Source organism: Bacillus sp. FSL W8-0645, from assembly GCF_038007905.1.
In the GTDB taxonomy this organism is placed as follows: Bacteria; Bacillota; Bacilli; order Bacillales; family Bacillaceae; genus Bacillus; species Bacillus pumilus.
In genome coordinates this window covers 980,229-1,037,899 of sequence record NZ_JBBOYC010000001.1, presented here as the reverse complement: position 1 = coordinate 1,037,899, position 57,671 = coordinate 980,229, and the positions used below count along the sequence as shown (strand labels likewise).

At 41.9% G+C, this 57,671-nt stretch carries 49 protein-coding genes, 17 tRNA genes and 3 rRNA genes (1 of these 69 only partly in view); 12 read left to right on the top strand and 57 right to left on the bottom strand.

The features are described 5' to 3' along the window. The 10 genes from glpK to NST39_RS05110 all read right to left on the bottom strand — a co-directional run. Positions 1–1,428, bottom strand: the 5' portion of a protein-coding gene (gene glpK, locus NST39_RS05155) for a glycerol kinase GlpK (protein ID WP_217012958.1). The gene continues 69 nt to the left of window position 1, outside the view; the window shows 1,428 of its 1,497 coding nt (coding positions 1–1,428); its start codon is at positions 1,426–1,428; its stop codon lies beyond the left edge, outside the window. A gap of 15 nt (positions 1,429–1,443) precedes the next feature. After that, positions 1,444–2,259, bottom strand: a complete 816-nt coding sequence (locus NST39_RS05150) for an MIP/aquaporin family protein (RefSeq protein ID WP_003211784.1) — start codon at positions 2,257–2,259, stop codon at positions 1,444–1,446. Between the two features lie 213 nt (positions 2,260–2,472). Continuing rightward, positions 2,473–3,030 (bottom strand): glycerol-3-phosphate responsive antiterminator, encoded by a 558-nt coding sequence (locus tag NST39_RS05145; RefSeq protein WP_003212480.1) that lies wholly within the window; start codon positions 3,028–3,030, stop codon positions 2,473–2,475. Between the two features lie 181 nt (positions 3,031–3,211). Next, complete coding sequence (locus NST39_RS05140; RefSeq protein WP_126741914.1) at positions 3,212–4,552, bottom strand: aspartate aminotransferase family protein; 1,341 nt, start codon at positions 4,550–4,552, stop codon at positions 3,212–3,214. A 255-nt stretch (positions 4,553–4,807) separates the two neighbouring features. After that, entirely contained in the window at positions 4,808–6,400 is a 1,593-nt protein-coding gene (locus tag NST39_RS05135; protein WP_217012957.1) for a PucR family transcriptional regulator, read from the bottom strand. 32 nt (positions 6,401–6,432) lie between these two features. Beyond that, the gene (locus tag NST39_RS05130) at positions 6,433–7,350 is read right to left on the bottom strand and encodes an AEC family transporter (protein WP_341027383.1); all 918 of its coding nucleotides are present in this window, start codon (positions 7,348–7,350) and stop codon (positions 6,433–6,435) included. Between the two features lie 87 nt (positions 7,351–7,437). Further along, positions 7,438–7,854, bottom strand: coding sequence for a VOC family protein (locus NST39_RS05125; RefSeq protein WP_113768345.1), 417 nt, complete (start codon positions 7,852–7,854; stop codon positions 7,438–7,440). Between the two features lie 128 nt (positions 7,855–7,982). Further along, the gene (locus tag NST39_RS05120) at positions 7,983–9,521 is read right to left on the bottom strand and encodes a bifunctional GNAT family N-acetyltransferase/carbon-nitrogen hydrolase family protein (protein WP_044140640.1); all 1,539 of its coding nucleotides are present in this window, start codon (positions 9,519–9,521) and stop codon (positions 7,983–7,985) included. A 15-nt stretch (positions 9,522–9,536) separates the two neighbouring features. Further along, complete coding sequence (locus NST39_RS05115) at positions 9,537–10,202, bottom strand: HAD family hydrolase (RefSeq protein ID WP_003211898.1); 666 nt, start codon at positions 10,200–10,202, stop codon at positions 9,537–9,539. A gap of 309 nt (positions 10,203–10,511) precedes the next feature. After that, a complete protein-coding gene (locus tag NST39_RS05110; RefSeq protein ID WP_106067158.1) occupies positions 10,512–10,862 on the bottom strand; it encodes a DUF5365 family protein in 351 nt (116 codons plus the stop codon). Between the two features lie 108 nt (positions 10,863–10,970). On the opposite strand from NST39_RS05110, the gene NST39_RS05105 reads away from it, so the two are divergent. Next, entirely contained in the window at positions 10,971–11,879 is a 909-nt protein-coding gene (locus NST39_RS05105; RefSeq protein WP_268485413.1) for an RluA family pseudouridine synthase, read from the top strand. A gap of 36 nt (positions 11,880–11,915) precedes the next feature. On the opposite strand, the gene NST39_RS05100 is transcribed toward NST39_RS05105, so the two are convergent. The 3 genes from NST39_RS05100 to NST39_RS05090 all read right to left on the bottom strand — a co-directional run bounded on the left by NST39_RS05100 (position 11,916) and on the right by NST39_RS05090 (position 18,898). Continuing rightward, positions 11,916–12,482: a class D sortase gene (locus NST39_RS05100; protein ID WP_341027380.1), complete on the bottom strand. Its 567-nt coding sequence runs from the start codon at positions 12,480–12,482 to the stop codon at positions 11,916–11,918. Between the two features lie 46 nt (positions 12,483–12,528). Beyond that, positions 12,529–15,432 (bottom strand): 5'-nucleotidase C-terminal domain-containing protein, encoded by a 2,904-nt coding sequence (locus NST39_RS05095; protein WP_341027378.1) that lies wholly within the window; start codon positions 15,430–15,432, stop codon positions 12,529–12,531. Between the two features lie 85 nt (positions 15,433–15,517). Next, positions 15,518–18,898: a CheR family methyltransferase gene (locus NST39_RS05090; protein ID WP_341027377.1), complete on the bottom strand. Its 3,381-nt coding sequence runs from the start codon at positions 18,896–18,898 to the stop codon at positions 15,518–15,520. Positions 18,899–19,042: 144 nt separating this feature from the next. Here NST39_RS05090 and NST39_RS05085 point away from each other — a divergent pair, with 144 nt between their 5' ends. After that, the gene (locus tag NST39_RS05085; RefSeq protein WP_106067153.1) at positions 19,043–19,687 is read left to right on the top strand and encodes a spore coat protein; all 645 of its coding nucleotides are present in this window, start codon (positions 19,043–19,045) and stop codon (positions 19,685–19,687) included. A 29-nt stretch (positions 19,688–19,716) separates the two neighbouring features. Here the strand turns inward: NST39_RS05085 and NST39_RS05080 are convergent, their stop codons facing one another. Both NST39_RS05080 and NST39_RS05075 read right to left on the bottom strand, forming a co-directional pair. Beyond that, positions 19,717–20,592 carry a hypothetical protein gene (locus NST39_RS05080; RefSeq protein ID WP_341029941.1) on the bottom strand — a complete coding sequence of 292 codons (876 nt, stop codon included), beginning with the start codon at positions 20,590–20,592 and terminating at the stop codon, positions 19,717–19,719. A 156-nt stretch (positions 20,593–20,748) separates the two neighbouring features. Next, entirely contained in the window at positions 20,749–21,258 is a 510-nt protein-coding gene (locus NST39_RS05075) for a YhcN/YlaJ family sporulation lipoprotein (RefSeq protein ID WP_003211812.1), read from the bottom strand. Between the two features lie 151 nt (positions 21,259–21,409). On the opposite strand from NST39_RS05075, the gene NST39_RS05070 reads away from it, so the two are divergent. Further along, positions 21,410–21,808 (top strand): spore coat protein, encoded by a 399-nt coding sequence (locus NST39_RS05070; protein WP_065098962.1) that lies wholly within the window; start codon positions 21,410–21,412, stop codon positions 21,806–21,808. Positions 21,809–21,842: 34 nt separating this feature from the next. Here the strand turns inward: NST39_RS05070 and NST39_RS05065 are convergent, their stop codons facing one another. Then, a complete protein-coding gene (locus NST39_RS05065; protein WP_341027374.1) occupies positions 21,843–22,142 on the bottom strand; it encodes a hypothetical protein in 300 nt (99 codons plus the stop codon). A gap of 178 nt (positions 22,143–22,320) precedes the next feature. Between NST39_RS05065 and NST39_RS05060 the strand changes: the two genes are divergently transcribed. Further along, complete coding sequence (locus NST39_RS05060; RefSeq protein WP_341027373.1) at positions 22,321–23,406, top strand: GGDEF domain-containing protein; 1,086 nt, start codon at positions 22,321–22,323, stop codon at positions 23,404–23,406. 217 nt (positions 23,407–23,623) lie between these two features. Further along, entirely contained in the window at positions 23,624–23,824 is a 201-nt protein-coding gene (gene cspB / locus NST39_RS05055) for a cold shock-like protein CspB (protein ID WP_003212277.1), read from the top strand. 111 nt (positions 23,825–23,935) lie between these two features. On the opposite strand, the gene NST39_RS05050 is transcribed toward cspB, so the two are convergent. The 9 genes from NST39_RS05050 to queG form a co-directional block, all read right to left on the bottom strand. Then, on the bottom strand, positions 23,936–24,295 hold the full coding sequence (locus NST39_RS05050; RefSeq protein ID WP_044141621.1) for a hypothetical protein: 360 nt from the start codon (positions 24,293–24,295) through the stop codon (positions 23,936–23,938). A gap of 13 nt (positions 24,296–24,308) precedes the next feature. Next, positions 24,309–24,833 carry a flavodoxin family protein gene (locus NST39_RS05045; protein WP_044141622.1) on the bottom strand — a complete coding sequence of 175 codons (525 nt, stop codon included), beginning with the start codon at positions 24,831–24,833 and terminating at the stop codon, positions 24,309–24,311. Positions 24,834–24,850: 17 nt separating this feature from the next. Next, positions 24,851–26,470, bottom strand: a complete 1,620-nt coding sequence (locus NST39_RS05040) for a DHA2 family efflux MFS transporter permease subunit (protein ID WP_065098964.1) — start codon at positions 26,468–26,470, stop codon at positions 24,851–24,853. A 39-nt stretch (positions 26,471–26,509) separates the two neighbouring features. Continuing rightward, the gene (locus NST39_RS05035) at positions 26,510–27,142 is read right to left on the bottom strand and encodes an HlyD family efflux transporter periplasmic adaptor subunit (RefSeq protein ID WP_341027371.1); all 633 of its coding nucleotides are present in this window, start codon (positions 27,140–27,142) and stop codon (positions 26,510–26,512) included. 363 nt (positions 27,143–27,505) lie between these two features. Then, positions 27,506–28,669, bottom strand: a complete 1,164-nt coding sequence (gene yhbH, locus NST39_RS05030; protein WP_044141624.1) for a sporulation protein YhbH — start codon at positions 28,667–28,669, stop codon at positions 27,506–27,508. Between the two features lie 139 nt (positions 28,670–28,808). After that, entirely contained in the window at positions 28,809–30,704 is a 1,896-nt protein-coding gene (locus tag NST39_RS05025; RefSeq protein ID WP_044141625.1) for a PrkA family serine protein kinase, read from the bottom strand. Between the two features lie 515 nt (positions 30,705–31,219). Further along, positions 31,220–31,693, bottom strand: coding sequence for a tRNA (uridine(34)/cytosine(34)/5-carboxymethylaminomethyluridine(34)-2'-O)-methyltransferase TrmL (trmL, locus tag NST39_RS05020; protein WP_003211950.1), 474 nt, complete (start codon positions 31,691–31,693; stop codon positions 31,220–31,222). A 43-nt stretch (positions 31,694–31,736) separates the two neighbouring features. Next, the gene (locus tag NST39_RS05015) at positions 31,737–32,636 is read right to left on the bottom strand and encodes an amidase domain-containing protein (RefSeq protein WP_044141626.1); all 900 of its coding nucleotides are present in this window, start codon (positions 32,634–32,636) and stop codon (positions 31,737–31,739) included. Between the two features lie 60 nt (positions 32,637–32,696). Further along, positions 32,697–33,845, bottom strand: a complete 1,149-nt coding sequence (queG, locus tag NST39_RS05010; protein WP_341029940.1) for a tRNA epoxyqueuosine(34) reductase QueG — start codon at positions 33,843–33,845, stop codon at positions 32,697–32,699. An 83-nt stretch (positions 33,846–33,928) separates the two neighbouring features. On the opposite strand from queG, the gene NST39_RS05005 reads away from it, so the two are divergent. After that, the gene (locus tag NST39_RS05005) at positions 33,929–34,525 is read left to right on the top strand and encodes a hypothetical protein (RefSeq protein WP_445662380.1); all 597 of its coding nucleotides are present in this window, start codon (positions 33,929–33,931) and stop codon (positions 34,523–34,525) included. Positions 34,526–34,624: 99 nt separating this feature from the next. Here the strand turns inward: NST39_RS05005 and NST39_RS05000 are convergent. The 7 genes from NST39_RS05000 to NST39_RS04970 form a co-directional block, all read right to left on the bottom strand. Continuing rightward, positions 34,625–34,698: transfer RNA gene (locus NST39_RS05000), tRNA-Gly, on the bottom strand. A 120-nt stretch (positions 34,699–34,818) separates the two neighbouring features. Further along, positions 34,819–35,499, bottom strand: a complete 681-nt coding sequence (locus NST39_RS04995; RefSeq protein ID WP_341027368.1) for a hypothetical protein — start codon at positions 35,497–35,499, stop codon at positions 34,819–34,821. Positions 35,500–35,578: 79 nt separating this feature from the next. After that, positions 35,579–35,860, bottom strand: a complete 282-nt coding sequence (locus tag NST39_RS04990; protein ID WP_060595836.1) for a hypothetical protein — start codon at positions 35,858–35,860, stop codon at positions 35,579–35,581. After that, a complete protein-coding gene (locus tag NST39_RS04985) occupies positions 35,857–36,762 on the bottom strand; it encodes a PqqD family protein (protein WP_044141629.1) in 906 nt (301 codons plus the stop codon). The genes NST39_RS04990 and NST39_RS04985 overlap by 4 nt, the downstream gene beginning before the upstream one ends. Further along, positions 36,746–38,212 carry a hypothetical protein gene (locus NST39_RS04980; protein ID WP_044141630.1) on the bottom strand — a complete coding sequence of 489 codons (1,467 nt, stop codon included), beginning with the start codon at positions 38,210–38,212 and terminating at the stop codon, positions 36,746–36,748. Before NST39_RS04980 ends, NST39_RS04985 begins: the two co-directional genes overlap by 17 nt. After that, positions 38,190–38,936 carry an ABC transporter ATP-binding protein gene (locus NST39_RS04975; protein WP_044141631.1) on the bottom strand — a complete coding sequence of 249 codons (747 nt, stop codon included), beginning with the start codon at positions 38,934–38,936 and terminating at the stop codon, positions 38,190–38,192. Before NST39_RS04975 ends, NST39_RS04980 begins: the two co-directional genes overlap by 23 nt. Before the next feature lie 115 nt (positions 38,937–39,051). Beyond that, positions 39,052–39,264: a hypothetical protein gene (locus tag NST39_RS04970; RefSeq protein WP_003211695.1), complete on the bottom strand. Its 213-nt coding sequence runs from the start codon at positions 39,262–39,264 to the stop codon at positions 39,052–39,054. 779 nt (positions 39,265–40,043) lie between these two features. On the opposite strand from NST39_RS04970, the gene NST39_RS04965 reads away from it, so the two are divergent. Beyond that, complete coding sequence (locus NST39_RS04965) at positions 40,044–41,339, top strand: homocysteine synthase (protein ID WP_341027365.1); 1,296 nt, start codon at positions 40,044–40,046, stop codon at positions 41,337–41,339. Positions 41,340–41,462: 123 nt separating this feature from the next. On the opposite strand, the gene NST39_RS04960 is transcribed toward NST39_RS04965, so the two are convergent. The 3 genes from NST39_RS04960 to NST39_RS04950 form a co-directional block, all read right to left on the bottom strand. Further along, entirely contained in the window at positions 41,463–42,815 is a 1,353-nt protein-coding gene (locus NST39_RS04960) for an IS1182 family transposase (RefSeq protein ID WP_341027364.1), read from the bottom strand. 129 nt (positions 42,816–42,944) lie between these two features. Beyond that, positions 42,945–43,514, bottom strand: a complete 570-nt coding sequence (lepB, locus tag NST39_RS04955; protein WP_341027362.1) for a signal peptidase I — start codon at positions 43,512–43,514, stop codon at positions 42,945–42,947. Positions 43,515–43,669: 155 nt separating this feature from the next. Next, positions 43,670–45,610 (bottom strand): LTA synthase family protein, encoded by a 1,941-nt coding sequence (locus tag NST39_RS04950; RefSeq protein WP_341027360.1) that lies wholly within the window; start codon positions 45,608–45,610, stop codon positions 43,670–43,672. Positions 45,611–45,864: 254 nt separating this feature from the next. Here NST39_RS04950 and NST39_RS04945 point away from each other — a divergent pair, with 254 nt between their 5' ends. The 5 genes from NST39_RS04945 to NST39_RS04925 all read left to right on the top strand — a co-directional run bounded on the left by NST39_RS04945 (position 45,865) and on the right by NST39_RS04925 (position 48,152). Beyond that, positions 45,865–46,188: a DUF2262 domain-containing protein gene (locus tag NST39_RS04945; RefSeq protein WP_341029936.1), complete on the top strand. Its 324-nt coding sequence runs from the start codon at positions 45,865–45,867 to the stop codon at positions 46,186–46,188. Between the two features lie 18 nt (positions 46,189–46,206). Beyond that, positions 46,207–46,884, top strand: coding sequence for a DUF1963 domain-containing protein (locus tag NST39_RS04940; RefSeq protein ID WP_341027359.1), 678 nt, complete (start codon positions 46,207–46,209; stop codon positions 46,882–46,884). Positions 46,885–46,961: 77 nt separating this feature from the next. Then, positions 46,962–47,231 (top strand): hypothetical protein, encoded by a 270-nt coding sequence (locus tag NST39_RS04935; protein WP_341027358.1) that lies wholly within the window; start codon positions 46,962–46,964, stop codon positions 47,229–47,231. 127 nt (positions 47,232–47,358) lie between these two features. Next, positions 47,359–47,550, top strand: a complete 192-nt coding sequence (locus NST39_RS04930) for a hypothetical protein (RefSeq protein WP_341027356.1) — start codon at positions 47,359–47,361, stop codon at positions 47,548–47,550. Positions 47,551–47,606: 56 nt separating this feature from the next. Beyond that, complete coding sequence (locus NST39_RS04925; RefSeq protein WP_341027354.1) at positions 47,607–48,152, top strand: histidine phosphatase family protein; 546 nt, start codon at positions 47,607–47,609, stop codon at positions 48,150–48,152. A 30-nt stretch (positions 48,153–48,182) separates the two neighbouring features. Here the strand turns inward: NST39_RS04925 and NST39_RS04920 are convergent, their stop codons facing one another. From NST39_RS04920 to NST39_RS04815, 22 genes are all read right to left on the bottom strand, one after another. Continuing rightward, complete coding sequence (locus NST39_RS04920) at positions 48,183–48,887, bottom strand: hypothetical protein (RefSeq protein WP_341027353.1); 705 nt, start codon at positions 48,885–48,887, stop codon at positions 48,183–48,185. Between the two features lie 45 nt (positions 48,888–48,932). Next, on the bottom strand, positions 48,933–49,727 hold the full coding sequence (locus NST39_RS04915) for a phosphotransferase (protein ID WP_341027352.1): 795 nt from the start codon (positions 49,725–49,727) through the stop codon (positions 48,933–48,935). Between the two features lie 332 nt (positions 49,728–50,059). Continuing rightward, positions 50,060–50,141: transfer RNA gene (locus tag NST39_RS04910), tRNA-Leu, on the bottom strand. Positions 50,142–50,177: 36 nt separating this feature from the next. Continuing rightward, positions 50,178–50,266, bottom strand: a tRNA-Leu gene (locus NST39_RS04905). Positions 50,267–50,280: 14 nt separating this feature from the next. Next, positions 50,281–50,351: transfer RNA gene (locus tag NST39_RS04900), tRNA-Cys, on the bottom strand. A 5-nt stretch (positions 50,352–50,356) separates the two neighbouring features. Then, positions 50,357–50,431: transfer RNA gene (locus tag NST39_RS04895), tRNA-Gly, on the bottom strand. Positions 50,432–50,438: 7 nt separating this feature from the next. Further along, positions 50,439–50,510: transfer RNA gene (locus tag NST39_RS04890), tRNA-Gln, on the bottom strand. 9 nt (positions 50,511–50,519) lie between these two features. After that, positions 50,520–50,595, bottom strand: a tRNA-His gene (locus NST39_RS04885). A 30-nt stretch (positions 50,596–50,625) separates the two neighbouring features. Then, positions 50,626–50,699, bottom strand: a tRNA-Trp gene (locus NST39_RS04880). 13 nt (positions 50,700–50,712) lie between these two features. Beyond that, a tRNA-Tyr gene (locus tag NST39_RS04875) sits at positions 50,713–50,797 on the bottom strand. A 15-nt stretch (positions 50,798–50,812) separates the two neighbouring features. After that, positions 50,813–50,885 (bottom strand) — tRNA-Thr (locus NST39_RS04870). 6 nt (positions 50,886–50,891) lie between these two features. Beyond that, positions 50,892–50,967, bottom strand: a tRNA-Phe gene (locus tag NST39_RS04865). Positions 50,968–50,985: 18 nt separating this feature from the next. Beyond that, a tRNA-Asp gene (locus NST39_RS04860) sits at positions 50,986–51,062 on the bottom strand. Between the two features lie 48 nt (positions 51,063–51,110). Further along, positions 51,111–51,187: transfer RNA gene (locus NST39_RS04855), tRNA-Met, on the bottom strand. Positions 51,188–51,202: 15 nt separating this feature from the next. Beyond that, a tRNA-Val gene (locus tag NST39_RS04850) sits at positions 51,203–51,278 on the bottom strand. 32 nt (positions 51,279–51,310) lie between these two features. After that, positions 51,311–51,385, bottom strand: a tRNA-Glu gene (locus NST39_RS04845). A 17-nt stretch (positions 51,386–51,402) separates the two neighbouring features. Continuing rightward, a tRNA-Ser gene (locus tag NST39_RS04840) sits at positions 51,403–51,493 on the bottom strand. Positions 51,494–51,497: 4 nt separating this feature from the next. Then, a tRNA-Asn gene (locus tag NST39_RS04835) sits at positions 51,498–51,572 on the bottom strand. 9 nt (positions 51,573–51,581) lie between these two features. Continuing rightward, positions 51,582–51,697, bottom strand: a 5S ribosomal RNA gene (gene rrf / locus NST39_RS04830). Positions 51,698–51,806: 109 nt separating this feature from the next. After that, positions 51,807–54,737, bottom strand: a 23S ribosomal RNA gene (locus NST39_RS04825). Between the two features lie 182 nt (positions 54,738–54,919). Beyond that, positions 54,920–56,468 (bottom strand): 16S ribosomal RNA (locus tag NST39_RS04820). Together the 16S, 23S and 5S rRNA genes with 16 tRNA genes alongside form the textbook arrangement of a ribosomal RNA operon. Positions 56,469–56,786: 318 nt before the next feature. Further along, complete coding sequence (locus NST39_RS04815; RefSeq protein WP_065097424.1) at positions 56,787–57,665, bottom strand: nucleotidyltransferase-like protein; 879 nt, start codon at positions 57,663–57,665, stop codon at positions 56,787–56,789. Positions 57,666–57,671 lie beyond the last annotated feature (6 nt).

The window sequence follows — 57,671 nt, the reverse complement described above, 5'->3', positions numbered from 1 at the left end:
TTCCATCTTAGGATCAAAGCGCTTGTCAAGGTTCCATTGTTTTGCAATGTCTGAACGGTCGTTCCAGAAGCCAACTGCTATTCCCGCAAGATAGGCCGCACCGAGTGCCGTCGTTTCATTAATTTCTGGACGCTCTACAGGCACATCCAGTAAATCACTTTGGAAGCCCATTAAGAAATCATTTTTTACAGCTCCGCCATCCACACGCAATGTTTTTAATGAAATGTTTGAATCCTTTTCCATCGCATCTAACACATCTTTCGTTTGATAAGCAAGTGATTCTAACGTTGCACGGACAAAGTGCTCTTTAGAAGTACCGCGTGTTAATCCGAATACAGCGCCTCTGACATCACTATCCCAGTATGGTGTGCCTAGACCAACGAATGCCGGAACGACGTATACGCCATCCGTTGACTCAACGCGCTCTGCATAAGCTTCGCTGTCTTTCGAGTCTTTAAACATTCTGAGTCCATCACGCAGCCATTGAACCGCTGAGCCAGCAACGAAAATACTTCCTTCTAAAGCATATTCAACTTTGCCGTCAATGCCCCATGCAATCGTCGTTAATAAACCATGATCCGACTTAATGGCTTTTTCCCCTGTATTCATCAACATGAAACATCCTGTACCATATGTGTTCTTCGCCATTCCTTCTTCAAAGCAAGCCTGACCGAATAAAGCAGCCTGCTGATCTCCCGCCGCTCCTGCAATCGGAATATTTCTGCCAAAGAAGTGATAGTCTGTTGTTTCACCATAAATGTGTGAAGATGGTTTCACCTCAGGAAGCATAGAAGCAGGTACGCCAAGGATATCAAGTAATTCTTCATCCCATTTCAGATCGTAAATATTGAACATTAATGTTCTTGATGCATTGGAGTAATCTGTGACGTGTGATTTACCGCCTGTCATCTTCCAAATAAGCCAAGTATCGATTGTGCCAAACAGTAAGTCGCCATTTTCTGCTTTCTCACGGGCACCTTCTACATTGTCTAATATCCATTTTACTTTTGTACCTGAGAAATAAGCATCGATGAGAAGACCTGTTTTATTTCTAAACGTTTCACTGTGTCCTTGCGCTTTTAACTCTTCACAAATGCCAGATGTTTGTCTTGACTGCCAAACAATTGCATTGTAAATAGGTGCGCCTGTATGTTTATCCCAAACAACCGCTGTCTCACGTTGGTTCGTAATTCCGATACCAGCGATTTGGTCTGCTTCAATTCCTGATTCAATTAAAGCAGTTGAAATGACCGATAGAACAGAGCTCCAAATTTCATTTGCATTGTGTTCTACCCAGCCTGGGTTCGGAAAATATTGATTAAATTCCTTCTGAGTTGTATGTGCAATTTTGCCTTCTTGATCAAATAAGATCGCTCTTGTGCTTGTTGTCCCTTGATCTAATGCAAGAATATATTTTTCTTTTGTCATGATGTTTTCCTCCCCTTACATACTTTCATTTACAGCATTTGTTTGGTTTTTCGTAGTGATATAGAGTCCTAACAATACCACAACTAAAATAACGCTTACAATCCAAAAGGCTGGTGTGACGTTCGCTTTAAAGGCTGCATTGTAGAAAACACCGCCAAATGCGCCGCCTAAAATTGGACCAACGACTGGCACCCAAGCATACTTCCAGTTCGATGGGCCTTTCCCTGGAATCGGCAAGATCGCATGTGCGATTCTCGGACCTAAATCACGTGCAGGGTTAATTGCATAACCAGTTGTTCCACCTAAAGAAAGACCAATTGCAACAATTAAGAAACCAACAATCAGCGGATTGACTCCGTCTGCAAATTTATTTGCACCAATCGCTAAGATTCCTAGAACCAATACAAATGTACCGATGACTTCACTAAGTACGTTTGCAAAAGTATGCGGAATCGCAGGACCAGTTGAGAATACGCCTAGCTTTGCACCTGGATCATCTGTTGCTTTCCAGTGCGGTAAGTAATGTAAAAAGACAATAGTAGCCCCTATTAGTGCACCAAGCATTTGACCAACAATATACATTGGAACATCAGCCCAAGGAAAACTTCCTTCTAGCGCAAGCCCAATTGTGAGTGCAGGGTTTAAATGCGCTCCGCTAATTCCACCAGTTGCATATGCTGCAATGGCTACTGCAAATCCCCATCCGAAAGCGATTACAATCCAGCCGGATTGATATGCGAGTGATTTCTTTAAATTAACTGCCGCACACACACCGCCCCCAAAAATAATGAGCAGCATTGTACCTACGACTTCTCCCCAAAATGGTGTCATGAAAAATTCCTCCTCTGGTTCAGTTGCCATCCCCTATGAATGTGTAGAAAAGATAAAGAAAAAGATCCACAACAAACATACTTTACATCAGGGTCATTTGTCACCTAGTAAAGCGTTGTTGTGGATCTCCGTTTCTCCATCACATGATATTAACTTAGTGCAATAGTATCAGAGGATGAAAACGTTGTCAATAAATATTCACATTTTATCTTTTCACTTTTGGAACGCTTTCCAAAGGGTGGTATTTGAGGTCGTCACAGCTGTAGCCCCTGCTTCAAGCGCTCTTTCTACATCTTCTTTTGTACGGATAAATCCGCCTGCAAAAATCGGGATCCCAGTTCGCTCGCGCACTTCTGTAATTAAATCTGGCACGACGCCCGGCAATACTTCAATAAAATCTGGACGATGTTTCCCAACGAACTCCATGCTTTTTTCCATGGCACTCGTATCAAGTAAAAACATTCGCTGAATGGCATATACCTTTTTTTGCTTGGCTTTTACTATGACAGAAGACCTAGTAGAAATTATTCCTGCTGGCTTCATTTCCTGACAAATAAATTCCGTTCCATACTCATCATGTTTAATCCCGTGAATGAGATCGACATGGACAAACATTTTTTTGTGATGAGCATTTGCCTCATTCATGATGCCCTTAAGCCGGCCTAAGTGAACATCAAGTAAAACACCATATGTAAATGGACTTTTTAAAAATTCCTCAAATTGCTTCATATTGCGTACAGCAGGTAAAATGGGTTGATCATGAAAACTCATAAGCCGTCTCCTTCAAAAGTGTATTGGATCAGTCTTCTCCTAACAGTAATTGAAACTCTTCTATTTTTCAATACACCTAGTGTGCCCAATACCGATTTCATCTCACATCATCTTCATAGAACTAGCTCAAAATGATGGAAAGCAAACTTTTATTCCATAAAAAAAGCAGAGAAGTTCTCTGCTATAGCTGTGCCATGCTTTCTTTTAAGGTATTGATGATAAATGAGGCGTCATCATCTGTTATATTAAGCGGCGGTGCAAGCTGGGCAACGTTATTATAGCCCGCCACTGTATCCCCATTTTTCCCGATGATCAGTCCGCGTTTTTTACATTCAGCAATCAATTGACCGACGACATGTGGCTCAGCTGGCTTTTTGGATTGTTGATCCTGAACAAGCTCTATGCCAAACAGCAAGCCTTTTCCTCTGACATCTCCGACAAATGGGTGTTCTTTTAACTCTTGCAAACGTTCAAGCATATCCCGGCCGAGCGCATCGGACCGTTCAACTAATTGCTCGTTTTCCATAATCTCTAGGTTGGCAAGTGCCACCGCACAGGAAGCAGGGTGCCCGCCAAATGTATTCACATGACGCAGCCTGTCATACGTATCTTCTCCTGCATAGGCTTCATAGATTTCTCGTTTCACGCACGTTGCAGAAAGCGGTAAATAGCCGCTTGTGATCCCTTTTGCCATGGTGATAATATCCGGCTTTACTTCCTCATGCATAAAACCAAACCGCTTCCCTGTCCGGCCAAATCCGCAGATGACTTCATCTACAATGAGGAGCGCTCCATGAGCTTCACAGATGTCTTTGACCTTCTTCAAATACCCTTTTGGCGGCATTAGGATACCTCCGCCCGTAATGATCGGCTCCATAATGACCCCTGCTATCGTCTCACTTAGTTCCCACGTCATGGCCTGATCAATGGCCGCAGCACTTGCCAAATTCTCTTGATCCTCAGGATGACGATACACATCAGGCGGTGCGACATGAATAAAGCCCTGACCTAATGGTTCATATTTATATTTACGCTGCGCTTGACCGGTTGCAGCAAGAGCAGCTGCTGTATTGCCGTGATACGACCGGTACCGGGAGATGAACTTTGTCCTAGCACTCTCTCCTTTTTGCGCATGATATTGTTTGGCCATTTTAAATGCAGCTTCATTGGCTTCAGAACCGCTGTTAGAAAAGAAGATGACATAGTCCCCGCCAAGCCACTCATTTAGCTTTTCAGCCAGCTGAATCGCCGGCACGTGGCTTTGTGTAAGCGGATAGTAAGGCATTGTCTTTAATTGCTTATACGCCGCTTCTGCAAGCTCTTTCCGGCCATATCCGGCATTTACGCACCAAAGGCCTGACATCCCGTCTAAATAGCGATTTCCATGAATATCTGTCACCCATGCGCCTTCTGCCTCGTGAATGACCATACTTTCATTTTCCTTGTTTGTTCCTTTCATTTGATGCCAGATCAACTGATCATCTTTTGCCTGAAGATTTTGAGCCTGCTCATGTATTTTCATCTTCCCGCCCCCATGTATCCGTTTTCATCATTAAAGAAGCTTAGACCAATTCAGCAGCACATTGCCTCTCCATTCATTATATGGATGAAACGTGAGGCATATGAAACTGGAACCAGGCCGCCCGTAAGAGAGAACCAATCGTTACTTTCATTATAAAAAAGGGGTCAGGCCGATTACATTAGACAGATCGTCAACTGATTGAACACCAGCATAAGACACTTTTCTTGATGCCTTGGCAAAATGGAGCACACTCTGCTAACGTCGATTTCCTTGCAGGAATTCATAAGCAAGAATCGCAAATTCAAGCGCCTGTCGTTTCGGCGCCTGCATCATATCCTCACCGAGCAAGGCATGCAGTTTATCCAGTCTATGATAGAGGGTTTGCCTAACAATATAAAGCTGGCTTGCGGTTTCTTTTTTAGAACCGTTTGTCTGTAAAAAGATATTCAGCGTTTGATAGAGTCTCCCGTTATTTTGATTATCGTATAAAATCACGGGCTCTAAATACTCTTTCACCATACATTCAAGCAGACCGCTTTCCTTCATCATAGGCATGAGACGGAGCATATGTAGATCTTGGTAAAATGGACTTTCCACCCGCTGAGGCATCACTTTTTTTAAATGTAGCACTTCTTTGGCTGCTTGAAAGCTTTTTCTCATGTGCTGAAACTTTTCACAATATTGCCCGATACCAAAATTGATCTCGGCCCCTCGGGGCTGCTCTCGGTCATACAATTGTTTGATGTCGTTTGCAGCCTTTTCTGCACGCTCTTTCCAGTCCTCTTTCTTTCTCGTGTTTAATAAAATAAACAAGGTTTGTTCTTGATGCTCATATGCAATCAGATGGAAACCCGCACGCTGAAAAATGGAGCGGCAAGAGACAAGAAAGTAAAGGTTCCCTGCGATTTCTTCAATTTGATGATGCTTTTGAAAGAGCAAGACTACGCAGCCAGTTGGCTTTTTCACCCCTTCTGTTTCTTCAAGGTGCTCTATGATCTCTTGTTCTGTATGCTCTTCTTGAAACCATTTTTGCAGCCATTCAATTTCTTTTGTCTTCTTCAGCTCTTCTGTATAAAGCTCTCTTAATGTTTGCTGGGCTAGAGCATTCGCTCCTTTATCCATCACAAGCAGTTCGAATTCAGAGAGCATGTCCGCTTGATGAATGAGCACAAGATCTGCAAATGTTTGTTTGAGCGCAAGCACTTGTTTTTGTGTCACTTCGTATCCTTTTGGCACGGAAGCAAACTGCAAATAATTCATGACCAGTTCTTCCGTTTGTTTGGAAGAATCACATATAATAATCGGCTCGCCCTGAACAGGGAGGAGTAAAAGAATCCCCCTTACGTGCTGATACACTTGATCCAAAATATCCATCTGCGGATGCGGGGTCAGTAAAAGCTCATTTAGCTTTGATGATAGTGCTTCTAAATCAGCCATCATTTGATACTGACGCTCGATCATCATCGTATGAAGATGCTGCGTGATGTTGACGAACTTCACTTCTTTTGTAAACAGAATAAGCGGAAAATCTCTCTCTTCTGCATAGGTCAGTAATTCTTCCGGCACTTCGAATCTTAGCGGAACAAATTCAATACACAAGCCGGCCGCCCCTGAATCAATCAGCTGTCGTAAAAACGCTTGAAACACATCCAGTTGATCATGGAAGCCTGCGGCTGTCGTTAATATCAGCTCGCCTCCATTTAATAAATCTTCTACATCAGGCACTTCTAACACATGTATCCATTTGACCTGCCGAAACAATCCTTTTTCCCCTGCTAACACTTTTGCATGCGCAAAATGCTTCGTTTTCAACACGTCACTCACTTGGAAATGAACATCTACATTCATTCATATGTCCCCCTTTGTTTGCCGCCTATCCCCTATCCCAGAGAGTGCATGGATAAAATCCATAATAAAACTGGTAATGTCACGATACTTAAGATTGTACTGAGAAATGTCGTGCTTGAAACAAACTCAGGCTTCGTTCGAAATTGTACAGCCATCAGCGTGGTATTTGCTGCTGTCGGCATGGCTGCCACTAAGATCATAATTTGTTTCACCATATCATCTACCGGTAAAATAAGCGTAAAGCCAAATGCAATAAGTGGGGAGATAAACAGCTTCAGCAATACAGCATAAGAAATATTGCGATAATCCACTTGCTTAAAAGAGATCACAGCAAGCTGCATACCTAAAATAAGCATAATCGTCGGTATGGCAGCATTCCCTACAAGCTGAATACCCGTCATCAGCTCTTTAGGTAATGAAAGATCAATCAGCTGAAATAATAGACCGATGAGTGCCCCGTAAGCAACCGGCATACGCAGCACTTTTTTCAAGACGACCTTTCCATCTCCCGCATCCTCTCCGCCCTTTGCTGCATAATACATGCCGATTGTACTCATGACAAGCTGCTGCAGCACCATCAACACAATCGCAATATCCAAACCTGCGGCTCCGAAGACAAGCAGCACAACAGGCGTGCCATAGTTTCCATTGTTCATAAAAGCTGACGACAGAATCATGGCGCAATACGTTTCATTCGAATACCCATAAATACGAGATAAAATAAAAACACATAAAATAAGTGCAAGACAAAGCCCGACAACAAAAATGGATAAATACACATAGTCCATCGACACTTTGTTTTGATAAAAGGTTTCAAACGCAAGAAATGGTGACATTAAATATAAAGACATTGATGAGAGCGTATGTATGTCAAAACCAATCGCCTTCTGCCCGATATACCCGATCAGGAATATGCCGAACACTGGCAGTAAGACAAGTAAAAACTCCATGCTGCACCTACTTTTCTCTAGTTGAATTCCAGATTCCTTCTGCTCCTCATTATCATACCACTGATAAACAATAAAAAAGAAGCACCCTTATGAAAGGCCGCTTCTTTCCTCATCCATATAAAACACTTCCCACAAATGACCATCAAGATCCTGAAAGCTCCATCCATACATGAACTCATGATCCTGCTTCTCCTTAAACGGTGAACCACCTGCCGCCATTGCCTTCTCGACAAGCTCATCGACCTCTTCTCGTGAATGAACACGCATAGAGATAATCACCTCTGATGCCTTTTTTGCTTCCACTAATTGTTTCTCTGAGATGGATTGAAAATGCCTAAGAGATAACAGCATAACGGTGATCGTGTCATCAATGACCAAACAGGCCGCCTGATCATTCGTGAACTGCTGCTCAAAGTCAAAGCCCAGCTGCTCAAAAAAAGCGATAGATTCCTTCACATGATTTACCGGCAAATTGATATACAGATGTTTAGATTGTCGCCCCATGTTCCTCTCCTTTTTGAACACATAATCTCCTTTCAGTATATTCAGCTTTTTCTCCAGCATCCCTTTGTCAATTGAAAAAATCTGATGTCATCAAAAAGTAGCGCCTCAACAATAGGCGCTTCTTTTCATTATTTCTTATATTCAATATGGTACACGTCTCTTCTTCGGTCTTTCAGCTGACGTACGGTTCCATCTTGTCTTTGTCTTCTTAAAATTTCTAAATCGACATCACCTACGACGACCATCTCAATGTTTGGATTACACTCTCCTACAATCCCATCTCTTGCAAATTCAAAGTCTGATGGGGCAAATATAGCCGATTGCGCATATTGAACATCCATATTTTCGGTTTGCGGAAGGTTGCCAACTGTTCCCGAGATAACGGTATAAATCTGGTTTTCAACCGCTCTCGCCTGTGCACAGTAACGTACTCTTAAATAGCCTTGGCGGTCTTCTGTACAAAACGGAGTGAAAATAATTTTCGCTCCTTTGTCAGCTGCGATCCGTGCAAGCTCAGGAAATTCAATATCATAGCAAATTTGGATCGCAATTTTGCCGCAGTCCGTATCAAATACCCGGACCTGGTCACCAGCTGAAATCCCCCACCATTTTCTTTCATTCGGCGTGATATGAAGCTTATATTGCTTTTCAATCGTTCCATCACGTCTAAATAAATAGGCAATATTGTAGATTTTCCCTTCCTCCTCTACAAAGTGGGACCCGCCGATGATATTAATGTTATATTTCACAGAAAGGTCTGTGAACAAATTAATGTAGTCCTCGGTATATTCCGTGATTCGCTGCACAGCAAGACTTGGTGACCGCTCTTCTAAATAAGACATGAGCTGCGTCGTGAAAATTTCTGGGAATACCGCAAAGTCAGCTGATGCATCTGATGCGACATCCACATAATACTCCACCTGATTCATAAATTCTTCAAAGGAGTGAATTTGTTTCATTGCATATTGAATCACACAAATTCGAACAGGGAATGCCGATTTAAAATATCTTTTCGATTGCGGGCGATAATCGACATTGTTCCATTCCATTAACGTCGCATACGTGCTGGATGCTTTATCATCAGGCAAGTAATTCGGATTGATCCGCATGAGACTAAATTCATTTAACAGCTGAAAAGATAAAACGGGATCATAGATTTGGTGAATCGTGACCTGCTCTACATACTGGCGAGGCGTCATTTCCTCTTGGTATTTATGATAATTCGGAATGCGTCCGCCAATGATGATGCTTTTTAAATTTAATCTTCTTGCTAAGTCTTTTCTTGCTTCATACAAACGATGTCCAATTTTCATGCGGCGGTACTCAGGACTCACCATGACTTCGATTCCGTACATATTCATCCCATCAGGATTATGGTTTGTGATGTACCCATCATCTGTAATGTCCTGCCACGTGTGGCGATCATCGTATTCATCAAAGTTAATTAATAAACTTGAACAAGAGCCAATGATTTCCCCCTCGAATTCAGCACAAAACTGTCCTTCTGGGAAATGCTCAAGGTGGCTTTCAAGATGCTCCCGTTTCCAAGGATCCATGCCCGGAAAACATACCTCTTGTAAGGAAATGATTCGATCAATATCCTCTTCATGGATATTACGGATCACTATTCTTTTTTCAAACCGCGTTAAGTCTAGTTTTTCTGCCATGATGTATTTGCCCCCTTACTGATCCTCTTTTTCAAGCTGATGGAATAGCTGGAGCAATTCGATTTCAGCCATGGATTCTAATCTGACATCATATTCTTCAAATTGCAGCGTGCTCGTCACTTTGTTTGGGACGATGACACATTTCATACCTGCCCGTTTGGCAGCTACTGATCCATTTACAGAATCCTCAAATGCCACACAATCTTTTGGCTCTACCCCTAAGCAGCGTGCGGTTTGCAAATAGAGCTCTGGATTTGGTTTCACTTCTTCCACATCATCTGACGTGCGGATACATTCAAAATAGTCGAAAAGACCAATCTGCTTCAGGTGATCAGACACCCATTTATAGTCTGAGCTGGAAGCAAGTCCAATCTTGATCCCAAGCTCCTTTGCTGCTTCTAAATAAGCTTCTACACCAGGTCTTGCTGATTCGTCTTTCATTCTTTTTTGAAAACGAGAACGCCGATCTGCTGTGAGTGTCTCATGATCCAGCGTCTTCCCTAGCTGCTTTTCCAAATATTCAAATGGCTTAAAGCCTGCCTGCGTACCAATGACCTTGCCCCATACGGAAAGAGGCAGATCTGACTCATGCTCCGCAAACATTTCTTGTAAAACCTCATATTCATGTGTTTCTGTATCTAAAATTAATCCGTCAAAATCAAATATAATCGCCTTTACCAACGAGGCCACTCCTTTTTTTACAAAAGTCTTAAAGATATACTCAATGCTATCATATCGTGAATAAAATTGACTTTCAAAGATGAATGTCTGCTAAAATGATTATGTATAAAAGGAGCCTGCACCGTTTTGTCAGGCTCCTACTCGTGTTCGGTTCATTCTGCAAGAGATCCAAGCGCTCCGATTCGTGGAGAAATAGGCGATGTTGAAAAAGAGCGGGTTTGGTATTACAGATCTTAAAGGTTTCTCCGTTCCCTTAAAAATAGTATGTGCGAGGTCCTTGTAAGTTAACAAGGAAGTTCACACCATCTTTTACGCATTTTGAAGGTGACGGCTGGCAAAATCGTCTAGATCAAACGGAAAAGAAAAGCCGCAGGCATTGACCTGCTCACGGTTTCGTTCGAATAGTTCACGATCTCGTTTGGTGAGATGACGTTTCGGTTTTACAATGATGGTATGTAATAGCTGAAGTCCCGATAAAATACGAAAAGCATCGTCCATCGTCCCGTTATATATGCCATCAATAAAGGTAAGGGAGCGATCTTTTTGACGCATATCCCGTTGCTGTCCATTGACAGCATGAGAAAGAAGATCTTCAACATCCTTTGATATTTCTTCAATTGCCTGCTCTTGCAGGTCTGTAGCAGCTTTCATTAATCTCACGTGACATCTACCTCTCTGTCGTTATTCTCCATTCAGAATAGCACAGAAAAAAAGGCGTTCGCCAAGGTAAGTGTTTCCTATATATACCCATAGAGAGGAAAGGATATCATGATCATAAAAGGACACACGCTCTCACTCAAAGTAGACGAGCAGTATCATCACACTTCACTCAGTCATTTTTTAAAGACAGCCGTCTCTGCATCAAAACCGATTATTCATTTTTGGATGGAGCATCAAAAAGTTCGTTTAAATCAAAAGCCTGCCCATCACGCGGCTAAAGTCAGTCAAGGCGATCAGATCATCATTGATTTATTTGAAACAGAAGAAAGTGATGTAACACCAGAATACGGTGAATTAGAGGTACTCTTTGAGGACGAGCATTTATTAATTGTGCAAAAACCGGCCGGCCGGCCAACTCATCCGAATGAACAAGGACAAACAGGCACACTGGCAAATCTTGTGGCATTCCATTTTCAAGCAAATGGAGAAGAAAAGCGGGTAAGACATATCCACAGGCTAGATCAAGACACGAGCGGTACCGTCATTTTTGCAAAGCATAGGTTAGCCCATGCGGCTCTTGATCAAATGCTTTCTAAAAAAACAATCAAACGCACATACATCGCCATCGCAGAGGGACTTTTCAAAAAAAAGAAAGGCACCATCGAGGCAGCGATCGGCCGTGACAAACACCATGCAGTCAGACGAAGAATCTCCCCTAATGGGCAAAAAGCTGTGACTCATTTTCAGGTCATGGATATGAATAAACGTCTGCAACTGACAGCCGTTAAACTTCAATTAGAAACGGGTAGAACGCATCAAATTCGTGTCCACCTGAGCAGTCTCGGGCATCCACTAGCTGGGGATACATTATATGACGGAGTTCGTGATTACATCAACAGGTGTGCTCTTCACGCCAAGCAAGTAGACATGAAACATCCTTTTACAGGTGAGCATCTGATCATCGAAGCACCTCTACCACCTGATATGGACCAGCTCATGAGTCAAATCATCCATTAACAAAAGAGCCTGCGTATGAAAGCAGGCTCTTTTTCTTTATTCAGACACTCTTTTTGCATAAATAATATACCGCTCTGGCGCATTGCCGACGAAATGAAAAGGATAGCATGTGGTTAATATCAGCTCTTCCTTTTCATTCTGCAACGTAATGATGGATGTATCATGCTGATCAACAATTTTCGTATGTGTGATTTCATATATAAATTCACCATACGGCACAGTGATTTTCAGCTGATCTCCAATATCCAGTTCGCCTGTCCTGCGAAACACCGTGTCACGATGGCCAGAAAGGACGATTTGTCCATTTTGATCAGGATAATAACTGCCTTTGTAGTGTCCTACTCCCTTTGCTAGGTCATCCGCATCCGTCCCTTCGACAATGGGAAGGTCTGCTTTTAATTTTGGAATCGTCAGGATGCCAGAAGCTTTCCCCACTTCTGGAGCAAACTGCTTCTTGGACATCCCTTGATCGTCCGCCACGACCTTCTTCGCTTCGTCTAATGATTGGGCGGTTTGAAGATGAGTAGAGGCGATTTGCCAAATTCCCCAGCCGAGCAGCACAATCCCGGCTGTCACCACAGTCAGTGCAAGCCACTTTTTCATGCTTAAACTCCTTTGCCTGTTACGTTTCTCTTAGATGATACGCTTTTTAGCTTGCTGCTTTTTCTTCTTGTTTTGCTTTTTGAATTCGTCCTTCTTTTTGATACACAATGGAAGCTCCCTCAAAGCTTTTCACAAAATCGACAGTGGCTTCTAAGTCTTCTGGGCCTGTTTCAGGGTTTTGCCCAAGCCTGCCTATTGGTGCATATTTACTGCCAGTTGCAGTTGCCATGAAGTTATTCACAGTGAGTGTATACGTTTGATCGAGAGCTACGGCTGAACCATCTGGCAGCTTCAAGTCGACTACTTTATATGTTACAGGATCATAGGAATATGAAAAGCCTGAAATGCTATAATCTGGTCCAAATTGCGGAGAAATTTGTGCTTCTATGATCTCTACTAAGTCTTTTCCCTTGATCTCTAGTTTGACTAAAACGTTGCCAAATGGCTGAATATTAAAGAGATCTCCCCATGTTATCGGCCCTTTTTCAAGGTTTTGCCTAATGCCGCCTCCATTCATCATGGCAAAGTCACTTTTCATTGAATATCTCATACCATCCGCAATCAAATTACCAAGCGGCGTGTCTCCATCATTTGAATAGCCGCCTTCCATTTTGACCCCGGCTTCTCCAACAACCTCACTAATAATCGGCTCCACTTCTTTCCCGTAATGAGCCAAGATGTCTGCTGCTTCCTTGTCCTTTTCTATATCAGATTGATCTACATACTGGATATTCGCACTTTTTTTGACGATATCCTTCGTTTTACGGTCAAGTGTCACATTGACTTCGCCAATCGCCTTCCCGTATTCAAAGGCTTGCACAATTAATTTTCCATTGACCTCTCCATTGACCACTTCGTGATTATGCCCTGCAAAGATGACGTCAATTTCATCATCACCTTCTTTGGCAAGCTTTGCACTCTCCCCAGTGATCGTATCGCCATTTTGAGAGGCTGTCATATGAGCTAAAACCGCTATAGCTTTAACTCCTTTTTGTTTTAATTCCTTCGTGGCTTCATTCACAGCTTTGACTTCATCTGTAAACTGAATGTCTTTAATCCCTTCTGGCATGACCATTCCTGCGGCTGACTTGGTCACAACGCCGATAAATGCGACTGGGATTCCTTCGACATCGATGATTTCATAAGCCGGTAAAAGTGGTTTGCCAGTATCCTTGTATTCACAGTTCGCACAAACGAGCGGAAAGTTCTGTCCATCATATCCCTTTGTGCCTTTAGGATGATCTCCGCCATTTAAGATACGCAATAGCTCGTCTACCCCTTCATCGAATTCATGGTTGCCGACCGTGCCGACATCAAAGCCAATGTTCTCCATGAGTTCAACGGTTGGTTCATCTTGCAGAAGAGAAGATATTGGAGAGCTCCCGCCAATCATATCTCCAGCATGGACCGTGATCGAATTTTTGTGCGCTGCTTGTTTTTGCTTCATATAGGCCGCGACATAATCCATCCGCCCATACATGCCTTTATTGCCATCATCTTTTAGATCCAACTCGTATTCTTGATCAATTTTACCGTGTAAATCATTCATACTTAAAATCGTTAATGGTACTTCGCCCGATTTCTTTGCCGGCTGATAACCAGCCTGCTCTGCTTCTTCTTTGGAAGCAAAAAAGATCCGTTTATCCACATCGGTTTCTTTCCATTTATCAGGGGACACGTAGGTTTTGACAGATGAATCACCAACATAGCGTGTCAGTCCTTTTTTCTGTTCACGTGCTCTAAATTCAAATGGCTGTTCCAGCAGAGGGTCCGCTTCGTTCCATATGCCCAGTCCTTTTTCCTTTGCTTCTTTTACTGCTTTTTGAAACGTATGATAGTCCTTTTCATCTCCAACTGGCCAGATGAAATAAGTAGGGGCATATCCTTTTTTCACAAGCTCTAGATTTGTATTTAACCCTTTTTTGGTTTTCACTTGAGCTAAAAGACGTCCATAGTTATCTTTCGCTTCAGGACCAATCTTTAATGTGACTTGGTCACCGCTTGAAAGTAGTGTTTTTAAATAGTCAGTCGCTTGCTGTCCAAAACGCAATTGGTTTTTGTCTAATTCGCTTTTTGGCTGATGATACGTTTCCGGCGTGTCCATATTCACAAAACGCACCTTTGTTGTACCTAGAACGGGCTTCTTTAGATGAATCGTATCTCCATCCACCACACGGTCAACCGTTGCTTTGTATACTTTCTTCATCTTTGGCGGCTTTGGCTGACGTTTCAGCAGGTTGATATCATCCTTATGTCTTGGAAGCAACTGCAACGTATCATACCTGCTTAACATCCCTGTAAACTCGTACCATTTTCCTGTCTTTACTTTATCAATCGCATTCGTATCGACCATCACTCTCAAAGTGGTGCTGTGATATTTTTTATCAATGATCACTACATTGTATCCACCGCCAGCCGGCTGCGCTGGTTTTGTTTCTACATAACCTTTGACCTTCACTAATCTTCCTTCATGCTTACCTGCTTGTTCCGTTTCTAGCTGCTTCACAGACACTCGTTTCGCCTTTGGCAAGGTTTGGTTCACAGCATCTACCTTCAGACTGCCTTGATCTGGCACAATTTCAATCAGTCCTTTATAAGACGTGATTTTACCAGTCACTGTCACCGTCATCCCTGCTTTTAGTTCCGGGAAGTGATTGGGCTGCGCTGAATAAACATTGATTCCAGCTGATTTGTCTTGAATGTATGTGGACAGTTTCCCATTGCCTACAGCTGATTGATCTGCTGTCACAATTCCGCTCACTGTCACGGTCTCTCCTATGAGCTGACGGGCTTTTTTGATGTGCACAATCTTTTTTTGTTTCCACACCATTTCTTTCTTTTCAGATGCATTGACCTCGCTCCCTGCGGACATACCAGGCAATAAGGATTGCAAACTAAAGATCACCAAAACCAAACAACAAATCATTCGAATAGATAGCATTCGTTTCATTAGACCTCTCCCCTTTGCGCTTCATCTCTCATAGTGTACAAAGTAAATATTGATGTTGAATGGATTTCATGTAAAACTTGTCTTTTTAACTCATTGGAAAGGTAATAATCACTCGTGTCCCCTCAAAGTTTTTGCTTTCAAAACGAATGGTGCCGCCATGGCTTTCAATGATTTTAATGGTCATCATTAAACCAAGCCCTGTCCCCTTTTCTTTTGTTGTATAAAATGGTTCACCGAGTTTCCCTATTTCGTCCTCTGGTATTCCCTTTCCTTGGTCTTCAAATATCAACATCATTTGATGATCTTTCATGAGAGAGGTCACCTTGATGACGCCTGTCACACCATCCATCGCTTCTATTCCGTTTTTAAGGATGTTTAGGAAGACTTGTTTCAGTTCATTCGGAATGCCTTGAATGTTAGGGAGCGACGGAGACAGCTTTTTCTGAATGGAAACACCTTTTAAGACCGCCTGGGATTCAACGACCATGATCACTTCTTCTAGCAGAAGATTGACATGTACCGGTTCAAATTTCACCGATTTGCTTCTAGAAAGAACGAGGAATTCATTAATAATCGACTCGAGCCGATTAAACTCTGACATCATCACATCTGCATAATCTTTCTGATACTTTTTACTTTGAATCATCAGCTGTAAAAATCCTTTTAATGAGGTCAGCGGGTTCCGTATCTCATGAGCGATGCCTGCTGCAAGCTGCCCTACTGCTGACAGCATCTCTGATTTCATCAGCATCTTCTCTGACTGCTTTTGATTGGTGATATCCTCTGAAATCCGCATGACGGTTGACTGCATTTTGTCAGGGTCATCGATTCGATGTAAAGAGACTCTCTCCCATCGTTCGCGTCCAGATAAATCTTGAAAGTACAGCTCACCTGTCCAGCTGCCCTCTCTTAAACAAACCTTCCATTGCTTCTCTAAATCATCACATTGACATAGCGAATGGTAGACAGAAAAAATATCTTTGCCGATCAGGTCAAATTCATGCTGCTGGACAAACTGACAGAAACGCTGATTCACGCATTGGATGACCCCTTCCTCAGTTGCCACAACAATATGAATATGGCTGTTATCAAGCGCCGTCACCGCTAGATGAAGCGACTGCTTGATTTTCGTTACTTCAGTCATTTTAATCCAAGTCATCACCGCTCCTTCATGCTCTTGATCGAAGATAGGTGTGATGTGAACGGTGAATTGCTCGCCTTCGTTCGTTTCAATTTCACGTTCGATCGCGCGCCTATCCGAGATGACGGATTGGATATCATGATAGAGCGTTTCCTGCGTAAGCTTTTTAGCCATCGACCGAAAGGATTGCTGATGTCTGATTTTCGCAGAAGTAAATAAAGAGGCAGCTGTAGGAGTGTAATAGCGAATATTCATGTCCCTGTCCACAAACAGCGTTGCAAGCTCCGGCTTGACAGAGGGTCTGTACAGTTCTTCTCTTGTCACCCTCAAGTTGTTTATGATATTTATATAATGCTCGTGTTTTTTCTCAAAATCCTCTAATTGCGTGTGTTTTGCTTTTAATTGAGCCCTTGCCTCCTGCTCCTTTTGTTTGACTTCATTGAGTTCATTTTCTAAATCGACAATACGCTGTTGATAGACTGAATTCTGATCTGACATCCCTATGTCCCTGCCGTTCTTTTGATTTTTTCCTCTCTCATTCATTCGAATGAGAATGACGTAAACTCCCTTAAAACGGCGGTCAAAACTTTTCACGGTAAAATCTGCATACTGCTTGCTGCCTTTTCCCGAAATGAGAACATGTTGAAACACAACCTCTGTCTCGTCTGTCCACACCTTTTGAAAGGTTTGACTGAGCATCTCTTTCATATAATCAGGTGTCACATATTCACATGATTGATCTGACACTTCTGTATGGTCTAAAAAAGAATACGCACCCTTTGATACTGCCAGAATTTTGTCACTATCATTGATGATCATACATGCATCATAATCCTTGCTTACTTCTTGCATATATTGTTCGGCTCGCGCTTTCAACTCGATATCACGAGCGTCTGGTGTCAAAGGAACATGTGGTTTTGAAACGTTTGAATGGGTGTAAATGTTCCATTTTTCATTGAACAAATGAAACAAACGAGGGATATTGGGTACAGTTTCATTTGGCCCTAATATCAACATCCCTTGATCTTTTAATGCATATTGGAATCGGGACAATACTCGTTTTTGCACTTCAGGCTGGAAGTACATCAGAACATTTCGGCAACTGATAAAATCGAGGTGGATAAAAGGTGAATCGATCAATAAATTGTGAGGTGCAAAAACAATATGTTTTCTAAGCGACTGCTTCACAATAAAAGCGTCACCTTTCCTTTCGAAATATCGCGCCCGCCATTTTTCCGGCATCCTTGCCATAGACTCAACTGAGTAAAGACCTTTACTAGCTGTTTGAATGGCTTTTCGGTTGATATCTGTTGCAAATACTTGAAGTTCAATGGTTGCTTGTCTTCGCTTCATTTCCTCTAAAAATAAGATCGTAAAAGAATAGGCTTCCTCTCCTGTCGAACATCCCGCAATCCAAATACGGCATCGAGATTTCCCGTTTTTCACCGCATTTTCAATGATCGACGGAATGATCTGATGTTCACATACATGAAAAGCCTCCATATCTCTAAAAAAAGATGTCATGCCGCTTAGAAGCTGTACGTGCAGAAGGTCAAGCTCATCTGGTTCTCTTTCTAATAAGCAGTCGTACTCTGCTAATAATGAAATCCGTTTTTTTGCAATCCTCATTCGTTTTTGAATGACAGATAGCAGCCTTTTCTTTTGATACGTTGAAAAGGCAATGCCTTTATACATTTCAAGACGTTCAATAATTCTCAGTAATACAGGATCTGCCTCATCGATGTGCGGAACGTTAATGATATTGGCGATATATGCCGCAAGGGTGGAAGGGTCTTTGAATGTTTGTTGATACAAGGTGTCAAAACCACTTTCTACCTCGCTGCACGATAAAGCTGTACCGCCCTTTTCAACCAACTGAAGCAAGCCACTTCCCACACAATGACCTTTTTGAAAGAAAATCGCAAAAGCCTCCTCCTTTTGAACGCTGGCGAGAGACTGAAAAAGCAAATCCACAGAGCAAGCCATGCACGGAGGCAGCTGCTCTGATAGGTGCAGCCGCTGATCTTCTGTTAACGTCACAACCGCATGCTGTGGACAAAAATAAATCGTCTTCTTCATGACTTTCTCACCATGTTTAATCGTTTTTGCCCGGTAGCCAATCGGTAAAACAAGTGCTTCCAAATCAGTTATACAATCGCCCGTCACATGATTTTGCACAACAATAAAAGAGGCATTTAATTCATGAGGAAATGATTGAAAAAAAGCCTCAAGATGATGCTGTTCAAACGGCGAAACACCGATGCCAATCACTGGTGCCTGCACATGTTCGTCTTCTATCAAACGATTAATGATTTTGTCCTGCATCTGGTACCCCCATGTTCATTCGTCTGATACTTTTTTTCGACAAAAAGGAAGAAAACCCTCTAATTGTAAATAATGTTTTTTGCATGAAAGAAGGAAAACATCCTCACATTAAAACTGATTGTATAAACAGAAGGAGGAATCTCAATGCAAAACGATCAGCAGACAAACGTTCAAGGAAATGTCCAGCAGCCTCAATTCAATCATGGCGGGCATGAGTTATTTGATTTACATGAAGTATTAGCAGGGACCATTAATATTTTGGATCAATACATGATCTTTCGCCAATTCATCCAGGATCCCGCATTATCCGACATTTTAGATCGACAATATCAATTTGTATTGTCACAGTATAATGTCACGGTAGATTGTTTTTCTACTGGTCAAAAGCCTAGTGAAGAAACATCTACGTATATGATGAAAGAACAAACACAGGTGACATACGGAATAAAACCATCTCAGCCTAAGAAGCCAAATCAATCGTTGCAGGATGTAAAAGACACGGGAATTACAGGGCATATGCTAGGTCTCGTGAAATCACATGCTGGATTACTTTCAATGACTGCACTAGAGGTAACAAACCCTGTGGTGCGACGTGTGCTTGCAGCGCAAATTCCGAACTTTATTGAAATGGCGTATGAAATTTTCTTATATCAAAATAAACATAGCTATTATCAAGTTCCGCAGCTTACAGCTCAAGATATGCAGGCGATGACGTCTACATTTGCCCCAATGAAGGGCCAAGTTCAAATGCCGCCAAGCAAAGCCAATCAGCAAAAACCGCTTCATTAAACAAAAAACGGCCGACCTATATCCTCAGGTCAGCCGTTTTTTGTTTGATAACTCAGTTTAAATTGCTCTTCAAAATCTGCCAGACGTTGTCCTGTCGCTTGTTCAAAACCTCTATCAAAACGGCCAGTCTTCGCCGTTTCCTCCATAATCTCATGTATGACGTCTCGTCCATAAAGCTGCACGAGCTCATAAATCATATAGTAGCTTTGCACATAAACATCTGTCTCATACGTCGTGCGAGAATCTTGCCAGTCTTGATCAGAATAAAGAGATTCAAAAGGAATGACATCGAACCGTTCAGACGTGGCATTCAGCACATCATAGGCCGTCCATTCTGCTGTTCCCTCATGGAACCAAAGGGGAAAGATCACCGGAGACACTTCGTAAGAATGAACTTTTTCATAGAAAACAAAGTGAGCATATTCATGAATCAATAACGTGTTGAAAAAGTATAAAGGGAGTGTCTCTTTCTTCAATAATGCTTCCCTCTTATCTGGATATAACCCTATCATTTGATCATGATCGGAGTAAAAACCCGTAATATGCTTGATTCCTGCAAATTGTTCGATTGTCTCTTTATCATCAAAATAAATAATGTCTAAAGGTTTGTCAGTTTCAAATTGAAATACTGACGCTGTCCTCTTCTTTGCCTGATCCATAGCCTCAATTGTCAAATCAACAAAAGCGTCCTCTTCCTCTGCATAGTATATTCTAATATGTTCATAGACTTGCTTATTGAGTCCCTCCGTTAAAATCGTTTTAGGAGAAGACTGCTGCTCTAAATATTGTCCTGTCAGCTGAAACGCAACATAAATCAAGTACGCGGTGAAAGCATAAAAAATGAGACCTGCTGCTATCATTCCGCCTACAAGCTTTTTATGAATCAATGACGGCTTGGCTTTCATTTGCTCCCCACCTGAATTCATCCTGCAGCCTCTTTCTCTTTCTATGAAGAAACAAAGATCAACAAGAGGTGATATATTTTTTACTTTATGCAGTCAGGTGCGCAAGGTGCGGTTCCAAACAAAAAAGCCGCATATGACATACGGCTTTTGTCGTAGCTATTTTGATTCAGGGAAGACACGTCTGACCGTTTCAGTAAATTCATCGAAAAATCCTGAGATGGGCTCTCCGCTTCTAATACGTTTTCCGTACCCTTCCATACGATCGACAAAGTCTGGATTCGCAGATACATACACATTATCGATTTGTTGATCCGTTGATTTGACTTTATCAGAAATTTTCTTTTTCAAATCTTCTGTCACATTACCGCTTTTATCGCCTTCAAGCATAACAGCAACAAATGCATTCTTTCCTGTAACAAGTACGTTCGCTGTTTTTACTTCAGACATGTTGGCTACTAGCTCTGACGCTTTATCTGCCACTTTGACCTTCTGAGGTGTTTGAACATCTGGCTGATCCTGCCGCATGTTGTCATTCTTATATGTGACATTTTCATACTGTCGTTTCATTGTTCCTCTTCGCTCATCGCCCTGGTTGTTCATACCACATCCAGTGGTGATCAATGCTGGAACGAGTAGTAAAGATAGCATCCATTTCTTATTCATCATTTATTCCCTCCTTTTGCTTTTAGGTTTTTCATCCAGCCGGCTTTTTATGCATACATCCTCTCTTTCAGCGAAATGAATTCATAATTCAGCTTTGTTTGGTCATCCTAAACATGATGAAGAAGAATCATCACGATCAAATGGAGGGATTCGTTTGTTTAAAAAAAGAAAAGGCATGAGCACTGGCGCAATGATCGCAGCATCAACAGCCATCATTGCATTATTTTCCCCGGTTTTACGAAGAAGACTGAAAAGCATGACGCAAATGAATATGTCTTCAATGATGAAGGGAAAAGATCAACAGCACCATGAATCGTCTCGAAACGAGTCACACGCACAGAAAGAAGCAAAGGGAACCGCGGAAATCGGACAAATGATGAAGCAAGCATTTACTGCTGTACAGCCAAATCATACGAATCAGCACCAATCGACATCAAGAAACCATCAGCCAAGAGAGTCTTATGCACAGTCTCTCCATATTGATGAAAGTGTCATGAATGTGATGGATGATGAATCAATCCAGCAAGTGATCAATGACATCGAGCACAAATAAGAAAACAGGAGCCTTTATGAATAGAGGCTCCTGTTTATTCTCCTGAAAAATGTTCTTTCACCATTACAGAGAAGAAAGGTAAAAAGGTAATTTCAACTGTTGTGATAAAATCGCCATAAGCTTCTACTATGAGTAAGAGCTCTTTTTCGTTTGGCCGGTCCTTTTTTATCTCTACATGCTGCACGGTTTTAAAATCATAGATACCTAAAAACGATCCATCTTTTTTTCGAACAGCTTTTAACGTAAATTCTTGACTTCCAAGGTACATCTTGACAACGAAACGCTCGTCTTGATTCTCAAATCGAAATGTCAGGCTTTGATATTCAATAAGCATCCCTTTCTCGAACCTTTCATCAGGCTCCGTTTCAAAAAAGAGAGCCAGTCCGTTTCATCTGGGAAGCGTTTTCCTCGCATGTTTTTCGATCCCTTCATAAGTGAAATTTTTATTAATTATCCTTTTTCCCCTTTTCTTTTGCAACAAATTTTAGTAATTTTAAAAAGGTGATTTAATTTTGCTAAGAGACCTCTTTATTAATTTAACAATTCTTGTCACTTTTCATTATTTATTTCTGCTTGTGTTTAAAGAGAATTTTCTTAAGAAAGAAGATACCCTGCTCAGACAACTATGCAAAGGCATTCTTTCTGGGTTACTCGGTGTCCTCTTAATGTTCTTCTCTATCAAAGCAGGACCAGCCATCGTCGATTTAAGACATATCCCCCTTATTTTAACGGCCTTTTATGGAGGCATCGCCCAAACCATCATTGCAGCCTGTGTTGTAATTATTGGTCGATTATTAATCGAAGCCAACGTCACTTCTTTCATCAACATTTTTTCCATGATGATCATCGCAACAGCTTCTTTTTTAATTGCTGAGCGCCATATGAATCAAGTTATGAAAATGCTTTTGTCCATTACGTTAGGTAATGTGATTGCCACAAGCCTGTTTATCATGATCGTGCATGAGACATCATTTGAACTACATTTTGCTTATTGGATGTTCTCATATATTGCTGGTTTGTTTAACTTTTACGTCATTGAGCATCAAACAAAAGCATATCAGCTATTGAATTTGTATAAATTCCAAGCTCATTATGACTTTTTAACAGGTGTTTTAAATAAACGGAAGTTCGATGAGGTCTTAAATGATGCTTTTTCGATGAAATTTAAGCAGCCTATCCATCAAATGTCCCTTATTTACTTAGACATCGATTACTTCAAATCCATCAATGACCAATATGGACATCATGAGGGAGATTTGGTTTTAAAAGAAATCGGAAAAAGGCTGATCAAAAACACAAGAAGCTCAGATTATATTGGGAGGATCGGCGGTGAGGAATTTGCCGTCCTTCTACCCAATTGTACAGTTGAAAAAACATGGCAGATTGCAGAACGCTTACGGAGAAAACTAGCAGATCAGCCGATTTATTTACAAAATGGCATGTCCATTCATATTACAGTATCACTTGGTTGTGCGTATTCCCCCGGGGCAAGTCCAAATATCAAACAATTACCGATTATAGCTGACCAAGAGCTCTATAAAGCGAAGCAGTCTGGCCGAAATCAAGTGAGCTTCTCAGGGAGAAAAAGAGGCCAATGAACATAGGCTTTTTCCTCAATTTGTTAGCACTAATTATTTTTAAAAAAGTTTTTGGATAACAGTTGTTTTTTCCCGCAAACACTGGTAAAGTAAAGGTAATTATTTTTGTTCGTATCATCTTTAAGAAGAAAGTTTTGAAAGAGTTTTCGTCTTTGAAGTTTGTGTAAGAGCAAGAATAGTGAATTTAAGCGTTAAGATCGCTTTAGGAGGAAATTTCATGTTAGAAGGTAAAGTAAAATGGTTCAACTCTGAAAAAGGTTTCGGATTCATCGAAGTAGAAGGTCAAGACGATGTATTCGTTCACTTCTCTGCTATCCAAGGCGAAGGCTTCAAAACTTTAGAAGAAGGTCAAGCAGTTTCTTTCGAAATCGTTGAAGGTAACCGTGGACCACAAGCTGCTAACGTTAACAAAGCGTAATTTAAGAGCATCTGCTCTTTAGCACTTTATAGAGTGAAGGAAAACCGCTCGGCTTCTGCCGGCGGTTTTTTTGTGCTATAAAAAAAGAGAACCTGACAAGAGGTTCTCTTTTTATTTGTCCTTCTGCTTTAGCTTCTGCAAAGCAGAACGATACATATCATCATTCATTTTAGTTTCTGGCTCTTCTTCTTTGACAGGTGGTTCTGGCTGCTTAAACTTTTGAAGCGCCTGTCTATAGAAATCATCACCAGACACTCGTTCATCCGTTTGAGAAGGCGTTGACGCTTCTTCTTCTACTTCAGGCTCTACAGGTCTCGCCGCAACTTCTGACTCGCTGCGGGGCTCGTCAGGCTGATTGGGCACATCTTCATTGATCTCTTTCTTCTCGATCGAAGCGTGTCTGACATTGAATGCTACTAATCCGATAATGACTAGAACAGCAGCTACTAACGCTACAATAATCGTCGCCAAAAGAACCCTCTCCTTATCGCTTAAATGACGCAGTGACTGATGCTACACGTCTTCCTAATGCTTTCCCAAGTTCAATGCCTTCTGTCGAAATCACTTCATCAGAATCAATCGGACATGTCACACCTGCTCCATAGTAAGAGCCGTATAAAGCATTTTCTGGCACATTTCCAGGAAGGCCAACGACAAGCATCCCTTGGTGGAACATTGGTGTAATTAAATTATGCATTGTCATTTCTAAACCGCCGTGCGTTGTAGCAGTTGTACAGAAAACGGCACCGACTTTATCGATCAGTTTTCCTTCTGCCCATAAGTAGCCAAGACGGTCAATCCATGTCTTTAACCCAGAACTAATGGTCCCAAAGTGACCAGGGCAGCCCCAAATGATCGCATCCATTTGATCCAGCTTGCGAATATCCGCATCTTTCACGTGATCAACGAATACTTCAGCGTGCTCTGTTTCACCTGCACCCGCTGCAATTGCTTCTGCCAGTGCTTTTGTATGGTCACCTTCACTATCGTATACGACATAAATTTTCATGTACGGTCCCTCCACACTTATCTTGCATCTTGGTTTGCTTCCTTAGGTGCTGGAAGCAGTGTCATTTCTTGTTTTTTATGCTGCTGGTCTTTTCGCTTTTTATCCTTACGTACATCACGCAGGAACAAGCTGAGAATGACACCAGCGGCACAGAATAACGTTACCCACATGTAAGCATCATTGATACCCATTACGTTTGAATCAACCTGTGCTTTCGTAAAGAGCTGGGTGGATACATATTTTTGAGCAGCTTCAGCTGTCATGCCCATATGGTGCATCACATTCGACACAGCCGCCTGGAATGAATTCATAAAGAACGGGTCCGCTGTATTTGTTTGATCCGCCATATTGGAATAATGGAATGTTGTCCGATTCGTATAAATCGTTGTGATCAAACTCGTACCGATCGAACCGCTTATTTGTCTTAATGTATTAGACATCGCTGTACCATGGCTGTTTAAGTGCTGTGGTAATTGGTTCATCCCAGCTGTCATCACAGGCATCATAAGGAGTGACATACCGAATGCACGAACTGCATACATGAGCACAATGTGACTATATGATGTATCAATCGTCAGCCTTGTAAACTCGAATGTGGTGACAACGGTAATGAGCATCCCCACAATCGCTAGCGGACGAGGTCCAAATTTATCAAACAAAATCCCTGAAATCGGGGACATAATCAGCATCGCAAGTGCCCCTGGAAGCATTAATAGCCCGGATTGCAATGCCGTAAACCCAACGAGGTTTTGCAGATAAATCGGAAGTAAGAACATCCCAGTGTATAAGGCAACTGTAATAATAATATTAATGACACTTGATAATGAGAAAATGCTGTATTTAAACACTCGGAAATCAAGCATCGGATTATCAGCTTTCAGCTGTTGGAAAATAAAGAGAATGATCGCAATCGCACCAACAATAATCGTCGATAAGACGATCGGATCTGTCCAGCCATCACTTCCAGCTTCACTCACTCCGTATAGGAGCGAAGCAAAACCAACGATGGAAAGAACCGCACCAAGGCTGTCCAGCTTGATCTTTTTAGGCTCTACAATATTTCTAAACATAAAGAAAGCCGCGATAATGACAATTGCTCCGATTGGAACAAGTCCATAAAACATAATACGCCAAGAATAATGTTCAATAATGTAACCAGATAATGTTGGTCCTACCGCTGGAGCAAACATCATCGCAAGACCGAAAATCCCCATTCCTTTCCCTCTGTTTTCAGGAGGGAAAATAAAAAGGATTGTTGTCATCACGAGCGGCTGCAGGATACCGCCGCCGATTGCCTGAATCAAACGACCAATGAGCATGGTCGAAAAGTTCGGCGCAATCCCGCAAATAAAGGTCCCTAGTGTAAACGAGATCATGGCAACTAGGAATAAGCTGCGCTGTCCAAAGCGTGTGATTAAAAACGCAGATAACGGAATCAGCACACCGTTGACAAGCATATAACCTGTTGTAAGCCACTGAATCGTCGTTGCACTCACATTAAATTCAGTCATTAAATGGGGCATGGCTACGTTCAGAAGTGTTTGGTTCAAAATCGCAACGAACAAGCCGGCCATTAAAATGATCAGTAAAGACAAGGAGCCTGCTCCCTGTTTTGTTGCTGCAGGTTGATTTGCCATCTCAGACAACCTCCTTTCATTTTTTGATATCAATCATCATTAAGATGAAATTTTGACAGAAGCATTCATACCAGGAAGTACTTTGTCTGATGGATTTTTAATTGAAATTTTCACTGCTATTTTTTGTGTCACTTTTGTATAGTTACCACTTGAGTTTGTTGCTGGCAGCATGTTGAATGTTGAGTTTGTCGCATAACCAATTTGTTCAACTGTTCCTTCAAATGTTGTATCAGGATCACCATCTACCACGATGTCGACTTTGTCGCCTTTTTCAATGCTTTTAATATCTGTTTCTTTGATATTTGCTGTGATGTAAAGCTTGCTTAAATCAATCGTTTCACCAAGAACTGTACCAGGCTGCACTTGTTGATTGTTTTGTACTTCTTTTTTGACTAATGTGCCATCAGCCACTGATTTAATGTTTGTTTTTGTTTCTCCTTCAACTTTTGCGACTGTGCTGTCTTTTTGCACTTCGTCACCTTCATTGATATCCCAGCCTTTGATTTGTCCAGCTGCTGGTGCTGTGATTTGATACATGTCACCTGTCACTTTCGCCTCGTCAGTTTTGACAAAATTTGTGCTTTCGTAGTAGTAATAAGCACCTCCGGCAATAATGGCAAGAATTACAATAAGGCCAATAATATTCGTTAGCAATAAACGCCCTCTGTTCATGTTTTGTTTCTCCTTTCATGTATAAAAATATAGTGTCATCTGCTTTAGCAAACTTAGAATGCCCATCATCTGACAGAATATGAAGCAAGCTCATAAAACCGTTATATCTCCTTCATCTTCCCCGCATGAATAATGGTGTGCAGCCCATTTATACTTATTGTTCACTCATGAGCAAAGAGAAGAAAAAGAAGAAAAGACGATCGGCATCTTTTTTGAAAAACTTATATTTAACAAGATTAAATATTAATAAATGAAAATTGAAATGTCAAAGAGAAAGTTTTACTTTTTTTCTGGTGATCCCTTCCTTCTCCATACAAAAAACCCTTCAGCCCTTATGCTGAAAGGTTTTTTCAAATGTGCTATTTACGAAAGAACTTCTTCCTGCTGAAAAAATTTTTTTAGGGCAAGAAAAACGTCTGATTTTTGCTTCAAAATATAATGCTTAAATTTCTCATCCTGTATATGCTTATATGCTGACATTAATGTAGAATGCCGGTTGTATTGATTCACTTCACCATAGCAGAATAAGTTGGCTTTTTTCATAATTTCAGAAACAAGCTTCACGCATCTTGCATTGTCTGAGGTCAAATTGTCTCCATCAGAAAAATGAAAAGGATAAATATTATATCGCGACGGTGGATAACGTTCGTCTATGAGCTCTAGCGCTTTTCGATAGACAGAGGAGCAAATGGTTCCTCCGCTCTCCCCCCGCGAAAAGAAATGCTCTTCATCGACAACCTTCGCCTCCGTATGATGAGCAATAAATTCAATTTCAACCGTTTCATACTTTGTCCGTAAGAAACGTGTCATCCAAAAGAAAAAACTTCTCGCCATATATTTTTCCCAAAGTCCCATACTTCCGCTCGTATCCATCATCGCCAAAACGACGGCTTTCGACTCTGGTTTGGTCACTTCATTCCACGTCTTATATTTGATATCCTCTGGGTAGATTGGATAAAAGGAAGGACTGCCTGTCATTGCATTTCGTTTAAATGCTGAGAGCATCGTTCGTTTTTTATGAATATTCCCTGTTAACCCGGTTTTGCGAATATCGTTAAACTCAATTTGCTCGACAATGATGTCGTCAAGCTCCTTTTGTTTAAGGTTTGGCAGCTCTAATTCCCGAAACAGCGCTTCCTCAAGATCCATTAATGAGACCTCTGCTTCGTAATAATCCTCTCCAGCCTGATCTCCTGCGCTCTGCCCCTTTCCTTGCCCTTGCTTACTGTCTGATCCATCACGTGCGACAATATCGCCTACCTCGCTGTCTCCATCGCCTTGACCCACATGCTTATTTTTATCGTAGTTGTACCGAATTTTATATTCATCTAACGAACGAATCGGAATTTTGACAACATCTTTTCCGTTAGACATGATAATGCTTTCTTCTGTGACAAGATCCGGCAAATTGTTTTTAATCGCTTCTTTGACCTTTTTCTGATGACGCTGCTGGTCGTCATAGCCTTTTCGATGGAGGGACCAGTCTTCCTGAGATACAATAAACTGACTTTTTTCTTGCCGGGACATCCATCCCCCTCCTCACCTGTTTGCACAATTCTTCTAACCACCGATTCCTTTATCTTATGCTGCTCGTCACCCAAGTTGACGATCATTTCTAAAAAAGACATTACCGGTGCAGGTGCGCCAATAATGCCTCCTTCATTTATTAACGATTGAGAAGACTGCCTACATATTTTAAAAGTTCATTTGCACTTGTTGAATTATAGCCATGTTCATCAATTAATCTAGCCACTACTTCATTCACTTTCTTCAGCTGCTGTTCATCCGGTGTCTTCGTTGACGTCGTGATTTTCACCACATCTTTTAAATCAGCAAACAGCTTCTTCTGAATTGCCTCACGCAATCTCTCATGAGAATTATAATCAAAGCGTTTGCCCTTTCTCGCATAAGCCGAAATACGAATCAGAATTTCTTCTCTAAATGCCTTTTTCGCATTTTCAGAAATTCCGATCTGCTCTTCAATTGAACGCATAAGCTTTTCATCAGGATTCATTTCTTCACCGGTTAACGGATCACGCAGCTTGTTTTTGTTGCAATATGCCTCGACATTATCTAAGTAATTATCCATGAGCGTTTTCGCAGACTCCTCATAGGAATACACAAATGCCTTTTGTACTTCCTTCTTCGCAATATCGTCGTACTCTTTTCGCGCAACAGAAATAAAATTCAAATAGCGCTCCCGGTCCTCGCTTGAGATAGACGGATGCTGATCGAGTCCTTCTTTTAACGAACGAAGGACATCCAGCGCATTGATCGACTCCATATTCTTCCGAATAATAGTGGAGGAAATGCGGTTAATCACATATCGCGGATCAATTCCGCTCATCCCTTCATCATGAAATTCCTTTTTCATCTCATCAATATCAGCAGATTGGAATCCCTCGACACTTTCTCCGTCATAAAGGCGCATTTTTTTCACCAAATCAATATCAGAACGCTTCGGCTCTTTGAGTCTTGTCAAAATGGAGAACATCGCTGCCACCTTCAGCGTATGCGGGGCAATATGCACATCAGAGACATCACTTTCTGAAATCATTTTATGATAAATGCGTTCCTCCTCTGTCGCCTTCAAGTTATAAGGAATCGGCATCACAATAATTCTTGAATGCAAGGCCTCGTTCTTTTTATTTGAAATAAACGACCGGTACTCGGTTTCATTCGTATGAGCGACGATCAATTCATCTGCACTAATCAAGGCAAAACGGCCTGCTTTAAAATTTCCTTCCTGCGTTAATGACAGAAGATGCCATAGAAATTTCTCATCACACTTTAACATCTCCTGAAACTCCATCATCCCTCGGTTTGCTTTATTGAGTTCTCCATCAAAGCGGTAGGCCCTTGGATCTGACTCTGATCCAAATTCAGCAATAGTGGAAAAATCGATGCTTCCTGTTAAATCAGCAATGTCCTGAGATTTCGGATCAGACGGACTAAAGGTACCAATACCGGTCCGTTTATCCTCTGAGAAAAAGATCCGTTCAACCCTTACATCCTCAATTCGTCCACCATATTCCTCTTCCAACCTCATCATATTCAGAGGGGACAAATTCCCCTGCACACGAATGCCATACTCTCTATAGAAATCCTCACGTAGATTTTGCGGAATAAGATGAAGCGGATCTTCATGCATCGGGCAGCCTTTGATCGCATAGACCGCGCCATGATCTGTCAGTGAATATTCTTCTAGTCCTCTTTTCAGCGTAGTAACAAGCGTAGATTTCCCCCCGCTCACTGGTCCCATCAATAACAAAATACGCTTCCTCACATCGAGCCGCTTGGCAGCAGGGTGAAAATATTCCTCCACTAATCTTTCCAATGATTCCTCTAATCCAAAAAGCTCCTGATCAAAAAATTTGTACGTTCTGACCCCATTCTCCTCTTCAATCCCGCTGTCTTTAATCATATGATAAACGCGAGAATGAGCAGATTGAGCGACAAGTGGATTTTCCTTTATAATGTCTAAATATTCGCCGAATGTGCCTTCCCATTTGAGACGCTGCTCTTCTTCTCTGTGCTGTTCGATTTTCTTTAAAATATCCATATGAACCTCCTCTTTCAAGATTGAAGCAAGTAATCAGATACTGTTTTACAATCTATGCGGAGGCGTCCTATTACATGCTTTCGTTCTTCAAAATGACGAATTGGCAAACTGAATTGACAACCATCCGCAAGACCCTTCATAATAAAGGAAAAACAGGAGAAAATGATCTTCTTCTCCTGCTTTTCAAGGCGAACTTCACATCATATGAAATAGGCAGCGATAGAAACAAAGGGATAAGGGGGAGCTTATATGAGAACGGTCATTATGATGGGCGTCATCATTACGTTTTTAGTATCCATTTTCACAGCTGGCTACGAAGGCAAGCCTGGTAAATGAAGAAAAGGATGTTCCATAAGCGGAACATCCTTTTTCATTTAATTCGTTGTTTTTAGCACCTACATATTTACTGTCCTTTGATTTTTTCAATATGTCAAAAAATAGACTAAACAAGTCATATTTTGTTCCTTATCTCATATAAAAAAGCCGAGATAGGCATCCCGGCCTTCATCATGACCTTATATCAGATCTCGATATTGCTGCTGGCGAAGTGCCTCATACACAAGAATTGCTGCCGTATTCGATAGATTCAGAGAACGAACATGTTCTGTCATCGGTAAACGAAGGCAGCGGTCCATATTCCGCTCGATCAAATCTTTCGGCAATCCACTTGTCTCTCTGCCAAAAACGAAGAAGTAATCTTCATCTAACTGAGAGTAATCAAATGTCGTATGCGGCTTTTGACCAAATTTTGTGATATAGAAGAATTGTCCCTTCGGATGTGCCTCAAACAATTCATCAAGTGAATCATGATAGACGACATTGGCATATTTCCAATAATCGAGTCCTGCACGCTTCAGCATTTTATCATCTGTCGAAAAACCAAGCGGACGAATCAGATGAAGGGTTGTATTTGTTGCTGCACATGTACGCGCAATATTTCCAGTATTAGCTGGAATCTCTGGTTGATATAAAACGACATGAAGTCCCAAAAAAGTTCACCTCTAATTTTCTTTTCCGCTCAACATTATACCATTAACTATCCTTCGCGGCATCGTCCAAAATGTGAAAAAACGTATAACGAATAGCAGGAGTATAGGCAGTCGAATCCTCATACGACCAATAACGCATACGGCTGTCATATGTCTGAGCATTCACAAGAGGCATTCCGCCTTTATCGTGATCGACGACAATGGTTGTATGATTATACCTGCCATCTCCCTCAAAATCGTAGCAAATGACATCACCAATTTGAAGCTCCTGTGCTTCTGTGAGTTTCTTTGCTCTTAAACCCGCTTTCGAATTCGCTAAATAATTTTTCATCGAATGAGCCACCGTCCAGCTATAGCTCCACGTGTGCGGCCGCACCCACCAGCCAGATCCGCGGTTCGGATACCCTCTCGTTGGCGCATTCCCTGCCTTCAAGCATTGTGAAATAAAATTCGTGCAGTTATCTTCAAAATTTTTATAGGCGGGATTTCGTTTATTCCAATACGTCTCCGCATATTGTACGGCTGCCCGCCGGTCATAGTGAAAGGCTCTCCCAAACTGTTCTTCGGTCTGAAAGCGCTCATCCACCTGCTCTTCCATTTGACGTTCTTCTATCATCAACCGGTCTTTCACAAGCATGTCGTTGTAAAGGAACGCTTCTCTTTTTTCTACCTGCTCCTCTAAATAAAAAGAATCTACATCCTTGCATACATAAGTGAGATGAGCGAGATACTGCACATGCTGAGCCCCGTCATCTTGAATCGTTGAATCAAGAAGTGTTGCTTTCGCCTTCGCCTTGACAATCTCCACCTGTCTTCTAGCAAAAAGCTCTTTTTTCCGTTCGACTGCTTCCACATCAGACATGAGCTGCGGCTGTTTGATTGCACTCCCATTTAATAAATAACCAAGCCTGTCTTCTAATGTTTGCTCTAATAATTGTTTCACACAGACACCACCAAACTTTTTTAAAATCTCTGTTTGGTTCATTCTATGTTCACAGGGACGTTATTTAGTATTTAAAGGTGTCTGTAAAAACTCAATCCCTTTGACAATTTCCTGTTTCGCTTCCTCATCGCTTTCCCGCTCAAGGGCTTTTTCCAGTTCTGGGAGCAGCTCCTCATCGCCAATTTTCCCTATTGCCCAAGCAGCCGTGCCCCGAATAACAGGTCTTGGATCCTTGTGCATCAAATCAATCAACACGGGTAAGGCAGATGTATCTTTAAAGTGAGCAAGTGCCAAAATCGCATTTCGCTGAATTGGCTTTTTTCCCCGCCATGAACCTGAAACATGACCGTATTTTTCCTTAAACTCACGATTACTGATCGTAAGAAGCGGCTTTAAGAGCGGCTTCGCAATTTCAGGGTCCGGCTCCATTTCAGGATGCAGGTGAAAGTCCTTCCGTTTATTGATCGGGCAGACAATTTGACACGTATCACATCCGTACAATCGATTTCCTATTTTCGAACGAAATTCGTCAGGCAAAAATCCTTTTGTTTGCGTTAAAAAGGAAATACACCGTTGAGAATTCAGCTGTCCTGGATTCACAAGTGCACCAGTTGGACACGAATCTACACACTTATTACACGTTCCGCACTGGTCTTCAATTTTTTCATCCGGTTCAAATGGGACATTTGTGATCATTTCAGCCAAATACACGTAAGACCCAAACTCTGGCGTGATAATCATACAGTTCTTCGCACTAAAACCTATGCCAGCGCGTTCCGCTACTGCACGATCAGATAGTTCCCCTGTGTCCACCATTGATTTTGTCCGTATATCGACATGTTTACTCCGCAAGAATTCTTCGAGCATATCAAGCTTTTTTTTCAGCACAACATGATAATCTGTTCCCCAAGAAGCACGGCAAAAAATCCCTCTTCTTGCATCCTTTGTACTTCGAGGAGCATCTTTCATTTTGGAAGGATACGCGAGCGCTATCGCAACAATTGATTTGGCCTTCGGAAGCAGCAAAGAAGGGTTTGTTCGCTTCTCTATGTCAGGCTCTTCAAAGCCTGACAAATACCCTAACGATTCATGTAAGATGAGGCGGTCTTTTAATGAATCAAATGTATCAGCACTTGCAAATCGGATTTTATCGACACCAATTTCTTTCGCATATTGAATCAATTCTTCTTTTAATTTTCCAACATGAATCACCTTGCAAACCTCCTTTCTTTGTTTCTTCTGTTGTTTTCAGTATAATACGAGTGTATCATGACCGATTGGAGTGAGTCACTGTGAAGATACATATGGAAATTTCTCATCCTGACAACCCGTCTATCCATGTTGGACAGATTGAATATTCGCATATTGAAGTTGGCACATCCCCTCAAATGTTAAAAGGCCGGCTCCGCCTGTTTCAAGAATCTTTATTCTTTGAATACGAAGATAAAGTATTAGAAGAAGTACCAGCAATCAAAGAATGGACGGACCTTTTAAAAGACGTTCCTTTCCTGCCAATTCTTGCTGATATCCAAAAGGAACAATTTATTGACTCGACCAATTCCGTACAGGATTTATCGATCTTTTTCTCTTTAAAATATTTCTTGCCTATCCTGACATTCGATGCTGATCGTCTAGAAGAGCCGCTTTCACTAGCAAAACATGAGAGTGGTCACATTGAATGGCAGGACAACGCAGGACTTAAAGGATTATTTTCTCAACCAAGTAAAGCACACATTTCTCAAGACACAAAAAACATTTTGCAAATCATCCTGTTTCCGCCATCTATTTCCCGGGAAAAGAGTGAAGCTCTCATCCAATCCTTGACGAAGATGTTTGTACAAATACATGGTGGAGAAAGTAAATATGAACTTATTGAAAAAGCACTGTAGCTTGACAGTGCTTTTTCACATTATACTGACATAATAAAAAACGCAACACTTCGTTTATCTAAGAAACGAAATACTGCGTTATTAACAAAAATTATGTATTGGAGCGGGTGATGAGAATCGAACTCACGACATCAGCTTGGAAGGCTGAGGTTTTACCACTAAACTACACCCGCATCAATAAGCAACGTCATCGCGTTGACCTTTATTATGTTACAACTTCCTAAACAATTCGTCAAGAGAATATGAAGATTTTTCGTCAAAAAACTTCATATTCTCCGTATATATTACGATAGTTATTTATCGATCTGCAAATACACCAAATAAGCCTGCTTCACACCTTTTAATTCTTCTTTTAGATTCTTTTCAGAATCTGTTAAACCAGAAAACTCATAGTTCATTCCAGTTGTGATGGTAGTAGAAATTAATTTTTTCTCTCCAGGAGACATGTGAAAAAGATTTGCCTCTGTTATCGTTGTGTTTCCTCCGACGTCCTCTTTAAAATCCACGCTAGTTGCGAGCTTCGTTTGTTCGCTCTGCTCTTTATCTTTCCACAAGCTATACGTTACATTTAGCAGATCATCTTTTTTCTCTTCTAGCTGATAGATAAATTTCACACTGTTATCGACACCATTTTGATGAAGTTTCATGGTGATTTTTTTTGTATCTTCTTTCAATAATTGTCCATCCTTGTAATGCATACCTATTAAAGAAACACTTTTAACACTTTCTTTTAGTCCCTTCACTGTCATCGCTTCAAATGATTCATCTGATAATGATTTCAGAAGATTTTTTTCATTTTTTGTTAGTTTCATAGGTTCGACAGTTATTTCATCTTGAGTTGCTGTTTCCTTATTTTTGTCTGTTGCAGGTTTTTCTGATACCGTCTTCTCTGTCGTCAATGTTTCTTCAGCCTTCTCACCGCATCCTGCTAATAGAAAAACAGTAAATAAAAGAATACTCCATTTCTTAATCATTGATATCCCCTTTTATACATTTATTCTTTATTATACTAAAATTTAGTTGATTATACAAAAAAAGATTAGGAAAATTCTCCTAATCTTTCGCTTTTTTCTGCTTCATGGCTGATAAGAAAGCCACAATGAGAAAACTCGCGGCAAAAATCACAATCATATAAATAAAAAAGTTTGGCTTGATTTGAAAAGTAAATGCGGATGAACCTTCCATCTCAAAAGCGAGACTGTTAAATAATAAAGCATCATTCGTTTTTGATTGAAATAAATGATAGAACAATACACCGATTGTCAGCATCGGAAAGCCTAAAAACCCCAGAAAACCACCAACAATAGCACCTTGTTTCATCGCCTGTACGTTCATGATCGTTGTCCTCCCATTCCCCCAAGCAATAGCTGCTTCATAATGGATTTACCATCCCCCATAAACGGAAGAAGATAGAGTAATTGAATAAAATATGTGATTGAAAAAATAAAGAAGCCGGTCGAGATTGGATTTTCTTTTAGACATAATACGGTCACAATGATCCCTGCTGCTCCGATCACACCTGGGACAAGCGGCCCAAGCAGCGTAATCCATACCTGCTTCTTCTGAAACGGATCTAATACTGGTCTTACAAATTTCACAGACATCATATCACTTGCAAAAAAGCCTTGTGGACCATCCCTTCCCGCAAATTTTCGATGAGCATAGCCGTGTGCTGCCTCATGTAATGCGGTCCCGGTAATTAATCCAAAATATATAATTGTAAAATAAATCGCAATGGCTGCAATCGACCGGTCGGGAATGAATAAAAAAGCGATCCCTGCCATGACCATAAAAAGCATCCAGAAAAAGATGATTTTACGCGTCACCATGAGTAATGCTGTCCCAAAAATATGAAAGAACGAGTGACCAGTGCAATCAAATCGTTCCTTCATTTTCACTTGATACTGTTTGAAAAATTGACAGCAGGCTGTCACAATTCGATATGGTGATTGATAATGAATAGACAGTAAGTGGTGCTGATTCAACCCCATCATCAGTTGATAAAAGTCACGAGAAATCACAGACTCATCGACCTGAAACAAATCGGCGAGCTCTGCGGTAATACTCGCTTCTGTCCTTTTGCCATCTACTTTCGTTAACATATGATAGGCACTTTCATTAATCGGGAGTGTGCTTCCATACTGCGTATCCGTGAGATGTCTCTTTTGTAAGGTCACATACGGCGCAAGTGCCGGTACCCGCTCAATCTTTAGCTTATTGTTAAGAAGTTGAATCATGTGAATACCTCCATGAAAAACCTTTGTATATGGCAAAGATGAGCAGACCTTCAAATGCAGCTACAAGCAGCCACTGAAGCGTTTGACTCGACTCCCCTATGACATAGTTTCCAATAAAAACAATCGGAATCATGAGTAAAATAAGTGCTCCAAATGAAAAAATGCCTGTGTAGGGATTGTTCCGATCAAGCGGAAGTAAAATACCTACCACATAAAAGAGCGCAGTGGCATTGCATAAGACAGCGGCCCCAATCAATACGTTCCAAACCTGATCAGGAAGCGTCATCGTTGTCAGCATGAAGATTGCTATTTGCAGTACACCAACAAGCAAAAGCCCGATAAACTTATACAGAGCCACTTCCCACGATCTTAGGCCAAATGTTTTGTACATCCCCAGCATTCGTTTATCATTGCCAAATGAATTGAAGGCGGTTAATCCAGCAAGAGCGCAGAGAACAAAAAACGCTTCTTCTTCAAAGCGGAACCCAAACTGATAACGGACGAATAAGATCACAATGAGGAGTATGAGAAAGTTTAAAATGTTTTCTTCATTTCGCACCTGTGATTTCATTTCCTTTACAATAAGTGACCATTTTTTTGAAGAAGAGAACGGCAGTTTATTTAAAAAGGTTAACGCTTTTTTCTCTGCCATAATCGGCATCATCGCAAGAGAAAGAAATGCGCCGCCCGCCGATAAAAGGATGACCAGGATCAAAATTGCATAGTTTATCCCTTCAGGAGACATTCCTTGAGCCGCTAAGAAAAACGGTGCTGTAAAATACATCAAATGATAATCAAACTGTATATATGATTGCTGAATTTGATTGATATCAAAATGCGTCATTCCATACGCTACAACCAGTGCTAATAAAACAAAGATCGCTGCAAATTTTTGCAACGGTAATTTTAATTTCAGAACGATCAAATAGGTAATATTATAAATGAGTTGCAAAAGCATTAAGACAAAAAGCGATTGCAAAATCACCATCAAAAAGAACGTAAAAATAAAGAAAATACCTATTCCCTGGGCAATAAAATTAGGTAACAGCAGAATACCGATAAAAAATAAAACAAGCCCTGCCACCACTGTCACCATCGGAATAAAGTATCCGAGGCTTTTCTGAAAGGTAGAAAGCGGGAACCAGCTGAGCTGCATAGAAAAACGGTCTTGCTCAGGCGTCCTGACTTTGATCAAAATGAATAACAGGCTTGTAAAGATGGATGCATTGATCGCCATTGACACAACGAGTAATCCAAGTGAACGTTCATCGCCATTTAAGAATGCCTTCATAAAGACACCCGTAAAACTGTATCCGATGATGGCGCCCATTGTCACTGCAAACAAAAAGAATAAGATCACAATGATCCGCTTCGTCTGAGTATCAAAGAGCTTATACATCTCCTGCTGCCACATTTTAAGCATCATTCTAGAAATGATTAATGATTTCATCAAAATGTGCACCCCTATCACTTAACATTGAAGCTTTCAGAAACACCTGTTCCAATGTGCTTGATTGATACTTCTCCTTTAAGGCTGAGACCGTTCCTTCATCCATTTTAATTCCCTTAGAAATAATGGCGATTTTATGGCACAGCTCTTCCGCTGAAAGCATATCATGCGTTGAAAGCAAGATCGCACCATGGTGCTCGGTATAACGTTTCATCAGTTTCTTTGTGTTTATAACCGCTTCAATATCAAGTCCTCTAAAGGGCTCATCCATGATCACCAATTGACTATCAAGCATAAAGGCGGCAATCAGCTGTGTCTTTTTTTTCATACCATGTGAATAGGTTTCAATCGGTCTTGATAAAGCCGAGTCCATATCAAACAGTTCAATTAGTTGATTTCTTCTGTGAATTGTTTTACATTCATACATAGAAGAAACAAAATCTAAATATTCAGCACCAGTCAATGCTTCAGGGAGTAGCAGATCATCTGGAACATAGGCTACTTGTTTTTTAAAGGATGGTTCGTCATTTGTGACGTCCTGCAAAAGAATCGTTCCTTCTGTATGCTTAATGATGCCGAGTATACAGTTAATCATCGTTGTTTTACCGGAACCATTCGGTCCAGCAACAGCAACGATTTGATGAGGGTCGATTTTTAAATGAAAATCTTTGACAGCAGTCACGTTATTTTTATACGTCTTGGTTAATTTCTCGATCGTAAACATATAACCTCCAAGTGTCTGCATATTCTTTAAAAACAGATCAGGCTAAACCGCCCGCCACAGACGGTTTAGCCCTGGTGTCATTTCATAGAAGTAAAAAGATGAATCCTAAGTATAGCTACTTACATTCAATTTGGACTTTTAAGCCACTTTCCCACTGAACGGCTCCTGTAAAGCTACCCTTGCCGTTTGCTAAACACCAAACTGCTGCTCCTAGAACAACTGTTGCTCCCAATCCAAGAAGGACAGCAACAAATACTAAGAACCAAGCTTGGTCCATAATAGCAGGTTCCATAGTGGAATAGTCAACTTGCGGCGCTGCATAAGTCATACTTTTCACCTCCCAGCTTATGATGATCGTATCATAGGCTTCACTCTCCAAACATCAACAGAAGATCCCATTTTTGACCGAACATACTTTCGGAAAAAATGTGACCTTTTATTCAATTCTTCACTTTTAAGTGTAGGACCCCTATCTTATTATCTAGTTTTTCGCAATCCATAAGAACCACAAAACCCATATAATGTCAATTAAACCAGCTTTTTTCTTCTTTTTTTGAAATAGTCCTTATTTATCAATCCCTTTATATATTCTTTCTTTTTTGTGAAATAGAAAGAATTCCCCCGATATATCAGATAAAAAAGTCCTAATTATATGTCGTTATCACACCATTTATGAAATATTTACTGATGATTCCGACAAAAGAGTGAGCATATTTTCCTTCTTCTCTTGTCACTTAAAATATGTATATACAAGAAAGCCCCTTGGGAAAAAAGCCCTTTCCTTTCTTGAGTCACATCCAACATATGACTCGCTTCTTTCTATGGAAGAGCAACTTACTGCATAGGCATTCCTATGATTTCACTAGCTGGCAATGATTTATTACTTTCAAAAAAACTGATCCGCACTCTCTAATGAAACAATCCCTCTTTACATCAACATGTCCACACCTTTCCTCATTGAAATAAAAAAAGTCCATCAACTTTATTTATTATTTTTTTCAGATTTATCTAAAAAATGATTGACCAGGCACGAAACAACATTTATAGTCTTATTAAATATTTCTTATCAAACTAGTTGGTTTTATTTAGTAAAAGGAGGATACACATATGTCAGAAGAACGTCCATTCCGTTTAGAAACAAAAGCCATTCATGCAGGTCAGGAGCTTGATTCAGCTACCTATTCAAGAGCCGTTCCTATTTACCAAACAAGCTCTTTCGGTTTTAGAGATAGCGAGCATGCGGCGAATTTATTCGGACTGCAGGAACCCGGAAATATTTATTCTCGCATTATGAACCCTACAAATGATGTCTTTGAAAAACGGATCGCTGAGCTTGAGGGCGGCATTGGTGCACTTGCTGTCTCTTCTGGACAAGCAGCGACCACTTATTCTATTTTAAACATTGCAGGAGCTGGTGACGAAATTGTCTCCTCCAGCAGCCTTTATGGAGGCACATACAATTTATTTGCCCATACACTCAAAAAACTCGGCATTACAGTGAAATTTGTTGATTCGTCCAATTTAGAAGAACTCGAAGCCGCAATTACAGACAAAACGAAGGCAGTATATGCAGAGAGCATTGGGAATCCTAAAGGCGACATTCTACATATTGAAGCCATCTCAGCCATTGCACACAAGCACCATATTCCGCTTATTGTGGACAATACGCTCGCAAGTCCCTATTTATTGAGACCGATCGAATTTGGTGCAGACATTGTCGTCCATTCCGCTACGAAATTCATTGGCGGTCATGGTACATCAATTGGCGGTGTCATTGTCGATAGCGGCAAGTTTCCTTGGGCCGACAGTGATAAGTTCAAAGGGCTGACTGAACCAGATCCAAGTTATCACGGTCTGACGTATACTGAAGCAATTGGAGAAGCGGCTTATATCACAAAAGCACGTGTACAGCTCTTACGGGATTTAGGAGCAGCCTTGTCACCTTTCAACTCATTTTTACTTCTGCAAGGCCTAGAAACTTTGCATCTGCGTCTCGAGCGGCATAGTGAAAATGCATTAAAAACAGCGCAGTTCTTACAAGATCACCCTCTTGTAGATTGGGTAAGCTACCCAGGTCTTAAAAGCCATGAATCTCATGAGCTTGCTCAAACCTATTTGCCAAAAGGACAAGGCGCCATTCTCACATTTGGTATTAAAGGTGGACGAGAAGCTGGTAAAAAGCTCATTGATTCTGTTAAGCTGTTCTCACACCTTGCAAATGTGGGCGATTCTAAATCACTGATTATTCACCCTGCCAGCACAACGCATCAGCAATTAAGTGAAGCAGAACAAAAAGCGACAGGCGTCACACCAGAGCTCATTCGTTTATCTGTTGGAACAGAAGCGATTGAAGACATTATTGCAGATCTTGAACAGGCGATCACAAAAAGCCAGGCTGAATGAAAATAAAAAAAAGCACACAGAGGTGTGCTCAGATTGTAGAGAAACTCATGTTTTTCTACAATCTTTTTTATTTTCATCGTAATGATGATGGATGAGATTTAATGAAAAAGGCCTCCCACACACCTAACCTAGCTTCGCTAGGTGTGTGGCAATCTTCTTCATGTTCTGGCACGCAGCTGTGAGAAGAACTTGCTCACTCACATTCTGTTTTCCCCTCAACCGGCAGTAGCGAAGCCCATGCAGTTGTTTTGAATCTGCAAAGCTTCGCTCTATTTTTTCTTTTCTCTTTTTATATAGCTTTTTTCCAGAGACAGACAGACGATTTTGTCTGACCTTTTCTTTGTGTTCCTCCCAAACATGTCTTGAGATCACTTTTTGATGATTTTTCGATCTTGTACAGCTCTCGAGGAAAGGACACGAGATGCATTTTTTAGGGTCTGATTTGTAGTACCTATAACCTTTTCGATCAGTTGTCGTATATAACAGCTTCTCACCATTTGGACATATGTAATGATCTTGTTCAGAATCATACTGGAATTTCCACTTCTCAAATAATCCTCTTGTTGGATGAAAGCGTCTATGTGCGATGACACCAAAAATACGGCGATCGGATAAACCTTTACAGATTGGCGTTGTCAAATAACCAGAATCAAGGGCAACCGCTTCTACTTGAAAACCAAATCGGGCGATTTGGTAATCCAATCGATCAAGATACGGAACGGAATCATGGACATTGCCGGGTGTGACATGTGCATCCGTGATGATATTGTACTTCATATCCGTTGTACGATGGTCTAAGTAGAAAAAGCCTTCCGGTTTGTTTTCACGATAAAGATAGCCACTTTCAGGATCAGTCGTACTTTGGCGAATGTCTCTTTTCGTTTGCACCTCCTCTTTTACCTTTAAGGGCTTTTTTCCGTGTGCCACCCGATCTTCTTGGATCGCTTCTTCTAAATCATTTATATAGTTCTGAGTATCTTGTTCAATCGTTTTTCTCGTATATTTATGTTTATTGGCATTGGCTTTAAGATGAGTCGAATCAGTAAAAAGAACGCGGCCTCCTACCATATCATGATTGATGGCTTGAAGCACAATTTCATCAAAAATGTCTTGAAAAATCATTGTATTTTTGAATCGAGTACGACGATTCCAGCTAATGGTCGAGTGGTGGGGAACGGGGTCATTGATGTTCAAACCTAAAAACCATCTATACGCCATGTTATAGTAAATTTCTTTTTCAAGTTGTCTTTCAGAACGGATACCGTACAGGTAACCGATAAACATCATTTTGAACAAAATAAGTGGATCAAGAGAAGGGCGACCTTTATTCTCGCTATAATACGGTTTTACTTTATCTACGATAAATGAAAAATCAATGTACTGATCAATTTTACGAAGCAGGTGATCCTCTTCGACCAGTTGATCTAGCAATACAAATTCGGCTTCGTGCTGAGAAGAATTTCTAGTGTGGAACATGAGAAAAACACCTTCCTTTAGTATGCTTTTCTCTATTATAAAACGGGGGAATGGAAACTTTAAGGGGAAAAATAAAGCTGTCGAGATTTTCTCGACAGCCTGAGCACACAGAGGTGTGCTTTTTCTATTTCATTCATTATTAAGTAGTCGAACGTCTTGGAAAGGATAAAACACAAATGATGTCGTTCCTTGAATATCACTCTTTGTAAAAAGACCTAAGCCATTGCGGCTGTCCATTGATTTTTGACGATTGTCACCCATGACAAAATACTTGCCTTTTGGAACGGTAAGAGGGCCAAAATCAGGTGTCAACAAGGTCCCATCTGCGGCTGCTTTCTTTTTGTTTGACGTTAAGTAAGGCTCCGCCACTTTTTGACCATTGACATATAGCTGGTCATTTTTCATTTCAATTTTATCACCAGGTAAACCAATTAATCGTTTGACATAATGAGTGCTACGGTCTTCCCCATCAAGAACAATAATCTGTCCCCGTTTGTAATCGCCGAAATAATCAACCGTCTTATTCACAAAAACCCGCTCTGTATCTTGTAATGTTGGTTGCATAGAAGTCCCTTTTACAATGTACGGTGCGAATAAAAAGTTACGAATGATAAAAACAGCAATGAATGCAATTAAGATTGCTTTGAGCCAGCCCCATACTTCTGATTTCTTTTTTTGTGTTTTTGTATTTGTTGTCATAAGCTCCTCCTGAAATCCCCTAGGACGAAATGAGTTCCGCTAGCTGCACGCCAGCATCACGCTTGTATCACCCTAAATATAAACATATTTTGCCAACAAATCAAGCGATGAGAGAGAAAAAGGCAAGCACCCTTCTGTGCTTGCCCAAAACTCAGTTACTTAGTAGAAGTATCCTCTTCTTTTTCTTTTGATTTACCATAGAAATAATCAGATGGATTCACTGGTTTAAAATCAGACAGCTTATGGAATCGAAGAAGATCCCTATAAAGCACTTTATCTGAAAGGCTTAACTGATTATCGACACGGGCTTTAATCGCCTCTGTCTTTTTATTTTGTTTCACAACTTTACCTGTTTTTGTATCGTAGACAGTGTTATCTACAAGTGTATATTTTGGTGTCACATAGTTTCCGTTACGGAATGCAACAGTTTGATCATGCTTCTTAGAGAATAGATCTGTTCCAAAATTCACATACTCATTTGAATCAATACCTTGTAAGTGAAGAAGCGTAGGCATCACGTCTACTTCACCACCATACGTATGGTTCACGCCGCCCTGTTTGCCAGGAATACGAATCATGAGTGGTACACGCTGGTTTTGTGCATTTTGATAAGGTGTAATTTCTTTCCCTTGAATTTCACTCATTGCACGGTTATGGTTTTCAGAAATACCATTATGATCACCATATAATAAAATGACAGAGTCTTTATACATACCTGATTTTTTCAAGTCTTTAAAGAATTGCTCTAATGACTCATCTAGATATCTTGCTGTTTGGAAGTAGTTATCTACTGTTTTGTCACCAGTTGTTGCCTTAGCAATCGTTGCATCTTTTTCATCTAAATTAAATGGATAGTGATTAGTCAATGTCATTAAATGTGCATAAAATGGTTTTTTCATTGACTCTAGCATCGGGATTGATTCTTTAAAGAATGGTTTATCCTTCAGACCCATATTCACAAGATTTTCTTCATCCATGTTGTAATGTGAAGCATCGAAGAATTGATCATATCCCATATGCTTATAAATCGTGTCACGGTTCCAGAAAGATTTGTAATCCCCGTGAAGCACTGCGCTCGTATAGCCTGCTTTTTGATCTAGGATGGCAGGGAGTGATTGGTAAGTATTTTCACCTTTTGTCACAAACGCTGCTCCCTCTGGCAAGCCGAACATACTATTATCCATCATTAGCTCAGCATCAGCTGTCTTTCCTTGACCTGTCTGATGGAAGAAGTTATCGAAATACGTAAAGTCCTCTTTACCATGAGCCAGTTTGTTTAAAAACGGTGTCACTTCTTCTCCATTTAGTTTGTAGTCAATTAAGAAAGACTGGAAGCTTTCTAAATGGATTTTAATAATGTTTTTCCCTTTAGCTTTACCGAAATACTCTGCGTTTGGCTTTGCATAGTGAGAAGCTGTATAGTTTACAACATCCGTTAAATCTTCACTGCTCGCATTTGCTACCTGTGTTGCATTTTGTGCTGATTGTACTCCATCATAAATCGTATAATTATAAACACCTAAATATTTGACAACATACTTGTGATCAAATGTTCTTGTTAATAATTCTGGACGGTCCTTTTCAGCTAAATGAAGGTTTACAAAGAACAGTCCTACACCTGCAGCCACAATCAACAGTGCAAATGTCTTTTTCATTTGGAATTTCTTCACTTCTGGTCTCCAAATCACAATCGTAATCAAGATAATAATATCAAGGAAATACAAAAGGTCATGCGGCTTAATACTAGATAACACACCGCCAGTCATGCCTCCTCCAAGATTGCCTGCTTGCTTCATTGTGGAGAAAGTCAAAAAGTCATCAAAGAAACGGTAGTACGCTACATTCGCATATAAAAGTGCGGTCATAATAAAGTCAATGACAATTAAAACAATGGCAGATTTACGACCCTTCAAAAAGAGAGCCAGTCCCAAAAACACAATGGCTGAACTAAATGGATTTAATAAGAGAAGACCCTCTTGAAAAGAACCTTTCACTCCTAAATTAAAGTCCATTTTGTAGGTTGCGTACGATTTCGCCCAAAATAAAAGGACAGCCAATACAAAAAAGCTATATTTGTTCGCAAATATTTTTTTCATAAAACCTCTTCTTTCTTATTATCGTTCTGATATAAATGAAATCATAAAAAATTTACATTGATTTTGCAAATGTAAATCTTCTTCACCAAGCATTCCGATGCTCTGTTTCCGCCGGATATATGTGCTCCTTTAATATAACGAATGAGAAGCATCATAGGTTTCAAAAAAAAATACGAGTAAATAAAAGGAAAAATATCCATTTACATTTCATTTACACACACTTTGCAATTCAATAGATGAAGAAGGGTTTGTAAATCACTCAGTACTACTTTACTTTTTTCATCTATTCATGTCAAAGTAATTATAAAGAAAAGGAAGAATCACCTAGGCTTTTCGACTCATTTACCCAAATATATACAAAATTCGATACCTGGCAGGAGCAAGTTGACTCCTCTGAAACACAAGAAAAGCTCACACTGGATCAATTTATGAGCCGCATCTCACTTGAAAGTCTGCATGCTTACCCAGATGGAGAGTTTGAAGTCTACTGTCATGACGGTGATTTATTTTGGGGACATGTCATCATTGTCTCAGGCAATATCAATGGCACATTTCAAGATGCCCACATTGCAGGCTAAAGATTGGAGGGATAAGTAATGGAGATCAAGGCTTTTCATGAATTAAAACAACTAGGAAAAACACCCGTCGTGGCTAAGATTGGCGGCTTTCGTCCTGATCCAACAGCACACAGCTGGTTTGCCGGTCATTTCTTCATCCACCCCGATCAAGGCTGGCCCGCAGACCAAGATGGCGTCATGATTCCGATCTTACAAATTTATTTACCTGAAGTGCCAGGAGGATTGAACGAATTCAATGAATGTAAAATGATTCAAATCTTTCTCAACCAGAAAGCACTTCCGATGGATATCACAAAAAACGGCGAAGGCTGGAAGCTCATTGAATATGCAGATATGGAAGGATTAGAAGTAGTTGAAACTCCTGAAGAAGTGAGAGGACTCAAACCCTTTCAAATCCAATGGAAGGAAAGTGAGCAAGAAGACTACCCTTGCTGGGAAGAAGCGTGGTCATACGTCGATTTATCAGAAGTGAATAAAAGTGAAGAAGCGACGGACCACTTCTTTAATCAATACACAAATTATTCGTTCACAAAAATCGGTGGATATGGGGCGTATATTCAATCCCCACCCCATCAACAACAAGGCGAATTCATGCAGCAAATCGCCTCAGAAGCAAAACCTCGGTTCATGATTGGTGATAACGGCACGATGTATTTCTATTACGACAAAGACACAAAAGAATGGTCTATGCATTGAGATTGTTTTTAAAGTTTTATTGAATGAAACCTTTCCTCCTTCTAAGCGTAGGAAATAATATGGAAGGAGGAACCAACATGGGATTCATTCTCGATATCTTTTCACTTGCTGTATTTATCCCTTTTCTACAGGTAGATGAAGAGGATATCTCTAGAAACGCAGCCCATCTCAAAAAACATAGCTGGTTTCATGAGTTATTAAATGATCCAGCTTACAGACATCTCATCATTTATCATCCAGATGTCCGCCAAGTCATTGGCAGATGTAACACAGATAAACTTCATCAGAAGCGATACAACTTAAAATGCGAACGTAAAGTGCTGAAAGCATTACGTCGTGCCAAGTAAATGGACAAAAGGGCCGCGCTTTCCTGTGGCTCTTTTCATCGTTCTCTAAGAAAACATTTGACGCCTGGACAACTCTCCCCGTATATTATGTATAAATCCATCTTTTTCATAGAAAAGGGGGCTTTACATGCGCTTGTTTAAGTACTGGAGAAAAAAGCAGCCTAAACAACAGATCACCTCAGAAATGAAAGAAGAAAGCATCCCAATCAACTTCTCCTCACTTCCCTTTGGTACAGACACAGTAGATGATTTTTTGTTCAATTTAGACCTCACCTCGAAGCTCACAGATTCCTATAAAGAAACAGATCCGAACAAATGAACCTATCCTCATCCAATCCTGGATGATTTTTTTATACTCGATGAAAGGTGTGGCCCATGAAAACATATTATATCGTCAGACACTGCCAAGCCAATGGACAATCCGAGGATGCGTCTTTAACGCCTCATGGCATCGCACAATCTCATGCACTAGCACAGTTTTTTAATGGCATTCACCTCAATCAGATCATCTCAAGCCCCTATAAGCGAGCGATCCAAACCACTGAGCCCCTTGCTCATGCAAGACAACTCAGAGTGAAAATTGATCAGCGTCTTTCTGAACGTGTGCTAAGCCTCAAACCAATGGACGATTGGTATGAGAAACTAAAGCTCAGTTTTACGGACTTACACCTGACTTGTGAAGGCGGTGAATCAAGCCTTGAAGCCTTGAACCGCATTGTAGAAGTACTATACGAACAAATAAATTCAGGAAAAGATCGTACCCTATTCGTCACACATGGCAATCTTATGAGCCTGCTTCTTAAACATGCCGATCCCACGATTGGATTCAAAGAGTGGGAGAAACTAAGCAATCCAGATGTCTATGTCCTGAAATATTTCAAACCAGATCATATAGAAATAGAGCGAATATGGCATAAATAAACGGGAGAATGAATTCTGCCGTTTCCTCATCTATTGTTGATAATAAAAAGCCTCTACCCACTCATACGGCTTCTTACGCTCCGCACACCATTTCATGAAGCCTCTTGTCTCCGTTTGCAGAAATTTCTTCCAGTCCGATAAAAGCTGATCATAATAGGCTGCTTGTTTTTCAACATTGGTACGAATCCTCTTATCTTCGATCAGCATCATGACATCTTCAATGCCTTGAATTCGCTCTTGATCTCTCTCATAGGTGCTTAAATAAAGATCTTCATGTATATGATGAAACGAATACCACAAAGCCGATAAATAGATTTCACAAATTTGTACAATGACACGCTGTTCCTTGCTACCTCCAAGCCCTAATGCCTTCAATAAATAGGGCAACCCTTCTCCCTGATGCACAAACAATCCCTGCCAGCGATACGGTCTCACATCCATAGGATCAACCTTCTCCCACTCTTGCAGAACAGGCTGAATCACCCCAATTATCAATGGATACACAAGCAAATGATGACCATCCTCAAACCGTTCAATCTTCTCAAAGAGCCAATCAACAAATGAACGCCGTGCTGCAAAATCGTTCTCCTTCATCTCTTCAACAAAAAACTGAAGAACCTTTAACGCATCTTTACGCAGACCCTGTTCTTTCTTCACACAGTACTGTCTAAAAAGCGGATAATCATGTGATTCCTCGTCTTCAATGATGGTCTGTAATATCGTCTTCATTTGCAAGTTAACAACTCCGCCTTTTACATTTTTTAGAAGCCCTTGGCATCCTCAAATCCATTCTTTTCGGTGTTCATGAATGAATTGAATATCTTTTTGATAATGTTCAAGGTGCCCCTCATGAATCATTTTTTGAAAAGCTATATCACCTTCACTCGCTTTTCGTTTCATGTACTGACATAACCCTTTTAAACGCAGCAGCACCATATCCAAATAATCTTCTGCTATTTTCTCCCCATAAGATTCAAAAAACAGTTTCACTCTATGCTTTATATGGTCTGCATGTTCTGATGAATGATAGTTCACGATCTCTCCTGTTTCGGTACGAAAAAATCTACTGAGAGGTACACAAGTATACAGAGTATATGCGATATCCCACAGCCTTGGACCAGGAGCAGCTACATCAAAATCAATGATTCCTACTGGTTTTTCATTATTGAAAATGATATTGTACATAGCAAAATCATTATGGCACACAACCTCTATGTTGTTAGGCGTATTGTCCATTCGTTCCCAATCGTCTGAAATGGGAAAATCACGAACAGCATCATGATACAGTCTAAGCACTCTCGCTATTTCTTTTAAGGCATGGTGAGAGCACATGTATTCTTTTAAGGGATCATGACCGGCTACGCCTTCAATGAAGGACAATATCTCTCTACCTTTCTCATCAACCCCTAAAAACTTTGGAGCATAGGAGAAATTCTTTTTTTCTAAATGATTTAGAATATTTTGGATATTGATATTATCTGACTTTACTTCTCGACGAACCGTATCTCCAAAACGATATACGTTCGAGACATTTCCACCTGTCAATAACTCTTCATGATCATTCTGTTTTTTCATAAATTCTCCCCTCAAATTGGGTCACAATGATGATATCAGCTAAAGATGTGTATTTACCCAAATATTCATTTAGTTACACAAAAAGGTAGTACACACTGTTTTATGGGAATGCGCTACCCCATTTTATTTCCTTACATGATTAAATGTATCTTATCAAATGTTGCAAATCATCTAAAGATTATTCTGCTAAAAGAAGTACATGCTCATTATTTTTTAATAGGTTTCTATTTTTATCTAAATAACTCATTCAAACCACAAAAAAACGTTTCACCACGAGGGTGAAACGTTAGGTTGACGGTAAAAACCGATCATGAAACTTTTAATAGAATAGATACCGGTGGCCGGGGTCGAACCGGCACTCCGTGAGGAACACGATTTTGAGTCGTGCGCGTCTGCCAATTCCGCCACACCGGCATGATCATTAAAGAGCGCAACTTATGATAAAAAACATGGTGCCGAGGGCCGGACTTGAACCGGCACGGTAGTCACCTACCGCAGGATTTTAAGTCCTGTGTGTCTGCCAATTCCACCACCCCGGCAGTCTTTTTCAAAAAGGCGACACCCGGATTTGAACCGGGGATAAAGGTTTTGCAGACCTCTGCCTTACCACTTGGCTATGCCGCCATTATTGGAGCGGAAGACGGGATTCGAACCCGCGACCCCCACCTTGGCAAGGTGGTGTTCTACCACTGAACTACTTCCGCAAATCAACTGGGCTAGCTGGATTCGAACCAACGCATGACGGAGTCAAAGTCCGTTGCCTTACCGCTTGGCTATAGCCCAATAATAAAATGGGGCGATTGATGGGAATCGAACCCACGAGTGCCAGAGCCACAATCTGGTGCGTTAACCACTTCGCCACAACCGCCATAGATGTTATGAATCATATTAAGAAAATTGGCAGGGGCAGTAGGAATCGAACCCACACCGGAGGTTTTGGAGACCTCTGTTCTACCTTTAAACTATGCCCCTATGAAAATAAAAATGGTGGAGGGGGGCGGATTCGAACCGCCGAACCCGGAGGGAGCGGATTTACAGTCCGCCGCGTTTAGCCACTTCGCTACCCCTCCACATTTGAAAAACAGTGCCGGCAAGAGGACTTGAACCCCCAACCTACTGATTACAAGTCAGTTGCTCTACCAATTGAGCTACACCGGCAAATAGTGGTGGCTCGGGACGGAATCGAACCGCCGACACACGGATTTTCAGTCCGTTGCTCTACCAACTGAGCTACCGAGCCAAGTATTCATTTTAAAAATGGCGGTCCGGACGGGACTCGAACCCGCGACCTCCTGCGTGACAGGCAGGCATTCTAACCAACTGAACTACCGGACCATTTTGGTTGTACTCAATGAGCACTCCACATTGGTACATAAAATAATTTGGTTGCGGGGGCAGGATTTGAACCTGCGACCTTCGGGTTATGAGCCCGACGAGCTACCGAACTGCTCCACCCCGCGATGATATAAAAGATATGGTGGAGGATGACGGGCTCGAACCGCCGACCCTCTGCTTGTAAGGCAGATGCTCTCCCAGCTGAGCTAATCCTCCAAATAAAAAATACTGGTGTATATTCTATAAAATGGTGACCCGTACGGGATTCGAACCCGTGTTACCGCCGTGAAAGGGCGGTGTCTTAACCGCTTGACCAACGGGCCCTTTATTATGTAAATTGTGGCGGAGAGCAAGGGATTCGAACCCTTGAGACGGGGTTACCGCCTACACGATTTCCAATCGTGCTCCTTCGGCCACTCGGACAGCTCTCCAAATTGGCTCCGCAGGTAGGATTCGAACCTACGACCGATCGGTTAACAGCCGATAGCTCTACCACTGAGCTACTGCGGAATGAAGAAAGCCTGGCGATGTCCTACTCTCACAGGGGGAGACCCCCAACTACCATCGGCGCTGAAGAGCTTAACTTCCGTGTTCGGTATGGGAACGGGTGTGACCTCTTCGCCATCATCACCAGACAATTTAGTGACAAAAGATATTATACTATGTATTGAAAATAAATCAAGAGATATTTAAAAAATGTTCTCTCAAAACTAGATAACAATGTTCAAGCTTCACATTAGAATATAGGTTAAGTCCTCGATCTATTAGTATCTGTCAGCTCCACGTGTCACCACGCTTCCACCTCAGACCTATCAACCTGATCATCTTTCAGGGATCTTACTTCCTTGCGGAATGGGAAATCTCATCTTGAGGGGGGCTTCATGCTTAGATGCTTTCAGCACTTATCCCGTCCGCACATAGCTACCCAGCGATGCCCTTGGCAGAACAACTGGTACACCAGCGGTGCGTCCATCCCGGTCCTCTCGTACTAAGGACAGCTCCTCTCAAATTTCCTGCGCCCGCGACGGATAGGGACCGAACTGTCTCACGACGTTCTGAACCCAGCTCGCGTACCGCTTTAATGGGCGAACAGCCCAACCCTTGGGACCGACTACAGCCCCAGGATGCGATGAGCCGACATCGAGGTGCCAAACCTCCCCGTCGATGTGGACTCTTGGGGGAGATAAGCCTGTTATCCCCGGGGTAGCTTTTATCCGTTGAGCGATGGCCCTTCCATGCGGAACCACCGGATCACTAAGCCCGACTTTCGTCCCTGCTCGACTTGTAGGTCTCGCAGTCAAGCTCCCTTGTGCCTTTACACTCTGCGAATGATTTCCAACCATTCTGAGGGAACCTTTGGGCGCCTCCGTTACATTTTAGGAGGCGACCGCCCCAGTCAAACTGCCCACCTGACACTGTCTCCCTGCCCGATAAGGGCAGCGGGTTAGAAGGTCAATACAGCCAGGGTAGTATCCCACCGATGCCTCCACCGAAGCTAGCGCTCCGGTTTCCAAGGCTCCTACCTATCCTGTACAAGCTGTACCAACATTCAATATCAGGCTGCAGTAAAGCTCCACGGGGTCTTTCCGTCCTGTCGCGGGTAACCTGCATCTTCACAGGTACTATAATTTCACCGAGTCTCTCGTTGAGACAGTGCCCAGATCGTTGCGCCTTTCGTGCGGGTCGGAACTTACCCGACAAGGAATTTCGCTACCTTAGGACCGTTATAGTTACGGCCGCCGTTTACTGGGGCTTCAATTCGCACCTTCGCTTACGCTAAGCGCTCCTCTTAACCTTCCAGCACCGGGCAGGCGTCAGCCCCTATACTTCGCCTTACGGCTTCGCAGAGACCTGTGTTTTTGCTAAACAGTCGCCTGGGCCTATTCACTGCGGCTTCTCGGGGCTTTAACACCCTAAGAAGCACCCCTTCTCCCGAAGTTACGGGGTCATTTTGCCGAGTTCCTTAACGAGAGTTCTCTCGATCACCTTAGGATTCTCTCCTCGCCTACCTGTGTCGGTTTGCGGTACGGGCACCTCTCACCTCGCTAGAGGCTTTTCTTGGCAGTGTGGAATCAGGAACTTCGCTACTAAATTTCGCTCGCCATCACAGCTCAGCCTTTACGGGAAACGGATTTGCCTATTTCCCAGCCTAACTGCTTGGACGCGGATATCCAATACCGCGCTTACCCTATCCTCCTGCGTCCCCCCATTGCTCAAATGGTGAGGAGGTGGTACAGGAATATCAACCTGTTGTCCATCGCCTACGCCTTTCGGCCTCGGCTTAGGTCCCGACTAACCCTGAGCGGACGAGCCTTCCTCAGGAAACCTTAGGCATTCGGTGGACGGGATTCTCACCCGTCTTTCGCTACTCATACCGGCATTCTCACTTCTAAGCGCTCCACCAGTCCTTCCGGTCTGACTTCACAGCACTTAGAACGCTCTCCTACCACTGTTCGTAAGAACAGTCCGCAGCTTCGGTGATACGTTTAGCCCCGGTACATTTTCGGCGCAGAGTCACTCGACCAGTGAGCTATTACGCACTCTTTAAATGGTGGCTGCTTCTAAGCCAACATCCTGGTTGTCTAAGCAACTCCACATCCTTTTCCACTTAACGTATACTTTGGGACCTTAGCTGGCGGTCTGGGCTGTTTCCCTTTCGACTACGGATCTTATCACTCGCAGTCTGACTCCCAAGGATAAGTCATCGGCATTCGGAGTTTGACTGAATTCGGTAACCCGGTAGGGGCCCCTAGTCCAATCAGTGCTCTACCTCCGAGACTCTTACCTTGAGGCTAGCCCTAAAGCTATTTCGGAGAGAACCAGCTATCTCCAGGTTCGATTGGCATTTCACCCCTACCCACACCTCATCCCCGCACTTTTCAACGTGCGTGGGTTCGGGCCTCCATTCAGTGTTACCTGAACTTCACCCTGGACATGGGTAGATCACCTGGTTTCGGGTCTACGACCACGTACTCATGCGCCCTATTCAGACTCGCTTTCGCTGCGGCTCCGCATCTTCTGCTTAACCTTGCACGGGATCGTAACTCGCCGGTTCATTCTACAAAAGGCACGCCATCACCCTTTAACGGGCTCTGACTACTTGTAGGCACACGGTTTCAGGATCTATTTCACTCCCCTTCCGGGGTGCTTTTCACCTTTCCCTCACGGTACTGGTTCACTATCGGTCACTAGGGAGTATTTAGCCTTGGGAGATGGTCCTCCCGGATTCCGACGGAATTTCACGTGTTCCGCCGTACTCAGGATCCACTCTGGAGAGAACAACATTTCAGTTACAGGGCTGTTACCTTCTTTGGCGGGCCTTTCCAGACCTCTTCGCTTATATCGTTCCTTTGTAACTCCGTATAGAGTGTCCTACAACCCCAAGAGGCAAGCCTCTTGGTTTGGGCTGTTCCCGTTTCGCTCGCCGCTACTCAGGGAATCGCATTTGCTTTCTCTTCCTCCGGGTACTTAGATGTTTCAGTTCCCCGGGTATGCCTTCTCATACTCTATGTATTCAAGTATGGATACTACTCCATTACGAGCAGTGGGTTTCCCCATTCGGAAATCTCCGGATCAAAGCTTGCTTACAGCTCCCCGAAGCATATCGGTGTTCGTCCCGTCCTTCATCGGCTCCTAGTGCCAAGGCATCCACCGTGCGCCCTTTCTAACTTAACCATTTCTTACTTTAGAAAGAATCACTATGTGTGATGAACTTTGCATTGCATTCAATGTGAATGTATTACTTATTGTTATCTAGTTTTCAAAGAACAATCCTGTCTCGCTAGAGACATGTCTTGAAGGAATGATCCTTCAAAACTAAACAAGACGAAAACGCACACTGCTCCATATATCCTTAGAAAGGAGGTGATCCAGCCGCACCTTCCGATACGGCTACCTTGTTACGACTTCACCCCAATCATCTGCCCCACCTTCGGCGGCTGGCTCCATAAAGGTTACCTCACCGACTTCGGGTGTTGCAAACTCTCGTGGTGTGACGGGCGGTGTGTACAAGGCCCGGGAACGTATTCACCGCGGCATGCTGATCCGCGATTACTAGCGATTCCAGCTTCACGCAGTCGAGTTGCAGACTGCGATCCGAACTGAGAACAGATTTATGGGATTGGCTAAACCTTGCGGTCTCGCAGCCCTTTGTTCTGTCCATTGTAGCACGTGTGTAGCCCAGGTCATAAGGGGCATGATGATTTGACGTCATCCCCACCTTCCTCCGGTTTGTCACCGGCAGTCACCTTAGAGTGCCCAACTAAATGCTGGCAACTAAGATCAAGGGTTGCGCTCGTTGCGGGACTTAACCCAACATCTCACGACACGAGCTGACGACAACCATGCACCACCTGTCACTCTGTCCCCGAAGGGAAAGCCCTATCTCTAGGGTTGTCAGAGGATGTCAAGACCTGGTAAGGTTCTTCGCGTTGCTTCGAATTAAACCACATGCTCCACCGCTTGTGCGGGCCCCCGTCAATTCCTTTGAGTTTCAGTCTTGCGACCGTACTCCCCAGGCGGAGTGCTTAATGCGTTAGCTGCAGCACTAAGGGGCGGAAACCCCCTAACACTTAGCACTCATCGTTTACGGCGTGGACTACCAGGGTATCTAATCCTGTTCGCTCCCCACGCTTTCGCTCCTCAGCGTCAGTTACAGACCAGAGAGTCGCCTTCGCCACTGGTGTTCCTCCACATCTCTACGCATTTCACCGCTACACGTGGAATTCCACTCTCCTCTTCTGCACTCAAGTTTCCCAGTTTCCAATGACCCTCCCCGGTTGAGCCGGGGGCTTTCACATCAGACTTAAGAAACCGCCTGCGAGCCCTTTACGCCCAATAATTCCGGACAACGCTTGCCACCTACGTATTACCGCGGCTGCTGGCACGTAGTTAGCCGTGGCTTTCTGGTTAGGTACCGTCAAGGTGCGAGCAGTTACTCTCGCACTTGTTCTTCCCTAACAACAGAGCTTTACGATCCGAAAACCTTCATCACTCACGCGGCGTTGCTCCGTCAGACTTTCGTCCATTGCGGAAGATTCCCTACTGCTGCCTCCCGTAGGAGTCTGGGCCGTGTCTCAGTCCCAGTGTGGCCGATCACCCTCTCAGGTCGGCTACGCATCGTCGCCTTGGTGAGCCATTACCCCACCAACTAGCTAATGCGCCGCGGGTCCATCTGTAAGTGACAGCCGAAACCGTCTTTCATCCTTGAACCATGCGGTTCAAGGAACTATCCGGTATTAGCTCCGGTTTCCCGGAGTTATCCCAGTCTTACAGGCAGGTTACCCACGTGTTACTCACCCGTCCGCCGCTAACATCCGGGAGCAAGCTCCCTTCTGTTCGCTCGACTTGCATGTATTAGGCACGCCGCCAGCGTTCGTCCTGAGCCAGGATCAAACTCTCCGAGGTATGCAGGATGCATATCACACATGCGTTGCTACACGATGTAGCGAACTTAGCATGTGATCATTTCCTGCCTCGTCAGCGTTTGACTGACTACCTATGATATATCATAGGATTTTTTTATAAAAACTCGAATTAACAGGTACGTTTTGTCTTGTTTAGTTTTCAAAGATCATCTTCGTCGTCTCTCAGAGGCGACTTTCTTAATATAACATTTTGACGCTGTGTGCGTCAAGTGTTTTTTAGAATTTCTTTTTGTCAGCTTTTCTTTCAAAGCAACTTGGTTGCTCGTTAGCGACGTATAATAATATACCATCATAATATTTAGGCGTCAATATCTTTTTTCACAAAATATCCTCGATGATAGATTTTTTGTCCCTTTGTCTCAATCGGCTCCACTTGAACAATTCCTTTTTCCACAAAGAAATCAATCATGACGCTAAGGTCAGGCGTGAAATACTTGAGGTCAGGATGCGCGAGAAGCTCGCCAAAAAGCCATATATCTTGCTGTTCCATGACATGACGCAAATGAGCGGCGCCAATTTCTGCTTTTGAATGGATCAAAAAGTCATTTGCTAAAAATAAAAGTTCCAAACGCTTATGAAGGCTTTCGTGGCTTTCAATGAGTTCTGAATAAAGTTTATATACTTCCGGTTCCATATGACGCACCTGATTCCAAACTGTCACTTCTGGGTGGAAACCTTTATCGATCACTTCAATACGTGCCAAATGATGCAGAGCATGCACAATTGAATTATATGCATCAAGGAATTGATTTGACTCAAAAAATGCTTTTCCTTCTATATATCTGCGAATTAACTTGCCGTATTCTAAGCCGATTTTAAGTTTGCGGTTTGAAAATGGGAATGTACTCAGGTCATCAATTAAATTGAAAATATATTCATTTCGATCAAATAGGACTTTCCCATTCAAAATCCAATCAATGATTCGGCGGTTCGTGCCAAGGGTAATCCATTCCTTCAACTGCTCATCTGTGACAATATTTAAAGAAGCTGTTTGGTGATCGGATTCATAGTGCTTGATAAATAACGGCTCTTCCGCTTCTTTTACAATGACTAGAAGAGCTGCATCAAAGTTATCCGTCTCAGAAGATACCTTGTGTCTTCTTTCTACTATAATCACAGCCAATGTGTCTGGATGGCTTGCTCTCTCTTGATAAATAGGACGGAGAAGATTTTCCATAGTGAT

What these genes read in the sequence shown, in the direction of transcription:
- NST39_RS05145 (WP_003212480.1), bottom strand. Translation starts at nt 3,030, where the DNA reads ATGAGTTTTCATGATCAACCCATTTTACCTGCTGTACGCAATATGAAG.
- NST39_RS04940 (WP_341027359.1), top strand. Translation starts at nt 46,207, where the DNA reads ATGGAGATCAAGGCTTTTCATGAATTAAAACAACTAGGAAAAACACCC.
- NST39_RS04915 (WP_341027352.1), bottom strand. Translation starts at nt 49,727, where the DNA reads ATGAAAAAACAGAATGATCATGAAGAGTTATTGACAGGTGGAAATGTC.
- NST39_RS05040 (WP_065098964.1), bottom strand. Translation starts at nt 26,470, where the DNA reads ATGGCAAATCAACCTGCAGCAACAAAACAGGGAGCAGGCTCCTTGTCT.
- NST39_RS05025 (WP_044141625.1), bottom strand. Translation starts at nt 30,704, where the DNA reads ATGGATATTTTAAAGAAAATCGAACAGCACAGAGAAGAAGAGCAGCGT.
- NST39_RS05075 (WP_003211812.1), bottom strand. Translation starts at nt 21,258, where the DNA reads ATGATGAATAAGAAATGGATGCTATCTTTACTACTCGTTCCAGCATTG.
- NST39_RS04935 (WP_341027358.1), top strand. Translation starts at nt 46,962, where the DNA reads ATGGGATTCATTCTCGATATCTTTTCACTTGCTGTATTTATCCCTTTT.
- NST39_RS04925 (WP_341027354.1), top strand. Translation starts at nt 47,607, where the DNA reads ATGAAAACATATTATATCGTCAGACACTGCCAAGCCAATGGACAATCC.
- NST39_RS05100 (WP_341027380.1), bottom strand. Translation starts at nt 12,482, where the DNA reads ATGAAAAAGTGGCTTGCACTGACTGTGGTGACAGCCGGGATTGTGCTG.
- NST39_RS05035 (WP_341027371.1), bottom strand. Translation starts at nt 27,142, where the DNA reads ATGAACAGAGGGCGTTTATTGCTAACGAATATTATTGGCCTTATTGTA.
- NST39_RS05140 (WP_126741914.1), bottom strand. Translation starts at nt 4,552, where the DNA reads ATGAAAATACATGAGCAGGCTCAAAATCTTCAGGCAAAAGATGATCAG.
- NST39_RS04970 (WP_003211695.1), bottom strand. Translation starts at nt 39,264, where the DNA reads ATGACTTATGCAGCGCCGCAAGTTGACTATTCCACTATGGAACCTGCT.
- NST39_RS05085 (WP_106067153.1), top strand. Translation starts at nt 19,043, where the DNA reads ATGCAAAACGATCAGCAGACAAACGTTCAAGGAAATGTCCAGCAGCCT.
- NST39_RS05150 (WP_003211784.1), bottom strand. Translation starts at nt 2,259, where the DNA reads ATGACACCATTTTGGGGAGAAGTCGTAGGTACAATGCTGCTCATTATT.
- NST39_RS05095 (WP_341027378.1), bottom strand. Translation starts at nt 15,432, where the DNA reads ATGAAACGAATGCTATCTATTCGAATGATTTGTTGTTTGGTTTTGGTG.
- NST39_RS05135 (WP_217012957.1), bottom strand. Translation starts at nt 6,400, where the DNA reads ATGAATGTAGATGTTCATTTCCAAGTGAGTGACGTGTTGAAAACGAAG.
- NST39_RS04995 (WP_341027368.1), bottom strand. Translation starts at nt 35,499, where the DNA reads ATGATTAAGAAATGGAGTATTCTTTTATTTACTGTTTTTCTATTAGCA.
- NST39_RS05065 (WP_341027374.1), bottom strand. Translation starts at nt 22,142, where the DNA reads ATGCTTATTGAATATCAAAGCCTGACATTTCGATTTGAGAATCAAGAC.
- NST39_RS05045 (WP_044141622.1), bottom strand. Translation starts at nt 24,833, where the DNA reads ATGAAAATTTATGTCGTATACGATAGTGAAGGTGACCATACAAAAGCA.
- NST39_RS04950 (WP_341027360.1), bottom strand. Translation starts at nt 45,610, where the DNA reads ATGAAAAAAATATTTGCGAACAAATATAGCTTTTTTGTATTGGCTGTC.
- NST39_RS04965 (WP_341027365.1), top strand. Translation starts at nt 40,044, where the DNA reads ATGTCAGAAGAACGTCCATTCCGTTTAGAAACAAAAGCCATTCATGCA.
- cspB (WP_003212277.1), top strand. Translation starts at nt 23,624, where the DNA reads ATGTTAGAAGGTAAAGTAAAATGGTTCAACTCTGAAAAAGGTTTCGGA.
- NST39_RS05105 (WP_268485413.1), top strand. Translation starts at nt 10,971, where the DNA reads ATGATCATAAAAGGACACACGCTCTCACTCAAAGTAGACGAGCAGTAT.
- NST39_RS04990 (WP_060595836.1), bottom strand. Translation starts at nt 35,860, where the DNA reads ATGAACGTACAGGCGATGAAACAAGGTGCTATTGTTGGTGGTTTTCTG.
- NST39_RS04980 (WP_044141630.1), bottom strand. Translation starts at nt 38,212, where the DNA reads ATGAAATCATTAATCATTTCTAGAATGATGCTTAAAATGTGGCAGCAG.
- NST39_RS05080 (WP_341029941.1), bottom strand. Translation starts at nt 20,592, where the DNA reads ATGAAAGCCAAGCCGTCATTGATTCATAAAAAGCTTGTAGGCGGAATG.
- NST39_RS04960 (WP_341027364.1), bottom strand. Translation starts at nt 42,815, where the DNA reads ATGTTCCACACTAGAAATTCTTCTCAGCACGAAGCCGAATTTGTATTG.
- NST39_RS05130 (WP_341027383.1), bottom strand. Translation starts at nt 7,350, where the DNA reads ATGGAGTTTTTACTTGTCTTACTGCCAGTGTTCGGCATATTCCTGATC.
- NST39_RS05125 (WP_113768345.1), bottom strand. Translation starts at nt 7,854, where the DNA reads ATGGGGCGACAATCTAAACATCTGTATATCAATTTGCCGGTAAATCAT.
- lepB (WP_341027362.1), bottom strand. Translation starts at nt 43,514, where the DNA reads ATGACAACAAATACAAAAACACAAAAAAAGAAATCAGAAGTATGGGGC.
- NST39_RS04930 (WP_341027356.1), top strand. Translation starts at nt 47,359, where the DNA reads ATGCGCTTGTTTAAGTACTGGAGAAAAAAGCAGCCTAAACAACAGATC.
- NST39_RS04985 (WP_044141629.1), bottom strand. Translation starts at nt 36,762, where the DNA reads ATGATTCAACTTCTTAACAATAAGCTAAAGATTGAGCGGGTACCGGCA.
- NST39_RS05090 (WP_341027377.1), bottom strand. Translation starts at nt 18,898, where the DNA reads ATGCAGGACAAAATCATTAATCGTTTGATAGAAGACGAACATGTGCAG.
- NST39_RS04975 (WP_044141631.1), bottom strand. Translation starts at nt 38,936, where the DNA reads ATGTTTACGATCGAGAAATTAACCAAGACGTATAAAAATAACGTGACT.
- NST39_RS04815 (WP_065097424.1), bottom strand. Translation starts at nt 57,665, where the DNA reads ATGGAAAATCTTCTCCGTCCTATTTATCAAGAGAGAGCAAGCCATCCA.
- yhbH (WP_044141624.1), bottom strand. Translation starts at nt 28,669, where the DNA reads ATGTCCCGGCAAGAAAAAAGTCAGTTTATTGTATCTCAGGAAGACTGG.
- NST39_RS05120 (WP_044140640.1), bottom strand. Translation starts at nt 9,521, where the DNA reads ATGGCAGAAAAACTAGACTTAACGCGGTTTGAAAAAAGAATAGTGATC.